We start from the raw sequence: 56,062 nt of genomic DNA, 5'->3' as shown, positions 1-56,062 counted from the left end.
CCCGAAATATCAGCCAAATCCCCGGAACATCAGCCAAATCCTCGAAACATCAGCCAAACTCTCGGAACATCAGCCAAATCCCCAGAACATCAGCCAAATCCTCAAAAAAGTCAAAGACCCCCTGCACCAGCAGGGGGCCAAGCTATTCAATAATTATCCAGCATACATTTCTTTAACACGCTTTTGTATGTCCTTATCACGAACATATTCGTCATAGCTCATTTCTTTATCAATAATACCATTTGGTGTAATTTCAATTAGTCTATTTGCGATACTATCGATAAATTGATGGTCATGCGATGTGAATAACATAGAACCTTTAAATTTAATTAACCCATTGTTTAGTGCCTGGATAGACTCTAAATCCAAGTGGTTGGTAGGTTCATCAAGTAAAAGCACGTTTGCATTGGAAAGCATCATTTTAGATAGCATACAGCGAACTTTTTCTCCACCGGAAAGAACATTGGCTTTTTTCAATGCCTCTTCACCGGAGAATAGCATTCTTCCTAAGAATCCACGTAAGAATGTTTCCGTTTCATCTTCAGGGGAGAATTGACGCAGCCAGTCAACAAGTGTTAGATCACCATTTTCAAAGAATTCACTATTGTCCTTAGGGAAATAGGATTGAGATGTTGTAATACCCCATCTAAATGTACCAGCATCTGGCTCCATTTCTCCTATTAGGATTTTGAATAGTGTTGTTTTGGCAATATCATCTCTACCAACAAATGCTACTTTATCATCCTTGTTAATAATGAAGCTGACATTATCAAGAACTTTTACTCCATCAATAATTTTAGTTAGACCTTCTACACGAAGAAGATCATTCCCTACCTCACGCTCTGGAGTGAAGGCAATATAAGGATATTTTCTAGATGATGGTTTAATATCGTCAAGTGTAATATTATCAAGCATTTTCTTACGTGAAGTTGCTTGTCTAGATTTAGAAGCATTGGCACTAAATCGTGCAATAAAGGCTTGTAATTCTTTCACTTTTTCTTCTTTTTTCTTATTGGATTCTTGTGCCATTCTAGAAGCTAATTGGCTTGACTCATACCAGAAATCATAGTTTCCAACATAAATTTGTATCTTTCCATAGTCAACATCTGCTATGTGCGTACATACTTTATTTAAAAAGTGACGATCATGCGAAACAACGATAACGGTGTTTTCGAAGTTGATTAGAAATTCTTCAAGCCATTGAATTGCTTGAATATCTAGACCGTTGGTAGGCTCGTCCAATAGTAAAATATCAGGGTTACCGAATATTGCTTGAGCAAGCAATACCTTAACCTTTTCATCTTCAGTCAGCGAAGACATCAATTTATCATGAAGTTCCTCTTTAATACCAAGACCTTTAAGAAGAATAGCAGCATCGGATTCAGCTTCCCAACCGTTCATTTCGGCAAAATCACCTTCAAGCTCTGCAGCTCGGATACCGTCTTCTTCTGTGAATTCAGTCTTCATATAAATTTGGTCTTTTTCTTGTTTTACAGCATATAGTTTTTCATGTCCCATTAAAACAACCTCTAAAACAGGGTGCTCTTCATAAGCAAAGTGGTCCTGTTTCAGAACAGCTAGGCGCTCACCTGGAGACATGGAAACATTTCCGGTTTGAGGGTCAATTTCACCAGATAATATTTTTAAAAAGGTTGATTTCCCAGCGCCATTTGCGCCAATAACACCATAGCAATTACCAGGTGTAAACTTTAAATTAACATCTTCAAATAATTTTTTATCGCCATATCGTAAACTTACATTAGTTACTGTTATCATTGAACTTATTTCCTCCAAAATACATACTTACCGTAAGCTTACGGGATTTAAAGGCTTTAGTCAATGTAAAACAATGGAATAGCAACTATTCCAATGATTCAATAAAATAATTTGCAAAATTGTCTTGTATATTTGTTGTTTTTTCGGTAAAGTTTTGTTATATCCGTTTATAATTCTATCTAAACAAAGAGAAAAGCTCGGTCTGAAGTCCTGAGTGGAGGGGAAAACATGAGAGAAAGGACAATCTACTTTATCTTTACTGATACAGGAACATACCTTTCAAGAATGATAAATCTATATACAAATAAGCCTTTAAATCATGTATCCATTGGTTTTGACCATGAATTAAAAGAGGTTTATAGCTTTGGTAGAATTAATCCTAAAAATCCATTTAGTGGTGGTTTTGTTCGTGAAGATATTCGGGGAGACTTCTTAAGAAACTCCAAAAGTGCTGTTTATGCCTTAAGTATTACGGAACAAGAATATATAAGCATTCGCCATCATATTAAACAATTTGAATCACGTGCTTCTGATTTTAAATATAATTTTATAGGATTAATTGCGATACCACTTAAAGTTGAGATTCATAGAAAGAATGCTTTCTTTTGTTCTCAATTTGTAGCTACGCTTATGGAAGATACAGAGTCTTTTAAACTACCAAAGAAAGCCAATTTTGTAACGCCAGCCGACATCAGAGAAAATTCAGAACTACAATTAATATATCAAGGTAGATTAGGAGATTATCCAAAGCATCAACTTGCAGAGGAAACGTTAGAGATACCAAAGCAATCATTTATTTATTCTATTTCTAAAAAGGTAAAACAATTTGTTGTGAGATAGCGAATCGTTATTACTGGTATAAGTTTGAATGGATTAAAGCTTGAGGGAGATACCTCAAGCTTTTTTTACAAGATAAGTGCAGAAACAGCCACGTCTCACTCCGCGCCCAGAGACTAGCGAGACTTCCCTCACCTCATGACACGATAAGTCAACATCGACTCCTACGGTCGCCGTGTTTCCTTTATCTTCTACGGGGAATGGACTGCTAAAACCGCCACTTTGCGTGGCAACGCAGTCCCACCCTGCATGGCAGGGCGCAGTCCGTACGTCTCTAAACGGGCGCCCTGCGCTTTTGTTCACTAGCATAATCTATCGCTTACAAATATTGTTTGTAATAATGAAAAATACAAATCAATAATTTTATAATATTATATTTTTACAATTCCCTAAAAATTTTATATTATGGAAATAACTTACTTTTTTGGTTTCAACTTGCAATATAAAGCATACAGGAATTAATTAAAATAATAGATAAATGCGGCTATAAAATACTGAATAATCACTCTAATTAAGCTACAAAGAGATTAACTTAACGCATTTTCAATCTCCGGAATATCTTAAATTAAATCAAATCAATTCCAAAAGCAATTTCATAGTTAACTAGACGAGCTGAAATGATTGTTATTGTAAAATTTTAATTGAATTTATAGGGAGGGAACTACACTGCTACGATATATCTGGCAAAATTGGTGGCGCCATAAGGTATTCATTGCCATCGCAATTATCTGGTGGTCAGCAGCAACGTGTTGCCGTTGCACGGGCGCTTGTTCATCATCCAAGTTGGATTCTCGCTGATGAACCAACAGGTAACCTTGATACTGAAAGCGGAAATAACGTATTTGAACTTCTGAAACGATTGAATATAGAAAATAATCTAGGCGTAATCTTCATTACCCATGACCCTAGCCTAGCAAACAGGGCTGATAGAATGGTAGAGATAAAAGATGGTATAATAGTAGAAGATAAATAACAAAGAAAAGCCACCAAATAAAAATGTTGGTGGCTTTCTTCATTGTTCCTTCATTAATAATGTCTCAATTCCTAATGTCTCGTATGGAACTTTCAGCTTAAATGCTAAATTATTCGCTTCTAAATCCATTTGTTCCACACTCACACGGAAATTACTTTTTATTTCCATCTGAGTAACAGCAACATAAATCTCTTCTTCCTCGGGATTAATAGAAACCCATTTTGGAAAGGCCATATACTTATCCAAGTATTCCATGATTTTTTTATTTGGTAATTCCATTAAACCTAGTGAGATAGATTTTTGTTTCAAAATAACGTCCCCATTTTCTTGTACAATAGGATCCAAATGAACTTGAACCGGTACCGTAGTTGAAAATATCGGTAATTCTCCAATTAAGTGAACATCATCCTCTAAGGAAACACGGTATTGATGCTTGGTGTCCTTTAAATACTCATACATATAGGCATTGACTAATTCGTTTAAGTTCTTTTTCGTTGTTCTGATAATGAATTCAGAACTCTCATGGGTTGCTTCGTGTTCTGTAAAGGGTACATTGGATTGGCTAACAGGCCAAAAAATGAGTAATACAATGATAAGTAGTACGGATACGTTTAAAAGCAACAAAGCTATAAAATACCTCTTCCACTTATTCTTTTTCCTTTTATTGTTTTCCAATCTGTTCACCCTCTGCTTCTTCAATCTACAACTAAATAGTCTAAAATCCTCTCAGCAATTAACTGGTATCCATACTCGTTTGGATGAAAGTGATCATCAGCAAATAAATTCAAATCACCATTTATAAATAGATCCTTTGTAGGGATAAATATAGCACCATGTTCCTCTGCAACCTGTTTACCGGTGTAGTTCCAATCGTCAACAATTCTATCAAGTTCTTTAATATGGTCAAAGTATTGTTGAAACGGATTATAAAATCCTATTAAATATATAGAAGCATCAGGATTAAGCTTAGTTATAGTAGAAAATATTTTATGAAGTCGCTCTTTGTAATGTATTCTCTCTTTGGCAAAAATATCATAGGTTATGTCCGTAAAGTTCTCTTTAGCGACCTGCATAATATCATTTGCCCCAATAGTGATTAGAATGATATCCGTATTTTCAAGTGACTTCTCAATATCTGGTTCTTCCATACGTTTTATTAAATGGGTCGTTCGATTTCCGCGTTTTCCTAGGTTCTCGAAGGATGCAATCTTCTTTTCGTGGTTAATCTGGTTATCTAAAATGCCTACATATCCACCTTGGCCAGTACTATCCCCGACACCTTGGGTAAGTGAATCCCCAATCGCAACAATCTGTGTGTTTTTTCCAGAGAAAAATTTGATTGTGTTTTGAATCGCATTGGAAAATTCCTTTGATAGCTCCGCAGCGGGGGTATTCGGCTGTTCGATAGTGGCATTTTCCGTTTCAGATAATTCATCAGGATTTGTTATTTCATTATTGGTTGTATGATTTTCCATATCGGGTACAATTGGAGAACTATCATGTTGATTATATTGCTTTATACCAATTCCTAAGACAACAATGAAAATAAGGATGACGATCATGATGAGTGGCTTTTTCTTCATGTGAACACACCTATACTAGTAGTTTACATCTTTAAATTGCCTTCGTTACTTTAATGTATGTATGGTAAAAACATAAATCTACTGATTTTATTATGTATACCCAATTTTGACGAATTTTAAAAGTGAAATAGTAATTTGTCACATAAAAGAAAAAAACGCCGAATAGGCGCTTTTAGTTAATTGGCTAGTATAGGCGTTGAACGATTAGATTGAACGATAAGGGTTAAATCCTCTAACATGGCACTTGCGGTAGGGAGTGCTCCTGCGCCAGGACCTGAAAGTGTAATCTTACCTACAATGTCACCTTCAATGACAACCGCATTTTCTACCCCTTCAATTGAATATAATGGATGTTCTCTGGTCAAAACGATTGGTTCAACACAGGCTGTAATGTTACCATCTTGAAACTCGATGGAAGCTACGTGTTTAACTCGTCTTTCTTGATGCTTGTATTTCTGGATTTCCTTTACTGTAATATTTTTTATTCCTTCTCGTTTGATGCTATACCAATCTGGTTGCTTGCCAAAAATTAATTGGCTCAAAATCATAAGCTTGTAAAAAGCATCATAACCTTCAATATCATTCGTAGGGTCTACTTCCGCATAACCTAATTCTTGTGCTTGTTTAAGAGCTACTTCAAATGAAACCTCTCGCACCCGCATCTCTGTCAAAATATAATTAGATGTACCATTCAATATTGCTGTAACATTATTAATCGTATTGAATTGGAAAAGCTTTTTTATGGTATTGATGACAGGAATCCCACCAGCCGTTGTAGCTTCAAAACCTATCTGAACACCGTTGTCTTTGGATAGTTCTATAATAGTGGAACCATGATGTGCAAACATTTCTTTATTAGCAGTGATAACATGTTTACCAGCTTCAATACTTTGTTTTACATAAGAAAAAGCAGGTTCTCTCCCGACGATAGCTTCTAGTACAACATCGATATCGGGATTATTTAGAACGGTATGGAAGTCAGTCGTAATTAATGTAGTATCCCCAAAGTCATGATGTTTTTCGGGATGCTTTACAACAATCGCCGCAATTTCAATTGTGAATCCAAGTTCATTTTTCATTCGGTTCTGATGGTTCTTTAGACTTTGGTAAACACCTTTTCCAACAGTACCAAATCCAAGTAATGCAATGGTAACTTTCTTCAGCATCCTCACTCCTATCGAATTATTTTAAAAGGCTGGTAACTTTCTAAAAAATATTTGTATTTTCGTAGCATTGAATCTAACAAATGGTTGATGGAAACTGTGCGGTAACTTTATTAATAATTTAAGTTGTGAACCTAACTGGCTTCGGTTCAAAATGATGTGCAAGACGCTCTTATACATCATTTCGTACTAGGTTCTCCCTCAAAATGATGTGAAAGATGCTCTTATACATCATTTCAACCTAGATTTACATTAGAAGCGATGCGCATCTCAATATTTCTTAACCCTTACCGCACAGTTTATACAAATAGCAATATACAGTACAAAAAGTGTCTTTAGAAATCAGCTATTTAAAAAGTCTTTTACCATCCAATCCCATTTCTCGAATTCTGTTAGAAAACCATCATGCCCAAATTTGGTTTGGACATGATGATAGGTGCAATTTGGAGTATTCTTCGCGAATTCAGTTATTGTTTTTGATTCATAGATCAAATCATGTTCATAACTAATCATTAAAATTGGACAGGCATAAGATTTGCAGGCTTCTTGCCAGCCGCCACGGCCACGACCAATATCATGTGAGTTCATTGCTTGCAATAAATAAAGATAGCTATTCGGTTCAAATCGCTTTAGTAACTTTTCGCCTTGATAGTCTAAATAGGAATGAACAGCAAATCCTTTATCTGAAACCCTACGTCCAAATCGCTCTGAAAAGAGTTCGGAGCTACGGTAGGTTACCATGCCAATCATTCTGGCAATTGCTAATCCCTGTACGTGTTGTGATGATTGGTAGTGGCCATTACGCCATGATGGGTCTTGTTTGATTGCTTGTTCTGCAATATGATTAAAGGCAATCCCATAATCAGACAGGGTGGGAGTGACAGCTAAAAGGATAAGCCTCTCAATGTTTTCTGGATAAAGCAATCCCCATTCTAACGCTTGCATCCCCCCTAACGATCCCCCGATGACCGCATATAGCTTTTGGATGTTTAACTTTTGAAGCGCTAGGAATTGAGCCTGAACCATATCACGAATTGTGATGGTAGGAAAGTCCATCCGGTATAATCTATTAGTCTCCGGATTAATGGACTGAGGACCAGTAGAACCGTGACATCCCCCAAGAACATTGAACGTGATAACTTGGTACGTTATCGTATTAATCGCATGGTGTTCCCCGATAAGACCACTCCACCAACCTGGTTCCTTCTTACTCCCAACAGCTTGGTGATTACCGGTCAAAGCATGACATACTAAAATGACCGGGGAATTCTCAGGGCCAATTCGCTCATATTGCATCTCTACAGACGAAAGTACTTCTCCGTTTTCCAATAGGAGTGGCCCAATTGTAATGGTTGCTGTTTCCTTATATATGTTATTTATCAAAATGACCACTCCTAATTATTTTTACCCGATTGGAACGGGCTGTTTGTTAATTCCTCGTAAGGCTAGTAATTCTTCTATAATATTTTTATCAGCAATAGTAGTGATTCCAGTGGCCTTCAAATTCTGCAAAGCTGGATCATTTGGATTTGGCTTTTCAACCCATAGAACACGAATCTGTTTATTGATAAATTCCTCAATCACAAAAGGAGGAAGTACTTCCTGGTGTGCAAGCACAAGGTCGGGTTCTGTTGCTTTGGCAAATTCTTTAACTTCGTATCCAAACTGTTTTAATCGTTCAATCGTTTGTTTGAACTCTTGGGTATGGTTTTCGCCTAATGTTGCAATTACTTTTTGACACGGAGAACCACTACTTCTGTCAAAAGATGAATGTAGGAACCAATTGATGAAGCTTTCCTTTGAATCCGTTGTAAGGACAGACTTGTTTGTTGCTTTACCAATTGCTTGATCTAAATCCAGAATGATATCTTCAACGGACTCAATACCGATGGATAAGCGTATAAGCTCTTCTGATACACCACTTTTCTTTAAATCGTCAGCACTTAATTGCTGATGTGTGGTGGAAGCGGGATGGATAATTAGTGATTTGGCATCTCCAACATTTGCAACATGAGAAAATAACTTAATGGAATCAATCACGACTCTTCCAGCTTCACGACCACCCGTTATTCCAAAAGTAATGATAGATCCAAAGCTTCCACTTAGGTATTTCTTAGCTAGATCGTGTGATGGATGGCTTTCGAGTCCGGGGTAGTTAACCCATTCGACAGCGGGATGCTTTGCCAAATATTCTGCGACTAATCTAGTATTCTCACAATGACGTTCTATACGTAAATGTAATGTTTCTAATCCTTGGAGTAATAGAAAAGCATTATTTGGACTTAAACAGGCTCCGATATCACGTAGTAATTGAACACGAAGCTTTGTTGCAAAAGCAGCAGGACCAAGATCTACATAACGTATCCCGTGATAGCTTTCATCGGGTTCTATAAATTCAGGGAAACGCTCATTGTCCCAGTCAAAACGCCCGCCATCGACAACAACACCACCAATGGATGTTCCGTGACCACCAATCCATTTTGTAGCAGAATGAACAACAACATCCGCTCCCCATGTCAATGGTTTAGAAAGGACAGGTGTACCAAATGTATTATCGATAATGAGTGGGACATGATGGCTATGGCAAATAGCCGCAACAGCTTCCACATCCAATACATTTAAGCTAGGGTTCGTAATAATTTCCCCAAATACTGCTTTTGTTTTATCTGTGATTGCCTTCTCGAATTCTTCTGGTTTGGTACCATCAACGAACTTTACAGTAATCCCATATTTCGGTAAGGTTTTGGCGAATAAATTATAAGTACCACCATAAAGATTACTATCCGTAATAATTTCATCACCTGCACCTGCAATATTTAATATAGCGAGAGTGATAGCTGCCATTCCTGAGGAAGTAGCTACAGCTGCCACACCGTCTTCTAAAAGTGCAACCCGCTGTTCAAATGCATCAACAGTTGGGTTCATGATTCTTGTATAAATATTTCCTGGTTCCTTTAATCCGAATAAATTTTGGGCATGCTCTGTGTCACGAAAAACATAGGAAGTAGTTTGGTAGATTGGCACAGCTCTAGATCCTGTAGTAGGGTCAGGGGACTGTCCCCCGTGAAGTAATGTTGTTTCTGGTCTTTCTACATGAAAATTGGTCATAATTTATTTCCTCCTTAGTGTAGTTGTTGTCTGGAGGGAGAGGGGAAACAAAAAGCCCTCTTCCTAAGAAGAGGGCGTGTATACGATAACCGTTCCTCCTCTTATCTTCCAGATCAGATGACCTGTAGGATTTAGCACCTTTTAAGGAAAGTCAAACTTTCACCTAAGGTTGCCGGGTTTCATAGGGCCTATTCCCTCCACCACTCTTGATAAGAGATTTAAAATATTCACTTTATTGTGTATTATGTTACCCGAGTTGGAATTGAAAAGTCAACCATAATTTAAAGTTAATGTTCGACATTTTTCATTTTTCGTATCGGGAATCTGTAAACAGAGCCTAAATAGATAAGTAAAGCTAACCAGATAAAACCAAACGAAATGAGATGTTCCATCGAAAAAGTTTCATGGTAAATAAAAACACCAATTTGTAACATTAGCGTTGGAGCTATGTATTGTAAGAAGCCTACCATTGCTAATGGAATTCGCTTCGCACCACTCGCAAACAGGAGAAGCGGAATGGCTGTTACAACACCAGCTCCCATAAGAATAACGTTTTCTGACGTTGTAATGGATGGAAGTGAAAATGTGTTTTCAGGTAAAAAGAATAAATAGATTAAGGCAATTGGTGTGATAATCATCGTTTCAATCGTAAGTCCATACATGGCAGGAATATCAACTACTTTTTTTAGTAGACCGTATAATGCGAAGGTAACAGCTAAAAGAAGCGATACCCATGGGAACACACCATAGCTGAAGGTCAAATAAAGTACACCCATACTTGCTAAAATAACAGATATCGTTTGGCTCTTATTCAATTTTTCCTTCAGTACAATAATAGCAAGAATAATACTAACTAATGGGTTGATATAATAACCAAGGCTAGCCTGAAGAACATGATCACTATTTACCGCCCAAATATAAGTAAGCCAGTTGATACTAATTACAACAGAAGCCATCGTGATACTAAAAAACTTCTTTTTATCCTTCAAAATGGTCTTACATTCACGAATAAACCCTGGCCATTTTCGAACAGCTAAAACAATGACCACCATAAAAATAAATGACCAAATAATCCGATGTGCCAAAATTTCCCCGGCAGGCACATAATCAATAAACTTCCAATAAATTGGCAAGAACCCCCAAATCAAATAGGCCCCCACCGCAAAGACAATCCCCAAACGATCCGTATCCTTCTCCATATTAACCCTTCTTTTTTTATATTAATTTTTATTATTGTGATAGTAGTTGTTATTTAATTATCTATAAGAAGTACTGAACCGATTACACGAAGACACCTCCGGGAGGATAGGTATAGATGAGACCCCACAGTGAGGGGTTCTACTTGAATATGCATCCTAGTTCCCTTGCGCCGAGAAAGTCTGCTTCGAAGCGTTACTAGTAGACGCAGGCGCACTCTTTTTAGTACGAGGAAGCTCACCAGCCGTCCGCGGAAAGCGAAGTGTAATCGGATCACGGATATCATATTGCCACTGATTAAATAAAGCCAATTTTAAAACTACTTCCTCAAAAACGCAACAAAAAGGATTACATAAACAAAAAGAAAACGCTTTCAAAATAACCCAAAATAGCATATGATTATACTAGAAACAAGAAAAAAAGAGGAGGATAAAATAATGGCAAGACATTATAAACACATGGAAACATCCGTAATCCACGAAGGATATAATTCAAAAGAAATGTTGGGAAGCCTTTCCACACCATTGTTTCAAACCTCAACCTACACCTTTGACACCGCTGAACAAGGGGAAAGACGTTTTGCAGGTGAAGAAGATGGATATATTTACTCACGACTCGGTAATCCAACCGTATCCGTATTAGAAGAAAGAATTGCAGCATTAGAAAATGGCGAACGAGGACTTGCTTTTGGTTCAGGAATGGCAGCTGTATCAGCAATACTTTTTGCCCTAATCAAAGCCAATGACCATATTCTTTGTTCACCTGGATTATATGGTTGTACATTTGGTTTATTATCCATGATGAAAGAAAAGTTTAATGTATCCTTTGACTTTTCAAGCATGGAAACGGAGAGTGAAATTCATAAGAAAATCAAACCAGAAACGACATGCATTTATGTGGAAACACCAATTAATCCAACGATGAAACTAATCGATTTGGAGATGGTAGCTAGTGTTGCTAAGGAATACGGAATTCCGGTTGTCGTTGATAACACGTTTGCATCCCCATATCTACAAAACCCGCTAGACCTTGGCTGTGATGTTGTTGTGCATAGTGCAACGAAATATATCTGTGGACATGGGGATGTTATTGCAGGGCTGGCAGTCGGAAAGAAGGAATTTCTAGATCATGTTGCCGTAACAACATTGAAGGATATTGGAGGTGTGATGTCTCCATTTGATGCTTGGCTTTTATTAAGAGGGTTAAAAACGTTACCAGTTCGGGTAGATCGTCACTGTGATAATGCAGAAGAGATATTTAAGCGATTAAAATCCCATCCAATGGTTGCAAATGTCTATTATCCTAATGATGATTCCCACCCTGATCATCACATCATGAAAAAACAAATGAGACGTGGTGGGGGAGTGATCTCATTTGAAATTAAAGGAGAAAAAGCGGATGCACAAAAGTTTCTAAATGATTTATCATTCCTAAAAATTGCTGTTTCACTGGGAGATGCCGAAACATTAATTGAACACCCAGCAACAATGACTCATGCTGTTGTTCCAGAAGAGTCACAAGAATATATGGGTATCACAGACCAATTAATTCGATTATCCGTTGGCTTGGAGGCTTGGCAGGATATTTGGGCAGATTTGGAGCAAGCCTTAAATAAAATTTCTGTTAGCTCAGACGCTTATTCCAAGGCTTAAGTGTCCCGATAACTGTTTCTTTAAAATCTCGTTTAATTACGTTAATGATACCATTAGCAATTTCTTCGTTGGATAGCCAGTTGGAGTTTTCTTTTTTTAGTGAAAACCCTAGGTAAACACGTCTGTATTCACAAGAGTCGGGTACAGTCGTGTTTTCTTTTACGAAGAAAGAAGAACTACCCTGTACATGGATTAACTTCCATGGGTCAATTCTTGGCTGAACTTCCTTTAAAATGATAGGTAAAGCATTTGGTGCAGAGTTATGAATCCAGCTAACAATTAAGTCTGGACAATTTCCTTGTTGTTTAATTGCTTCTTTAACCTTTATTTTCAATGCCTCATCTTCATGGTAGTCAACAGAGACAGAATACATTTTCTCTGGATGTTTCCCTCTCCGTTTCATTGCTTCAAATGTATTAAAATCCCGATGGATGACATACACGTCATATCCTTCATTTGTTAACCAATGACAAACCTCCTCTAACATACCGGTCCCGCCAATAACAAATGCAAATTTGATCACGATTTTATTTCCCTTCTGTTATAGTATAATATAGCAAATGAATCCGAGTATAAACGGATTTCCTAGACGTATGCTATAGTAGAGTGATTATCAAGTCTACCGTTAGTGTCTGTTATTTTTATTTTTCTATAACAAAAGGGGATGCCTATGGAATTTATACCTTATTTACTGATGGCAATAATTATTTTTAACATTGCCTTAGGTCTATCTATAGTATTTCTGGAACGTAAGGATGCATCAGCAGCATGGGCATGGTTAATGGTTTTACTTTTTGTTCCAGTGGCTGGTTTCTTTCTATATCTTATTTTTGGTAGAAGACTTAGTGGAAAACGTATCTTTACTTGGGATGCAAAAGCAAAGCTTGGTGTGAAAACGATTGTTCAATCACAGTTGCGTGCTATTGAAAATAATGAGTTTGTGTTTAATCAACTGGAGGAATATAAGGATTTATACTATTTACATTTACGCAATGATGACGCCATATTTACCCAAGATAATCAGGTGAAGATTTTTGTGGATGGGGTAGATAAGTTCGAAGCCTTACTAGCAGACATGGAAAAAGCAACTGACCACATTCACCTTTTGTACTACATAATCAGGCATGATGAATTGGGGCAGCGTATTGCCGACATGCTGATTAAGAAGGCAAAAGAAGGCGTGGAGGTAAGGGTGCTTTATGATGCCCTAGGAACACGCTATTTAAGGCCAAAGTACTTAAGGAAACTACGGAGGTCAGGGGTAGAATTAGCAGCCTTTTTCCCTTCGTTTATTCCAAAAATTAACTTTAAGGTTAATTATCGCAACCACAGGAAGTTGGCTATCATGGATGGTAATGTTGGTTATATTGGAGGATTTAATATTGGCGATGAGTATCTTGGCAAAAGTAAGAAGTTTGGATACTGGCGTGATACCCATCTTCGAATAAGCGGTACAGCAGTTCAAAGCATGCAGACGAGATTCATATTAGACTGGAATCAAGCATCACGTCATGATATCTTGTATGATGACAGGTACTATTCCTCAACACCTATTGGGACAGCAGGAGTTCAGATAGTATCCAGTGGTCCAGACTCTGATTGGGAACAAATAAAAAACGGTTATATTAAAATGATTTTATCCGCAAAAGAATATGTGTATATTCAAACACCATATTTTATTCCCGATGAAAGTTTGCGAGATGCTATACGAATCGCTGCTTTGTCAGGTGTCGATGTTAAAATAATGGTTCCGAATAAACCTGATCATCCGTTCGTTTACTGGGCAACCCTTTCTTATTGTGGCGATATGCTTGAAGCGGGTGCTGAAGTGTATATTTACCAAAAAGGATTTTTACATTCTAAGACGATTGTTGTGGATGGAAAAATCGCTTCCGTTGGTACGGCAAACATTGATGTTCGAAGCTTCCGTTTAAATTTTGAAGTAAATGCTTTTCTTTATGATAGAGCACTAGCCAAACAGCTAGTTGGGGCGTTTAACAACGACATTCAAGTTTCTACACAAATGACGAAGAAACTTTATAGCAAACGTTCAATAGGTATACGTATTAAAGAATCAATATCTCGATTACTTTCACCAATACTATAAGTATGATCAAATGGAGTGAACACAACATGGAAAAAAGACCCTGCTCAAGTTCATTGGCAGTAAAAACATCACACGTACTTCCACCAGATACAAACTATCATGGAACCCTTTTTGGGGGAATATTGATGGCACATATAGACGATATTGCGGCAATTGCTGCTGTTAGACATTGCCGTAAAGCGGTTGTAACAGCCTCAACGGATTCTGTTGATTTTCTGGAGCCTGTTAAACAAGGAAATTCGATTTGTGTCGAAGCCTTTGTTACTTGGACACATAATACGTCGATGGAGGTATTTGTTAAAGCTGTTGCCGAAGACTTATTAAGTGGTGAACGCAATGTTGCCGCAACGGCATTTTTAACCTTCGTAGCAGTTGACGAAAGTCTACGCCCTACTCCAGTTCCAGAGGTTTACCCTGAATCGGAGTCAGAGAAGTTTTTACATGAAGGGGCATCCTTGAGAGCAGAGCGTAGAAGAGAACGAAGAAATTATTCAAAAGATTTTGCAGAGAGGTTTGGAACAGTATATCCGTGGAATAGATAAGTAACTGTGTAAAAGTACATTACTAGTTCTAGAAAAAAGAAGACAAGTGTATAGAGCTTCTTTCTTTGTTTTTGAGGGAAACTCGTTAAATTGGTTATGCTAAACATAGAAATTTTTATTTGTTGTGACGTGAAAGGAGTAATTTAATGGATTTTTTGGAAGGAATAGTTGGCGCCGCCAATGATGTTTTGTGGTCGTATGTACTTATTATTGTCCTAATTGGTTTAGGTTTGTATTTCACATTCCGAACTGGATTTGTGCAATTTGTTAATTTTCCAGAAATGTTACGTGTTATTTTTGATAAGCGGGCTATCGATGCTTCGGGGAAAAAAGGTACTTCTTCCTTTCAGGCATTCGCAATTAGTGCAGCATCTAGGGTAGGTACAGGAAACCTTGCTGGTGTTGCATCCGCGGTGGCACTTGGTGGACCTGGTGCTATTTTTTGGATGTGGATCATTGCTTTGTTAGGAGCAGCATCTGGATTTGTGGAGAGTACACTTGCGCAAGTGTACAAAGTCCCGGATAAGAATCAATATCACGGTGGCCCTGCCTATTATATGGAAAAGGGTTTAAAGAGCCGAGTGCTAGGGATTGTTTTTGCAATCACAATCACCTTTACGTATGGATTTGTTTTTAACTCGGTACAATCCAATACCATTAGTCTAGCATTTGAAGGTGAATTTGCAATTTCAGAAACAACTATGGCAATTGTATTAACGGTATTAACAGCTGCAGTTATTTTCGGCGGAATAAAAAGCATTGCTAATGTTTCACAAGTAATTGTACCAGTTATGGCGATTATCTATTTATTAATTGCATTTTATGTGGTAATTACTAATCTTGGTGAAATGCCGGAAATATTTTCTTTGATTTTTGCAAATGCGTTTGGATTGAAGGAGGTTGCTGGTGGTAGCTTTGGTGCAGCAATTATGATGGGAATTAAGCGGGGATTATTCTCAAATGAAGCAGGTATGGGAAGCGCACCAAATGCAGCAGCAACAGCAGAGGTGACACATCCAGTTAAACAAGGCTTAATTCAAGCGTTAGGTGTATTTTTTGATACACTACTTATTTGTTCTGCAACAGGATTTATCATTTTAACTGCTGGTGGATATGCAGGTAGTGAGCTTGATGGTATCCAAATCACGCAAAATGCATTTTCACAGCATATTGGAGATTGGGCAGGGATATTTGTGGCGATTGCCATTTTCCTATTTGCATACAGTTCAATCTTGGGGAATTATTATTACGGTGAAAATAATATCAATTATATAAAAAATAGTAGAGGTTGGTTATTCTTATATCGCGTAGCTGTTTTAGCAATGGTGGCATTTGGTGCGTTAGCAAGCTTTGACTTTGTTTGGGCTTTAGCTGATTTAACCATGGCAATTATGGCTTTAATTAACCTCTATGCGATAACTAGGTTGTATAAAATCGTCCACCGGGTTTTGCGGGATTATCGAGAACAACGAAAAGCTGGAAAAGATCCGGTGTTTAATCGGGAAATCTTAGATGATCCATCAGGTGTTGAGTTCTGGGAACCTGGCCAAGTAAAAGGGAATGATTAGATGAAAAGACATCCGCTAAGATTAGTGGATGTCTTTGTTTTATATTTGACATCGTTTGAAAAGAAGAATGGGAGCCTCACATACATCATTTCAACATTAATTTCAGTTCGAAATGAAGAATGAAGTGCCACTATACATTATTTCAACCACAATTCAATCCCAAAATGAAGGATAGAAGTTTCCTATTGAAATTTACAAGGAAAACGCTTACACTATTAATAGTAAGAAAATTAAAAAACGAGGTGCAAGGATGAAATTCATTCACGCGCAAACTAATCGAAATCCAAATAATAACGGAGGCTAAGGTTTAACCTTATGCCTCCTTTTAATTTGCGCGCTTTATCCTATTAAAGTGATGCAACAGAGGAGTGAGGAGAATGGTTTTATTAACAGGAAGTGATTTGACATTGGATGATGTGAAGCGTGTCGTTTTTCATGGTGAACCGGTTGTCCTATGTGATGCTCAGAGGAAAAAGGTTGATGAAAATCGTCGAGCCGTAGAAACTATGGTTCAATCTAAAAAGGTAATGTATGGAATCAATACGGGGTTTGGGAAGTTTAGTGATGTGATTATCAATGATGAGGATTTAGAAGATTTACAGCTGAATTTAATCCATTCCCATGCTTGCGGGGTTGGGGAACCTTTTGATGAAAAGATTAGTTCAGTCATGGTATTGCTTCGGGCTAATGCCTTAGCACAAGGATACTCGGGTGTTCGCTCAGAGCTCGTGGAACAATTAATTAATCTTGTAAATGCTGGGATTAGCCCTGTCATTCCGCAGCAAGGATCCCTTGGGGCTAGTGGCGATTTGGCACCTCTTTCTCATTTGGCGCTAGTTTTGCTTGGGGAGGGTGAGGTTTTTTACCAAGGGAAGCGGATGGTAACAGAAGAGGCTTTCCAAGCAGTAGGATTACACCCCCTTACCTTAAAGGCAAAGGAAGGTTTGGCACTTATTAACGGGACACAAGCCATGACTGCCACAGGTGTTATCACGTATTTAGAAATGGAAAAATTATTGCATCAAAGCGAACTAACTGCCGCCATGACGATGGAAGGACTAAATGGAATCATGGAAGCTTTTGATGCGGATTTACATCATGTAAGAGGTCATCAGGAGCAAATGGAAGTTGCGGAAAGAATGCGAAATACTCTTCATGATAGTGGGCTTACAACTTCCCAGGGGGAAATTCGTGTACAAGATGCTTATTCTTTACGCTGTATTCCACAGGTACTTGGCGCATGCTGGCAAACTTTCCATTATGCAAAAGAAAAACTAACGATAGAAATCAATGCGGTTACGGATAACCCGCTAATTTTTTCCGATGACGATAAAGTGATATCTGGTGGAAACTTCCACGGGCAACCGATAGCTTTTGCGATGGACTTTATAAAACTTGGGATTGCTGAGCTTGCTAATATCGCTGAAAGAAGAATAGAGCGACTGGTTAACCCGCAACTTAATGACTTACCAGCATTTCTTAGCCCTAATCCGGGACTGGAATCGGGCGCAATGATCATGCAATACAGTGCCGCATCACTAGTTTCTGAAAATAAAACACTGGCACATCCGGCGAGTGTTGACTCGATTCCATCATCTGCAAACCAGGAAGACCATGTCAGTATGGGAACCATTGCGGCAAGACATGCACTAGCCATGCTCCAAAATACGAGAAGAGTCATAGCGATTGAATTAATCTGTGCGATGCAAGCGGTGGAGTACCGTGGTATTGAGAAACTATCCTCCATAACAAGAGCATACTACAACAAAGCTAGAAAAGTCGTTCCAAGCATCACAAAGGATCGAATCTTTTCAATCGATATAGAAAATCTAACAAAATGGCTTAAGGAAGAACATGAAAGTGATATTAAAAATGAAATAGAAGAGGTGGGTATATGAATAAAGTGGAGGTACGAGCAAAAAAAGGCTTGGAGTTAGAGTGTAAGGGGTGGGAACAAGAAGCTGCCTTAAGAATGCTGTATAACAATCTAGACCCAGAGGTTGCTGAGAATCCGGAAGAATTAGTGGTATACGGTGGGATTGGAAAAGCAGCCCGCAATTGGGAAGCTTTTCATGCAATTGTAAGGACCTTAAGGAATCTCGAAAATGATGAGACCATGCTTATACAATCAGGGAAACCTGTTGGTGTATTTAAAACGCATAAGCATGCACCAAGAGTGTTACTTTCTAATTCCGTGTTAGTTCCGAAGTGGGCAAATTGGGAGCATTTCCATGAATTAGATCAAAAAGGTCTCATGATGTATGGGCAAATGACAGCGGGAAGTTGGATTTACATTGGTACACAAGGGATTTTACAAGGAACGTATGAAACATTCTCAGCTCTTGCGAAAAAACATTTCGGAGGCTCGTTAAAAGGAACGATTACCTTAACCGCTGGACTTGGTGGAATGGGAGGAGCACAGCCCTTAGCCGTTACCATGAATGAAGGTGTTGTCATTGCTGTGGATGTGGATAAGAGTCGAATTGAAAAGCGCTTAGCTACAAAGTATTGTGATGTGCTAACGGAGAGTATGGATGAGGCAGTTGCACTTGCAAATGAGGCTAAAGCGGAGGGGAGAGCTTTATCTATTGGTTTAGTCGGAAATGCAGCGGAAGTACATGACAAGCTGTTAGAAAAAACGATTAAGATTGATATCGTTACAGACCAAACATCAGCGCATGATCCGTTAAATGGCTATGTTCCAATTGGCTATTCTGTGGAGGAAGCGGAAGTGCTTAGGAAAACTGTTCCAGATAAATATGTGGCTCTGGCTAAGCAAAGTATGGCGAAACATGTAGAAGCAATGTTGACGTATCAAGAACATGGTTCGATTGTATTCGACTACGGTAACAATATCCGACAAGTGGCGAAAGACGAAGGGGTTGAAAATGCATTTGATTTTCCAGGATTTGTTCCAGCATATATTCGCCCTCTATTTTGTGAAGGAAAAGGACCATTCCGTTGGGCAGCACTATCTGGGGACCCAGAGGATATTTATCGTACAGACCAGTTAATTAAAGAGCTTTTTCCTGAAAATGAAGCATTACTTCGATGGATTGATATGGCCCAGGAACGTGTGGCATTTCAAGGATTGCCTTCCCGTATTTGTTGGTTGGGATATGGGGAACGAGTGAAGATGGGGCTTGCGATAAATGAGCTTGTCCGCACGGGGGAATTGAAAGCACCAATCGTCATTGGCCGTGATCATTTAGACTGTGGTTCGGTTGCATCACCAAATCGGGAAACAGAAGGGATGAAGGATGGTAGTGATGCTGTTGGGGACTGGGCTGTGTTAAATGCATTAATAAATACCGCTGCAGGTGGCTCTTGGATTTCCTTCCATCATGGTGGTGGTGTAGGAATGGGTTATTCCTTACATGCTGGAATGGTTGCGGTGGCAGATGGTACGGACTTGGCAAAAGAAAGACTGGAAAGAGTGTTAACGACAGACCCGGGAATGGGAATTATTCGTCACGCTGATGCTGGTTACGAAAGTGCGCAGGAATTTGCAGATGAACATGATATAACGATTCCAATGAGGAGGTAGAGACGTGAAAGTAGATATTCTAATTACAAATATCGGTGAATTATTACCGCTGGATAAAAAAGGACCAGTGAAGGGTGCTGATATGGCAGACCTAACTGTACGGAATAACGCAGCAATTGGGATAAAGGACGATATCGTAGTATGGCTTGGCTCGTCCGAAGAAGCTAGTATTCTAGAAGCTTCGCAAGTTATTGATGCAAATGGTAAGTTGGTTACTCCTGGTTTAGTAGAGCCACATACCCATCTTGTATTTGGTGGTTCCCGCGAAAAGGAAATGGCCTTAAAGCAGCAAGGTGTCCCGTATCTAGAAATATTAAAGCAAGGTGGAGGAATCCTATCTACGGTAAGAGCAACTCAAGCCACAAGTTATGAAGAGCTTTTAGATAAAGCATTATTCCATTTGGACCGAATGGCAACCTATGGAATCACTACAGTGGAAGCTAAAAGTGGCTATGGACTAGACCGCGATACAGAATTAAAGCAACTAAGAGTGGCAAAGGAAGCGAATGAAAAACATCCACTTGATATAGTTTCCACCTTTTTAGGGGCACATGCTATTCCACCGGATTATAAGGAAGACCCGGAAGCATTTTTAAACGAGATGGCGGAGCTTTTTAACGAAATCAAACAAGAGGAACTAGCGGAATTTGTGGATATTTTTACCGAAACAGGTGTATTCTCTGTACCAGAGTCAAGAAGATATCTGATAAAGGCAAAGGAAAAAGGATTGGGTTTAAAAATACATGCGGATGAAATAGATCCATTAGGTGGAACGGAATTAGCTGTTGAGCTTGGAGCTATTAGTGGGGATCATTTAGCAGTGGCATCTGATGAAGGAATCCAAAGATTAGCAAACTCAAATACTATTGGCGTTATATTACCAGGAACAAGCTTTTACTTAGGAAAAGATGATTATGGTAGAGCAAGAGAAATGATAGATGCCGGGGCAGCCATTGCTATTTCGACTGATTTTAATCCAGGAAGTTCGGTGACGGAGAATTTACAGTTGATTATGTCCATCGCAGCTCTAAAGTTAAAACTGTCACCAGAGGAAATTTGGCATGCGGTAACAGTAAATGCTGCCCATGCTATTGGTAGAGGCGATGTCGCTGGAACCATTGCGGTTGGTAGAAAGGCAGATATTGTCCTATGGGATGCACCAAATTATCTTTACATCCCATATCATTATGGCGTAAATCATACCAATACAGTAATTAAGAACGGTAAGGTCATCTATAAAAGGGAGGCAATACGATGAGTGAAATTCGTCATCTTAAGCCTGCTGGTAAAGCGATTTTTACCGACCGTTATACAAAGAAGGCAAAAGAATTGTTAACCAACTGGTCTAAAGACAAAAAAGCTACTTTTGGAATGGTAGGGTTACCTTTGTCAAAACCATCGATCAGTCATTCCGGAGCAGCTCTCGCTCCGGGAACGATTCGAGATGCCTTGCAAAGCTATTCCGTTTATTCTGGTGAACAAATGTTTGATTTAGAAGAAGATATCATTGATTTTGGTGATTTAGAAATGCATCCTACTGATATTGTTGGGAGTCAGAAACGGTTGTATGAAGGGTTATGGGATATCTATCAAACAGAAGCAGCAGATAATTGGTTTTTACTAGGTGGAGATCATTCTGTAAGCTATTCTTCGATTAAAGCCTTCCAGGAACATTATGGTTCAGTGGGAATCATCCAGTTTGATGCACATCATGATTTGCGTAATACAGAGGATGGTGGACCTACAAACGGGACTCCTTTTCGAAGGTTATTAGAAGATAAGATTATTACTGGGGAAAATTTAGTGCAAATTGGTATTCGGGATTTTACGAATGCCAAAGCATATCACGAGTATGCAAAAGAGAATAAGGTAACTGTTTATACCATGGCAGATGTTCGGAAAAATGGAATGGTATCCATTCTAAAAAGTGAGATAGAAAAACTGTCAAAACGTGTTGATTCGATTTATTTATCAGTGGATATGGATGTCCTTGACCAAGCATTTGCACCAGGATGCCCAGCGATTGGTCCAGGAGGGATGGATAGTACCACATTAGTAGAAGGAATTACTGTGGCTGCTCAATATGACATGGTAAAGGCAATGGATATTGTAGAAATTGATCCAACGATTGACTTTCGGAATATGACAAGTAGGGTAGCGGCATATGTATTGTTGGAGTTTATGAAGGGGAAGAGATTAGGGTATTAAAATAGCGCGCATGGATAACTCCGTGCACGCTAATGTTTATTACTTTGAAATTTCTTCTACTTCTTCCTTGGTAATCCAATCGTCTGCCCAACTCTGAATATCTTCAATAACAGGGCGTAATGATTCCCCTTTTTTAGATAGGGTATACTCAATACGAACCGGAAATTCAGAATAGATATTACGATCGACAATACCTTCTTTTTCAAGCATTTTAAGACGATCTGATAGTAACCTTCCACTTACCGGAAGACTTGATTCCATTTCAGAAAAACGCTTTGGTCCGTCGAGTAATTCAAAAAGAATTAATCCAACCCAGCGTTTGCTAATAATTTGCATAGCTTTCTCAAAACGTGGACATAATTCACTCATGATAATCCACCTCACATTTCTATATCGAAGGAATTCATTAACTTACAAAAAGTAACTACAATAATTGTATCATAATATGACTGAATGTGTAAAATACCATTAATTACTAATAGAAATTATCCTATGTTTGTAGTTGGATATTTTTCGAATTTATGAAATAATAACGATATGCGAAATAATTTTTAATTTGGAGGTTTTTGTAAATGGTATCTCAACAAATTCAAGAAAAATATGCAGAATTAGCCCTTCGAACAGGTGTTAATTTGCAAAAAGGGCAAGCATTAATGATAAACTCCTCGCTTGAAGGAGCAGATTTTACAAAAATTGTTGCCAAAAAGGCATATGAATTAGGTGCTAAGGATGTACATATTAACTGGGGAGACGATGATCTAACCCTTTGGAAATATCAATATGCTCCAGATGAAGTGCTTGAAGACTTTCCAGAGTGGAGAGTTAAACTTCATGACATGTATGCGGAAGATGGTGCTGCTGTTCTTTCCATTCGCTCAACTAATCCGGATCTTCTAAAAGATATTGATCCGACAAAAGTAGCCAAAGCAAATAAAGCAGCGGCCCTTGCAATGACAAACTTCCGTAAATATACAATGAACGACAAAATTACTTGGTCGATAATCTCCATTCCAACAGGTGATTGGGCACAAAAAATCTTCCCTGATAAGTCACGTGAGGATGCAATAGCAAGCCTTTGGGAAGCAATTATTAAAATCGTACGTGTGGACCAAGAAAATCCAATTAAAGCATGGGACGAGCATAATGAAACATTGAAGGCTGCTCGTGAAGTGTTAAATGAAAAGAACTATAAGAAATTAGTATTTAAAGCACCAGGTACAGACCTAGAAATGGAACTTCCTGAAGGCCATATTTGGAAAGGTGGTTCCGCAGTATCGGAAAAAGGAATCACATTCAATCCGAATATGCCAACAGAAGAAGTATTCTCTATGCCACATAAATATGGTGTAAATGGTACGGTATCCAGTACGAAGCCATTAAACTATGGCGGTAGCTTGATCGACAACTTTAGCCTAACATTCAAAGATGGTAAAGTAGTTGATTTCAAAGCAGAGCAAGGAGAAGACACACTAAAACATTTACTAGAAACAGATGAAGGTGCAAGTCGTTTAGGTGAAATTGCACTAGTACCACATGAATCACCTGTATCACAATCAGGTTTACTTTTCTATAACACATTATTCGATGAAAATGCATCTTGTCACGTTGCTTTAGGTAAAGCATATCCAACGAATGTTGAGGGTGGCTCTGCGATGAATGATGAAGAGCTTGATAAAGCAGGAGTAAATGATAGTTTAACACATGTCGATTTCATGTTTGGATCAGAAAAACTTGATATTGATGGCGTAAAAGCAGATGGTACAACAGAAGCCGTTTTCCGTAATGGAACATGGGCTTTGGATATGACAAGTAAATAATCGGATTAGATAAGGAAAACCTGCCCGTACGGATTAGTGCAGCAGGTTTTTTCTTCTTTGGTAGATAGGAAAGTATAAAAACTTTCCGCCGACATAAGTGAAACTAACACATTCGCTAAAAGACGAGCGAATGCGAGTTTTTCTAATGAAAGTATGGGACCGGTCTGCTAGCTCATGTACCCAATCTCGGAAACTATGCTCCCACCATGCCAGAGACTCTTAGTTGGAATCCAACCAGACCTTTTGAATGGCTTTGAAGGGATTATGTAACCAGACGAAGAATATATAACTAGAGCTATAGAATTAACTCAAAAGGGTGGATTAAAAAATGGACATAATCAAACAAAATAGCATGGCCTGGGATAAAAAAGTGGAAGATGGAGGAAATTACACGATACCAGTTAGTAAAGAAATCATTGAAAAAAGTAAGAATGGCCATTGGGAAATAGGGGTGACTACTGGAAAAACGGTTCCGAGACATTGGTTTCCAGAATCAATCAAAGGCTTGAAGGTACTTTGTCTGGCATCTGGTGGTGGTCAGCAAGGTCCAGTACTAGCTGCTGTAGGTGCCGATGTTACAGTGGTGGATTTGTCACAAAAGCAATTAGAGCAAGATCAACTTGTGGCAGAGCGTGATGGATTAACCATTACAACCATACAAGGAAGTATGTTAGATCTTCATTTTTTAGAAGATGAATCTTTTGATCTCGTTATACATCCTGTTTCCAATGTGTTTGTGGATAATATTATGCCAGTTTGGAATGAAGCTTCAAGAATCCTGAAAGATAAAGGTGTTCTAATTGCTGGAATTACCAATCCTCTTCTTTATATTTTTGATGAGGAAGAGGAAGATAGGGGGAATTTAGTAGTAAAACATAAAATTCCTTATTCGGACTTGGAGGCTTTATCCCAAGAGAAGCTGGAGGAATACAAAGAGTCAAAGCGTGCATTAGAGTTTGGACATAGCCTAGAGGACCAAATTCAAGGGCAGATAGATGCTGGCTTTGTCATTACAGGCTTTTATGAAGATAATTTTGGCGGCAGCCGGATGCTGGATAACTATATTAATACATTTATTGCAACTAGAGCTGTGAAAATTAAATGATAGAAAAGGTCAATATGCATCCTCTAGACAAAAAGAGAGGGAATGTTTCTAAACACTCCCCCTCAAGATATTTTTAATTAGTTTTTACGGAAATAATCCCAATAAGCTTGGAATATTTCAATGCTTTGATAAGAAATTAACATCACCGCTGATAATGAAAAGAATCCCATCATAATGAATCGAGCCCATATCATCTCTTTTTCCTCCTTCTTCAATGAATTTCTATTAAAGAAATTTAAGAAGAAGTGATCAAATAATTCGATTGGTAGAGAATGGGGCAAAGAATTGTGCGTCGCTTGATGAATTGAATAAAACGATGGAAGGAAAGTGTAACGATTAAAATCAGTGCTACAAATACCTCATGAATAACATGGTGTCCCTTTTGTTTCAAATCCCCGTCAACTGGATGGATATCCGCAAGAATAACAGAACTGATTGTTTCCGTTTCTTGGATGACTAGTGGATTGTCGGCTTTAGAATCAATCATGCCAATGAAATAGGTATGTGTTATGACGGAAAGGAGTATCCATAGGGCAAAGTATTTCTTCAGAATATAGCCCCCCTTTTTGGTGATGGTAACTATTATACACATTTGCTAAAAAAATTAGAAGTGCACTTAAGAAAAATATATATTAACTAAAATGGAGTGCATATAAAGCACTCCATTATCTACATTAGTCCATTCTTTACCAAAACAGCTTTAATCTTGGTATAGTCATAATCCTCGGGTAAGGCTTCTTTAAGTGGCTTTAACTTTGGATCCTCAATTTGTTCCTTGGCTGCTAGTATAATAGCTTCCTCTTGCTCATTAAAAAAGATATCCCATGCTAATGGATAACCATCCTGGAAGGCTTTAAATATATGACTCTCTATTGTCATTGTCTTCATATCACGGATGGCGGATATATCTCTAATGGATTTTCCAGATTGAAAAAGCTTATAGCTCACTAGGTGACTTGGTCCTTCTTCTTCCTCCCTCTTCTTAGGTTTGGGTGGCGTAATAGAACCAGAAATCTTTACTCGTGTTTTCGCTTCTGGATGTTTTTCCCGCCATTTTTTAATAACCTCTAAGAAAACTTCACCATATTGTTCAAACTTTTTCTCACCGATTCCTTTAATTTCAAGCATATCCTCCCTTGAAACGGGGAAATACCTACTAAGCTCTTTTAACGTAACATCAGAAAATAACACATATGGCGGAAGATTAAGTTCGTCCGCTATCTGTTTTCTACGGGCACGTAGTTCTTCAAATAGGTCTTTATAAAAATCATCATCTTCACTAGTTGGGATGGGTGCTGTGTACATTTCAACAGTCCGCTTACCTTTCAACACATCAATGGAATGTTGATTTAATTTTAACGTAGGAAATTTCCCTTCTTCTGTTCCTAAAATCTGCTCAGCAACTAGAAAATGAATCCGTTCGGTAATTTCTTTTTCCGTATAAGCAGACAGCAGCCCATAGGTTGACAAGGTTTGTAGTCTGAATTCTAGTAACTTCTTATCTTTGGAACCCTTTAGTACTTTAGCTGTCATGCTGACACCAAAACGTTCATTCATTCGTTTGACACAGGAGAGGATCATTTGTGCTTCTTCTGTGATATCCGTTTTCTCGACCTTTTCTAAACAATTACTGCATCGTCCACAATTTTTATGGAAAGAAATATCTTTAAAGTAATCTAAAACAAAGCTACTTAAACATCCTTGAGTATGGCAGTAATTCACCATAGCTTGAAGTTTTCGGTATTCATTTTGCTTAGCAGCTTCGTCCATTAGGGATTGCTCAATTAGGAACTTTTGCAACTGAATATCTTGCGGTGAAAATAGCAAAATACAATCACTTGCCTCACCATCTCGACCTGCTCTACCTGCTTCTTGATAATAAGATTCAATATTCATTGGCATGGCGTAATGAATGACATATCTTACGTTGGACTTGTCTATTCCCATACCAAAGGCATTTGTCGCAATCATGACTGGTTTTTCATCATGTATAAAAGCAGCTTGTGCTTGTTTCCGTGCTTGTTCAGACATTCCTGCATGATACTTGCAGGCAGGAACACCACGACTTTCAAGCTGGTCAAATAGTGCATCTGCCTGTTTACGAGTTGCTGTATAAATAATACCGGATTCATCTGTATGTCTCTCTAGAAATGAACGAATATAGCTTGTCCGGTCTTTTCCTTTGACGATATGAAATGCTAGATTGTCCCGTGCAAAACCAGTATTGATAACATTGCTATTATCAATATGTAATAATTCCTGAATATCCGAAATAACTTCTTCTGTAGCTGTGGCTGTAAGTGCCATACAGACAGGAATATTTCCGATTTGTTTTAAGTTTGGAACGATGGACCGGTAACTTGGACGGAAGTCATGTCCCCATTGGGAAATACAATGTGCTTCATCAAAGGCAACTAGAGATATTTGAATCCGTTTGATAACTTGAATAAACCCATAGGACTCAAAGCGCTCTGGCGCAACATAAACGAACTTGAACCTGCCATTTGCAACTCCTGCCATCCGGTCTTCCTGTTCTGCTTGAGATAATGAACTATTGATAAATGTTGCGGGAATTCCTAATGCTAGGAGAGAGTCAACTTGGTCTTTCATAAGTGATATTAATGGGGAAATAATGATAGCTGTTCCGTCTAATGAAAGTCCCGGAACTTGATAACAAATGGATTTACCACCACCAGTTGGCATCACTGCTAATGTATTTGTCGATTGGATTACTCGTTTAATGACCTCCTGTTGACCAGGACGAAAAGACTCATAACCAAAATAAGTATTAAGAATTTTTTCTTGCTCTAAAATCATGACCTTTCACCTCTCACCTGTTTATCCTACCATATATTTTTTAAAGAAACGAGTTGATAAAATAGGAAAATATTACGGAAAACTTCTATAGAAAGTAGAATTTCTAATATAGAAAATGAAATGATTACTTATTTTTTATTTGTATAATTTAATTTTTATAGTTCAGAAGATACTATTCTTATTGGATAGTGGTAAACGATGTTAATCAATTAAATGTTTGTTTAACAAATTTCTTATATCATTCCTATGTTGAACACTAATGTTATGAAAATGTATCCATATTTTTAGAATAAATTAGTTTACTTTTTTTTGTTGGACAATTAGAATGACCATATATTTTAAAAATAGGGGGCATGTAATGGTAACATCTTTATTATTTGAAGTTATGTTAATCTTCTTACTGGGAATAGGATCACAATGGGTGGCATGGCGCTACCGCATGCCGGCAATTGTTGTCATGGCCTTAACAGGTCTAATTGTTGGTCCATTATTAGGGTTTATTAATCCACAAGAAGATTTTGGAAGTTTATATAGTCCGATTATTTCTGTTGCAGTTGCAATTATACTATTTGAAGGTAGTTTAAATTTAAGTTTTAAGGAGCTTCGAGGCTTAGGAAAACCAATTTTTAGAATTTCTACAGTAGGTGCTTTCATAGCATGGATCCTTGGATCATTAACAGCACACTATATTGCTGGGTTATCTTGGCCAGTAGCATTTGTTATCGGTGGATTATTTATCGTAACCGGTCCAACCGTGATTATGCCGCTACTTCGTCAGTCAAAATTAAAACCAAGACCGGCAAAAATATTGAAGTGGGAAGGAATCATTGTTGACCCAATTGGGGCACTTCTTGCAGTATTTGCTTTTGAAATCATTGCTTATTTAACGGCGAGCGATCCAGATGGAACGGCATTAATAATGTTCTTTGCAGCTTCCATTTTTGCAGCAATATTTGGTTGGTTTTGTGGGAAAGGAATTGGCTTTATATTTGAAAGAGGTCATATTCCAGAATTCCTTAAATCTCCTGCAGTATTTACAGTTGTTATCTTCTGTTTCACCGTTGCTGATGAAATCATGCATGAAACTGGATTATTATCCGTAACCGCAATGGGGATTACACTTGCAAACATGGGTATTTCTTCTGTTGCAGATATGCGGCACTTTAAAGAAAATATCTCCATCCTGTTGATTTCGGCAATCTTTATTATGCTAACAGCATCATTACAAATTGAAACGCTTCTAGAAATCTTTAGCCCTAATATTATTGGGTACGTATTATTAATGATGTTTTTGGTTCGTCCGTTATCCATTTTCCTTTCGACCTTTGGAACAGGATTAACGTTTAATGAGAAATTGTTGGTGGGTTGGATTGCTCCAAGAGGTATAGTGGCACTCACCGTGTCAAGTTACTTTGCGACAATTTTATTAGAAGCGGGATATGACGATGCCGAAATCCTTACAACCTTGACATTTGGATTAGTATTCTTCACGGTATTAGCGCACGGTTTCTCTATTGGTTGGCTAGCTAAGAAATTAAATCTGTCGATGGAAGGAAGACCGGGAACGTTAATTGTTGGTAGTAATATTTTTACGGTAGAGTTGGCAAAATCACTAGCCAAGTCCAATGTCCCTGTAATTATTGTGGATGGTTCATGGGAAAGACTGAAGGTTGCAAGGGAGGCTGGAGTTCCTTTTTATCATGAGGAAATGCTTTCTGAACAAACCGAGTACCATTTGGATACGATCCCATATGAATACATGATAGCTGCAACAGACAGTAAATCATATAACTCGCTAGTTTGTACAGCATTTATGCCGGAATATGGCCGTACAAATGTATTTAAAGTAAGTCCTTATGATACAGTCTACAAAACAGGGGAGATTGTTTCCAAAGTGGGCGGAAGAATCTTATTCAAGAAGGAAATTAATTTAGAGGATTTAAAAGAAAAAATTAACAACGGTTTTGTATTCCGTCGTACGACGATTACCGAGCAATATTCGTATCGTCAATATTTAGATGAAAAGGATGAAGAAACGGTATTCCTTTACTTAATAAAGCCATCTGGCCAAATTAAGTATTATTCAGAGGAAATGCGGACGGTACCGAGTACTGGTGATACAATCGTTAGTTTAATGCCAAGAAATAAAGAAAAAGCAAAGATTCAGGCCAGATTAGGTAATAGTGATGTAGAATGAAATAAGAGCGTACGAACCGTAATGGTCGTACGCTCTTATTCTAATGCATCCAGTTTTTTACGAACCTCAGCAATTTCATTTTCTAAACGGATAAGCTGTTCTTCAGCAGAAGAAGCTCTTCCTCGAACATATACTAATTTATCTAGGTCACTTTGAATACGAACATAATCCGATTTCAGTTCATCCAGTTTATTTTCAAGTTCTTTTTTAGTCATGTCACCACTCCTCCTATTAAGTTTACCGGGAACCCCTTTACAAAACAACTGATTGGTGTAAAATTAATTCAATTATTAGTAGAAAGATGAAGTAAACTCAGGAGCTAGACAACATTAATAAAGGGGGCAAAAGTATGAAAATATTTTTGGAAACATCTATTAAACGTTATCTTGACAGGGTAGAGGGTTTATTGCTAAGGCAGGAAGTAAATAACAATTTAATGCTGGGCTTATTGGAAAAAGGGAAAAACAATATTGGTGTTTTTACCGATGGCATTCGTTTAGGGATTGTAGAAGAAAACGGGGAGCCAATTTATGCTTTCATGCAAACGCCTCCCAATAAATGGATTCTGGCTAAAGTGGATAAGCTGGATGAAAGGATTATACCAGGGATTGTACAGTATTTATTTCAAAGCAAATACCCTGTTCCAGGTGTGATTGGGCCAAGTGAGCAAGCAGAATTATTTGTATCACTCTGGCAAGAACGAACTAATAAAATAGCCAATTTACATATGAAACAATTAATCTATCAATTGGATGAAGTCATGGTTCAACCCCAAGAGAATGGTAAACTAATTCATGCAGAGGAAAAACATGAATCTTTAGTGGGGGACTGGCTCTGTAGCTTTGTGGAACAGGCTCATATGCCAATGACGAAAATCCAGGCAGAAAGTATGGCAAAATCATTCATACAAAAACAATCATTGTATTTATGGGAACGTGATGGAGAAATAGTCTCTATGGCTAACAATTCAAGAAAGACAAGAAATGGTGCCTCTGTAAACGCGGTGTTCACACCAGACGAACACAAACGAAAAGGCTATGCAACAAGTGTTGTAGCTGCCCTTTCTCAGAAGCTACTCGATGAAGGTGCTAAATTTTGTAATCTATATACAGACCTTTCCAATCCGACATCAAATAGTATATATAAAAAGATAGGATACTATGTTGTAGGTGATTCAGTGGAATATTTATTTGAGTAATGTAAAAGGACATGTAACACTTTTCGAAGGTGGAACATGTCCTTATTTGTTTTTATGGGGGGGACAGCATGCGCCCTTCAGGCCAGAACATGATCCCAATCCAGAACAACATGCGCCCTTATGGTCAGAGCATGAGCCCAATCCGGAACAACATGCGCCCAATTCAGAACATACCCCCACACCATCAACCATGAACCCGTATTAATCAACAAAAAAAGCGACAGCCTCAAGCTGTCGCCTTCCCTAAATCAGTGCGTCTTCCTTATTCTTTCTTGTATCCTGATAAGTCTCCCAGAAATGCACAATAATAACTTTTACTACGGCATAGAAAGGTACGGCAAACAAAATGCCTACGAATCCAGCGATACTTCCAGCTGCCAAAATTATGGTAATGATGGTTAATGGATGAATCCGTAACACATGCCCCATAATATTTGGTGAGATAAAGTTCCCTTCTATTTGTTGTGCGATAATCATGATAATCGCAATCCAAACAACATTCATTGGGTCCTCAAATACTCCAACAACTACAGCGGGGATAACCGCGATAAACGGTCCGATAAATGGAACGATACACATCATCATTCCAAATAATGCTAGAGATAATGCATAGTCTAATTTGATGATGGAATACCCAATAAATAGCATAATACCTATGCTTAGACTAACTAGTAGTTGGCCCTGGATATAGGAAGAAAGTGTTTGGTCTACTTTTCGTAATAGATTTCGTAAATTACTAGCTTTCTTCGGTTCAAAAATTTGCGTAACAAATGGGATGAATTTATCACTATCCTTAAACATGAAAAATAGAAAGAATGGTACTAATACTAAAGAAAATAAAAAGCCAACTACTTGGGATATAAAACTAAACAAGAAAGTCATAAAACTTTCAAAATAGGTTTGTAGATTGGCCATAATATTATCAAGGGTCTCGTACACTTCTTTTGGAATAATGCTTTGATTATCTTTGATATAATCAATCACATCTTCCGCACCCCTAATCATACTAGGCATGTTTTTTACAAATTTAGTATATTGATCTTGGGCGATTGGAATGATAAAAATGACAAATAAATATCCAACAAGGACAATCAAAATAAAAATAAGGATAATCGCAACAATTTTTGGCACCTTATATTTCATTAGAAACTTCAAAATAGGTTTTGTTAAATAGAACAATAATCCGGCCGCAATAAATGGAAAAGCTACTGCTCCAATGTATTTAAATGCAGGGTCGAAAATAAAACGAGTTATGTAGAGTAGATAGATTAATAGAAAAGCAAGAATTAATCCTACCAATATCTGAAACCAACGCTTATTGAACAAATTCATCACACTTTCTCCTTTATTAAGGTAATCATATATTATCTTGAGATATTTCGCACTTAAAAAATATAACTTTTTTATACTTATTCTTACCTAAAATCGCAAAGATTAAACCGGAATAGTAGTCCATTAGATTCTTGACAGTTTTTATGTTAAAATTTTCCCATAAACACAAGTTGGAGGACTAAACAAATGGCCAATTGGAAGTCGATCTATGAAAAATGGAATACTTTTGAAAAATTAGATCCCGAACTGAAACAAGAATTAGTTGCACTACAATCTGATGAAAAAAAATTAGAGGATGCATTTTATAAAGAATTAACGTTTGGTACTGGTGGAATTCGTGGGGTGCTCGGTGTTGGTACTAATCGCATGAATATCTATACCATTCGAAAAGCAGTTTATGGTCTAGCTACATATCTGTTAAATAATGCTGTTAATGTGAAAGACCGTGGTGTAGTCGTTGCTTATGATTCACGATACATGTCACGGGAGTTTGCAGTTGAAACTGCTAAAACCCTTGGGGCATTTGGAATTAGAGCCTACGTGTTTGAATCACTAAGGCCGACACCGGTTTTATCATTTGCTGTTCGCTTTTTAGGTGCTGCAGGCGGAGCGATGATTACGGCAAGTCATAATCCACCTGAATACAACGGGTTTAAAGTATATAACGAAGACGGCGGGCAAATGGTTCCAACTGAAGCAAATAAAATTATTGAAGCGATTAACAAAATCGAAAACGAGTTAGAAATTCCCGTTCTTGAACAAAAGGAATTAGAGGAAAAACAATTACTTCATTGGGTTGCAGATGAAGTAGATAATGCTTATTTGGAAAAACTAAGCCAAATCTCAAAAATGGATGAAGAAGAGTACAAGCAGGATAAAGATTTACAAATTGTTTTCACGCCGTTACATGGGACAGCACATGATCTTGTGACTAGAGGATTACAACAATTAAACTTTAGCCAAGTATCGGTAGTGAAAGAACAGGCGATTCCAGACCCTGAATTTTCAACGGTTGAATCACCGAACCCTGAGGAACATCAAGCCTTTACCATGGCAATAGAACTTGGTAAAGAAGTCCATGCAGATATTCTACTTGGTACGGATCCGGATGCAGACAGATTAGGTGTTGCGGTAAAAGATGGTGCAGGGGATTACACAGTTTTAACTGGAAATCAGCTGGGTGCTCTTTTAATTGATTATATTTTATCGCACACGAATAAAGTACTATTATCGAATGCCCGTGTATTAAAAACGATTGTGACCTCTGAGCTTGGACAAGCAATTGCGGCTTCCTATGGTGTGGAAACGATTAATACACTAACCGGATTTAAATATATCGGTGAAAAAATTCACGAGTATGATTCTTCTGGTGAAGCATTTGTCTTTGGATATGAGGAAAGCTATGGATACTTAATTAGTAGCTTTGCACGTGATAAAGATGCCGTACAAGCTGCTGTCATGGCAAGTGAAATGGCCTATTACTGGAAGAAACAAGGCAAAACATTACTTGATGCTTTAGATGTGCTATATCAAAGACATGGTTATTACCGGGAAGGAATGTCTTCCTTAACCTTAAAAGGAATGGAAGGTTCCGAAAAAATTGCCCTAATCATGAATACGATCCGTGAAAATCCGTTCGGGGAGATTGCTGGATATAAGGTTGAACTGGTTGAGGATTACGAAACTAGTGTGAGACAGAATAGAATGACCGGTAAAACGGAGATAATTGAGCTACCACAGGAGAATGTGTTGAAATTTGTACTTGAGGACAATAACTGGGTTTGCTTAAGACCTTCCGGAACAGAGCCGAAAATAAAATGCTATTATGGTACTTGTGGAACAAGCTTGTCTGAAAGTGAAGAAACACTTGCCATGTTAAAAGAAAAAATGAACCATGTTATGAATGAGATTATTGCATAAGAAAACATCCTCGTGCCTGAGGATGTTTTTTCATATAGGAGGTTGTAAAGAATGGCAAAAATTCAATGTAAACGAATATATGAAGACTATAATGAAGATGATGGGATTCGTATTTTAGTTGATCGTCTGTGGCCAAGGGGTATTTCTAAAGAAAAAGCTAAATTAGATCACTGGTTTAAAGAAGTTGCGCCCTCCAGTGAATTAAGAAAATGGTACCATCATGACGTGACGAAATTTGAGGAATTTGCGGATCGTTATAAACAAGAACTTAGCCACGGAGAGCAAAAAAGAACATTGGAACAATTAAAGGAAGTTGTTAAGGGTTGTAAGGAAATGGTTACTTTACTTTATGGGGCGAGAGATGAGAAAAACAATCAGGCATTGATTTTAAAAGAGATTCTGGCGGATCAAGAACACTAATGAAACTATGATAAAGTCGAGAAGTGGATTTCTATCAATAGGAATCCACTTCTCGTTTTATCTTGAATCAATATTAATTCCCACTATTTGCACTGGAAGCGGATACTGCAGCAATGGTTGCAATCATTACTGCTTGTTGTGCTTGTAGAACAGCCTCCACTATAGTACTTAGACTTGCTTCGGCTAATTGATTATTCCCCATCTTCTCATTCACGAACATGCTGGCTGACACCATAAAATTCATGTCCTTGTGCCATTTAAATTCCTTTTGCTTATTTAGTTCTTCATATATGGAAACAATGGAATCAACGGAAAATTCTTTTGCTGGGAGTAAAGCAAGCATTCCCATTATTGGATAATACATGGATTTCATTTTTAGTGGCGTATGTTTGAAGGAATCGATAATATCTATCGCACGGTTCATAAGTACCTTATTATCGATACCTTTGCCAAGTGCAAGAATATGACTAAGAAATTGTAAATCGTTCCCTTTCCGAAGTCCATTTCTAGATAATTCCTCGTAAAATACTTCGATTCGACTAATAATATCTGGCTGAGATTCGATTGCTAGCAGTGTGGCTAGTGGATAGTCGCTGCTTGAAGTTAGGAAGGAATGCTCCTTCTTCATGCCATCATAGATAACTTTTGCTTTTTGAATAGTTTCACTTGTTTCATTGCCCCCACTAGTTAATAAAATAGTAGCTGCGATATAAGTAAACGTCCCGCTGCTAAATTTCACTTTACGGAATAATTCATATACATCATTAAGTTCCTGTATTTTTTCTTCTGGATGGTCAAAGTTCACATCAAGCACTGCTGCAGTGGTAAATCTAGAATAAGAGCGTAAAGGAGAAAAAAGGCTTGCTTGCTGTTTGATTTTTTCACTCAGGTTTAATAACCTTTCTATCTGTAACGGCTTTTGATTTAAAACGTAAATCGAAGCAATCATCATTAGTATTTGTTTATCAGTAACCTTCCATTTCATATGGTCTTTAAGTTCTTCATAAGCTAGAACAAATTCTTCAACATTGGTTTTCATTGTTAACACTCCTTCTTATTTTTCGCCAGGTGAAGGAAAGCAGAATCCTCCAATTAATCATTTGTTTCATAGTAGTTTATACGAATTACTGGATAGAAAGTTTCATCCTGTGGCCATGCTAGAAGTTTGGGAGTTACCTCATCAATAATTACTATTGTAAATTTTGTGTAAATTTTAAGTTAATTTCTGCAGAATATGGTATTTTAGTATTTTAGATAAAGCAATTATAATGGAGGCATATATGAAACAAAAAAATTCCTTACTAGAAATATTAGGCACGTCTCTTAAACTCGGACTTACTTCGTTTGGAGGCCCAGTGGCTCATCTTGGTTACTTTAAACATGAATATATTGATAAGCGAAGATGGCTTGATGACAAAACCTATGCTGATATTATTGCCCTATGTCAATTTTTACCCGGGCCAGCTAGTAGTCAGGTAGGTATTGCGATTGGCATGCTACGTGGCGGATTTTTTGGTGGCATTGTTTCTTGGTTTGGGTTTACACTGCCATCCGTGATGGTGTTGATATTATTTGCGATGGCGTTTCAAAGCTTTTCCCTTGACGATGCTACTTGGATTACTAGCTTAAAAATAGTAGCGGTAGCTGTTGTTCTTCATGCAGTACTTGGTATGGGGAAAAAACTAACCCCGGATAAGCCAAGAATTGCAATGGCTGTCGTTGCCATGTTGATTATGCTATTATTTCCATCTGCTATTGTTCAGATTTCTGTAATTGTTGGTGCTGCAATTTTAGGATATGTTTTATTTTCAAAGAATGCCGAATCAAATGTAAAAACTTTTAACGTATCCATTACCAAAACACAAGGGGTTATATCGTTATCCATATTAGTAGTATTACTTATTGGTTTGCCAATAATAGCTCAATTAGTGAACAATTCTTACGTCAGTATTTTTGATACATTTTTCCGAGTGGGTTCCATCGTATTTGGGGGCGGACATGTCGTGCTGCCTTTATTAGAACAAGAAATGGTACCAAATGGACTTCTTACAAGTAGTGAGTTTCTTGCCGGATATGGAATGGCACAAGCGGTTCCTGGTCCTTTATTTACATTTGCCAGTTACTTAGGAACGATGATCAGTGGTATAACCGGAGGAATTATTGCAACAATTGCTATGTTCCTACCATCTTTCTTATTAATAGTCGGTGCGTTACCCTTTTTAAGTGAACTTCGTAAACACAAAAGCTTTCAAGGAATTTTAATAGGGGTAAACGCTAGTGTAGTGGGAATATTACTTGCTGCATTCTATGACCCAGTATTTACAAGCTCCATAACAAATGCAGCAAGCTTTTCATTAGCCGCCATATTATTTGCCCTAATGTATTTCTGGAAAACACCAGCATGGTTGATCGTAATCATTGGCGTTGTCTTAGGTGAGATCATGCATTACTTCATTTAGGATGTTATTTTACAATTGTTGTTAATAACGCAATTTGTATAAAGTGCGCAGTAACAAGGTCTATGTTTTCCTAGTTTGGTCACATGATTTGTTTAAGAGGGTGGATGTCTCCCCAAATCGGGCACAAGTTCTGTATAGTAGGGTCCATGTTTTCCCGAATCGGGCACAAGTTCTGTATAGTAGGGTCCATGTTTTCCCAAATCGGGCACATGCACTGTTTAGGAGAATCCTTGTTGTCCTGATTTGGTTGCATGGTTTTGTGCACCTTTAGGCCTTAACACAGGAAATCTGTAAATTTATACGGAAACCCACGTACCTCGTTTAATAATTGATTTTAAGTTACTGCACATTTTCCATCCATAGTGAAAACAAGCAAATAGAAACCAACCTTCAATAAAAGTTAGTATGCTACAATTAAACCAGAGGTGATATAGAATGGCTGAACATCATTTTCATTTAAAAGCAGATTGGCCAGGTGGCAGGAATAGTGAAGGATATATAGAAGCAGGCAATTTGAAAACAAAGATTTCTATTCCACCTGAAATGGACGGACCTGGAATAGGTACGAATCCCGATGAAATGCTTCTAGGGGCTGCGGCTACATGCTACATCATAACACTTGCAGCGATGATAGAAAGAGCAAACTTACCTTTAAAACAAATGGCTTTAGAATCTGAAGGTATTGTAGATGTTACCAATGGAGTATTTACTTATAAAAAAATCATACATCGTCCAACTGTTGCTTTAACCGATAATGCTAGCGAAAAAGACTATACATTATTAAGGAAACTTGTCCAAAAGGCAGAAAAGAGTTGTATGATTTCCAGAGCTATTCAAGGAAATGTGGAGCTTGAACTAGAGGAAAATATAATATAATCCAATTAAAAGGGCATTCTTATGGAACAAAAGAGTGTCCTTTTAATATTCCTATATAGCAGATAATGAATTGAATTCATTATCTTGACACAACGAATAAACCATTGTATCTTATTAAAGCATACTATTTTTATCGGATTAATATACTTATAGTGACGATATATGGGTAAGATGCATATTTTATTAAAAACAACAGGGGGAAACAAAATGAGCTGGTTGGTCATTCTGAATATTGTTATCTTATTAGCATTAATTGGTTTATTAATTTTCATGCAGCGTAAACATGTTTCGTTTTCAAAACGAGTGTTTACTGGTTTAGGTCTAGGTATTGTACTTGGAGCCGTTCTACAGTGGATCTATGGAAGTGGCTCTGAAACATTAGCCACTACAACAGATTGGTATAATGTTGTTGGTCGAGGTTATATCAATTTCTTAATGATGATTGTTGTACCATTAGTAATGGTTTCTATTATACAAGCGATTACGAACCTTGAAAAGTCAGCACAACTAGGAAAAATGGCTGGCTGGATTATTGGGATTTTAATTGTTACTACAATGGTTGCAGCGATGATCGGAATTGGAGCTGCGGCTCTATTCGACTTAAATGCGGAAGAAATCACAGCTGGTCAAGCGGAACAAGACCGTGCGGCATCACTTGAGGAACGATATTCAACAGAAGTAGAGACTGTTTCTACACCACAACGTATTTTGAACTTTATCCCGTCTAATATCTTCTTTGATATGACTGGTCAACGTTCAACATCTGTAATTGCTGTTGTTATCTTCTCTATTTTCGTAGGGGTTGCTGTTCTAGGAGTAAGAAGAAAGAACCCAGAGCAAGCAGAAATGTTTACGAAAATTGTAAATGCAGTATATGCAGTAGTAATGCGCATTGTAACATTAGTATTGCGTTTAACGCCATATGGTATCTTAGCTTTAATGGCAAACATGATTGCAAGTACAGATTTTGCAGGAATATTACAGCTTGGTAAATTTGTATTAGCCTCTTATGTAGCATTAGGTTTGATGTTCATCCTTCATCTTGTATTAGTTGGTATATTTGGATTAAATCCACTTAACTACTTAAGAAAAGTATTACCAGTATTAAGTTTTGCATTTACTTCACGTTCAAGTGCGGGAACCATTCCATTAAATATCTCAGCACAGAAAAATGCTTTGGGTGTAGACCAAGGTATTGCCAATATGTCAGCATCATTTGGTGCAACAATGGGGCAAAATGGATGTGCAGGAATTTATCCAGCGATGTTAGCATTCATGATTGCACCATCAGTTGGTATTGATCCTTTATCCATGGATTTCTTAGTGCCATTAATTTTAATCATTGGTTTTAGCTCATTTGGTATCGCTGGAGTTGGTGGTGGTGCAACATTTGCAGCACTAATCGTTCTTTCTTCTATGGGCTTACCAGTTGGTTTAGCTGGATTACTAATCTCTATCGAAGCATTTATCGATATGGGCCGTACTGCACTTAACGTAAATGGTTCTATTGTATCTGGTACGTTAACATCCCGTATCTTAGGAAACTTCAATACGAAGATTTTCAATGATAAGACGGCAATTGAAGAAGCAAAATCACTTTAATAGATAGCAAACCGCTCCTAGTCATCATCTGGGAGCGGTTTTTTTAGTGTTCTACTAGTTAATGTTGGAATGTTATATTAATATTGGCAATAAGGATTTGTATGTTCACTTCATTACATAATAGAAATAGTAAGGTTAGTGGGGGAAGGAAGATGGAAAAGCAAGAAATTATTAAACTATGCGATGAGTATGGGATTGTACCGAAACATATAGAAATGTTACGAATGAATGACCGTGTTTTAGCAAAGATTGAATCAGACCAAGTATATTTCTTAAAAGGAGAAAAAGCAGATAAAGCATATTGGGAAACTTGTTGTGTGTATTCAAATTTCTTGTTAGAACATGGAATGAATGTGACACAATATGAAAAATCTAACTATGATACGTATGCTGTAGAAGTTGGAGATAAGGTGTTTTCGTTAGAACGTAGTCTAGCTGGTGAACCAATAGAGGTCTTAACGGATAAGGAAATAATGGAGATTGGTCGTTTATTAGGTATCCAACATTCATTGTCCATTAAATATCCTACGCCATTCTATATAGCTACATCGTGGAGTTTATTTGGAGGTAATCAGACAGATGAGATTGGAGATTATGATGAAAATGAATTAAGCTTTTTAGATTTTATGAAACGTTATGAGGCTCATCCTTTGTTTCTTAAAATCGAGTCGCTATATCGGGAGTATCGCCAAAGTATTTATAAATTATGGGATGTCTTACCTCAAGGGGCAGTTCAAGGAGATTTTTGTTACTACAATATGCTTCAAGAAAAAAACGGAAGTATAGCTATTTATGATTTTAATTTAGCTGGTAATGAGGTCTACTTAAATGAATGCATTGCAGTTGGAATATATCATGCATGGCACGCTCCATATAAAGGGAAATTAAATGAAGAGGAACGATTTCAAGTTTTCATTGATTCATACATAAACGAACGCTCTTTTAATGAAATGGAACAAGCTGTTTTTTTACAATTAAAAGCAATTATTCGAGCATTTCGCTATGATCGAATAGAAGAAGGGATTTCTTTAAAAGATGAGGATGAGCAAAATCAATTTTTACAGGATACGTTGCTCATCCTTGAAGGTGCTAAATCTTAAAACCATAAATTGTGAAGAAAAGTAGGTGAATGGTCTTGTTAATCACCTGCTTTTTTATTCCTTCCTACTTGTAGTTGAAAGAGTGAGTAATAAATCAGAAGTAGCTATTTTATTAAACTAATAACTTTATTGAGAGTTTGTTCTTCTCCATCCTGAAAATAATTGTGAAAAGGACAACCCCAATTTTGTACACGTTGTACCACGTTTTCAATCGTAAACATCTCCGGTCGCAAGTCTTCTGTCACTTCATCCCAATATAGGGGCGTTGCAACCGTTCCATCTGGAGTCTTTCGAGTGGAGTATGGTGCAATCAGTGTTTTATCTTTGCCATGTTGAACATAATCAATATACATTCTCCCATTACGTTTGTTTTTCATCCTCTCTGTTGTAAAAAGATCGGGATGTTGATTTTCAATCGTATAGGCGATAGCTTGTGTGAAAATTCCAGTTTCATCATAAGTCATACTACCTTCTGGGATTGGGACATGAATTTGCAACCCTTTATTTCCTGATGTTTTTACAAACGAAGTCAATTGTAAATCGTCTAATAACTGCTTGATGAGAAGCCCTGCCTGAATGGCCCAATGAAACTTCCCACGGTCTGGTGGGTCAAGATCAAATACAATTTCTTTCGGCTGTTCACTGCTAATAGTTTGAAATGGTACATGAAACTCAAGGGTTCCATGGTTCGCAAACCACATTAAAGCTTCTAGAGAATCACAAATAATTAACTTTTCATCTCCTTTCCCAACTCTTTTTATAAAATCAGGTGCATAGGAGGGGAGATGCTTTTGAAAAAAGGATTCCCCATTAACGCCATCTGGACAGCGGATGGTTGTAAGTGCCCGGTTTGCTAAAAATGGTAACAAATACGGTGAAATTTCACGTATATACGTCAAAAAATTTCCCTTTGTTAAATTTACATCTGGCCAGTAAAGTTTTTCTGTATTGGCAAAGTCAATGGACGTTGGGAGCATTGCTAAATCAAGTTGAAGTTTATCCGTCGTACATTCTTCAGGGGTGATGTCTGGTGCAATCCGGTTAAATTCAGGTTCCCTTAGTTCATCCTGGTAAATGTCCAACGTATGAATCTCCGCACAAACGGCAGGTGGGAGAGTAAATTGGTCCCCTTGTTTGGCCCCATTATCGAGAAATAACTGTTTAACGGTCTGAAATTCCTCGCTATCTAATCCATGCTTACATTTTCCAACGGGATATAGCTTATCACCATCAAATACTTGAACATCAAAATAATCATTTTTACTGTCATATGCTGTCAAAAAACCATGAATTAACCGCCAGTTTTTTATTTTGTACCAATCGTGATGCTTTTTTCCTTCAACATACATACTCTTTTTTCTTTTAGCAATCATGCCTTCCCCTTTATGATTAAAGATAATTTCCCATAATACCTCGGGATTATCAAATGCTTCGACATATCCAATTCGATTCCACATATCACGACGAAATTCGGCTTTGTCAAAAAAAGTAGAAAGTGCCTTTTTCCTGGTTTCAAAAGAGTTCTTGGATAGATCTTTCCCAGAAATCTGCATGATATCAAAGATAAGCAAGTTTGCTGGTCTTTCATCCGCTGCCTTTTGAATGGAATCTACATTTTTTAAACGACCTCTCTTTTGAATTCTTGAGAAATTCGCTTGATAGGGATTATTTAATATAACTAACTCACCATCTAATTGGAGGGGAAGAAGGTCTTTTACTTTTTCTTCTTTTTCCTTACAAAAAGCAACTATTTCTGGAAATTGAGCGGTTAGATCTTTTTTGTTCTTACTAATCAACGTAACAGAACTATTTTTCCCCCAGTGAAGTACACAACGAAAGCCATCATATTTTACCTCATAGGACCAACCTGCATCTGTTGGTATATCGCTAGTTGCTTTAGGTTTCATCACGTCCATATGTAAAACTCCCTTCCCTATTAAGATGGGTTAAAGCATAAGAAAATAATCGGTTATCGAATGAAAAAGGCTCGAGTTCGACAAACTATGGAAAAGGGAGGTTTTCGTGATGCATACGATGTGGAAAGGGACAATTAGCTTTGGATTAGTGAACATCCCTGTGAAAATGCACGCAGCAACGGAGAACAAAGATGTTTCATTGAGACAGCTTCATAAAGAATGTAAATCACCTATAAAATACGAAAAAGTTTGCCCGATATGTGAAAAAGAAGTTGGAGTGGATGACATTGTTAAGGGCTACGAATATGCCAAAAATAAATTCGTTATTCTAGATGAAGAGGATCTTGCTGAATTAAAGAAAGAGCAAGAGGATAAAGCCGTCGAAATTATTGATTTTGTAAAATTAGAGGATATCGACCCGATATACTTCGAAAAGAGCTATTATTTGTCACCGAATGATGGAGGAAGTAAAGCATACGGATTATTACGTGCTGCTTTAGAGGAAACAGGGAAAATCGGTATTGCAAAAATGATGATTCGATCCAAGGAACAACTTGCCGTCATTCGCGTTTACCAAAATACGATTGTCGTAGAAACGATCCATTATCCAGATGAGGTTCGCGATGTCAATGAAGTCCCAAATGTACCGGAAAATGTAGAAACAGCCAAAAAGGAATTGGACACTGCAAAAATGTTGATCGACCAATTAACAACAGAATTTGAACCAGAAAAATACAAAGATGAATACCGTACCGCATTATTAGATTTAATCGAAGAAAAGAAAAATGCAGATCAAACTACGACTGCCAAAGACAAACCAAAGCCGGATAATGTCACCGATTTAATGGGAGCATTACAAGCATCATTAGAAAGAGCCAAAAAGGATAAACCAAAACCATCACAACCTAAGAAACGAAAAGCACCTGCCAAGAAAAAAGTAGCGCAGGGATAGTGGAAACCCTCACGATTGTGGGGGTTTTGATTTGTGGTGAGGGCGTTGACCTGGGGAGGTGATAGTATGATAAGTTTATGACAGAAAAATAAACCGACACCGAATGCCGATTTACTTTCTTGTTTTCTTCTTTTTAATGGTATACCATATTTTTTACTATGGTCTATCGTTTTCTTCGCTAACTTTTGCGCTTCACTCTTAGTCATTTTAATCGCCATAAAATCATCCTCTCCTTAGGATTAGTATGGCCAGAACAACTAAAAGGTAGACTTATAGAATCAATAATAATTAGCAAATAATTAACTACTTTACCGCATTATTAAAGTTATCATTTCAGCTTAATGGTAATCTTTTTTACTCTACTAGCAATTTTCTGCAACTTTCTTTTCAACACTTTCAATAGAGACAGTTCCATCGACCTTTTTCATATCATTATTAAGTTCATTTTGGACTGTTTCTCTACTTTTTTGAATTTGGTCATAAACAAATATACTAGTCGTTAATCCCACTAAAAGCATAGTAGTTTTGCTTGCTATCGCCACACCAAACAGCTCTTCATTTTTAAAAGATGCCATTGCAATAATATATCTAAATAATTCACTTCCTGTTAATGAAATCATGTAAATATAAATCATCAAAATTACACTTATACGGGGGATATTTCTCTTTAGAGGGTGCTGCAATCATCCAACCAATTAATTCCATATTCCCTCACCATGGTATTACAAATAAAATCTCGTAAAAGGTTTTCTATCTAAATAATACACCATAAGCATTCTTCATTTGTTTTATATTCAAAAGACTTCCCCCCTTTCTTTCTACACACATAACCATAATTTAAGGGCTTGTTTATTGAATAAAATCATACCAAATCACATGAGATCATCATTTTTCTGTTTATTATTTTCTAGAAGAAGAAAACTTTCCTCATTTTGTACTTAAAGGGCAAAAAAATAAAAAGTCGTCAAAATAAAAGTTGACTTTTTAATTTTTTATATTTTTTATCAGTTCTTCCCTACTAATCTGCTTTGCCTATGTTTATACGCTAGTGTTTAAATTGTTGAGACGGTCTATTCTCTGTAATTTTTACTATGCTTTATGTACTCTTCTAATAATTCATCTTCTTTCCCAATGACAAATATGTTCTCGTCTATAATCTTTTGAAATCTTGATTTAGTTATACGCTCAGAAAGTTGCCCTGTTTCTTCTGATAGCAATTGGTTATAAATGATTTCAAGATAGTCCTTAAGTAATCTTAAATAAGCTTTTTCCTGTTGATTAAGCTCATGGTCTTCAATAAATGAAGGTATATTATTTCCTTTATATTTAATTCCACGATTAATAACAGCTAACGCATATCCAAAATAATTGGATAACCCGCCCATACCATCAATATAATATGGTACTCTGCCAACCATATAATCTAGTCTACTCAAGTTTTCAGTTAAGGAGGCAAATTCTTTATGTAAATCTAATATTTTTTTATCTTCAATTATCAAGTTAAGTTGTGATATTGTGTCGTCAATCTCATGAAAAAAATCACTCATATAGATAGTGTAATTTTTACTTGTTTCTTGAGTTATTCTATACGACTTATAATTAAAGAGGAGACTAATAAATAGCAAAACTACTAATATCAATACGAATAGTTTAGTATTTTTATTCATCCTAAGTATCATTCCTTTCGCTGTGCTCAAGGCACAAAAGTGTAATGAAGGGTTATACCAAGTAGATGTTAATCCAAAACCAAAACCTACTTATGCACCACAGATCACAGAAGATATGGCAATACGTTATCTAGAAACTTTAGGTTATCAAATACCCGATAAACAAGTGAACGCTTAGCATTAATATCGTTATATTATTCTTAATCTTCATTCTACAGAGTAGGCTTGTTTTGTTATACCCTTTATTATTCATGAAATTTATTTAGGTTCTTTCAAACTAGGACCACCCTTTATTCCGAGAATTAATTTCATTATATTATAAGACGCCTAGGTATAATACCTAGGCGCTCTGTTCACTATAAATTTGTTCCCAAAATCAGATTATAACTCCATGTTAAACTAATACGACCATCTCCAGAATGAATTTCACCTTTTAAAAATGCATTTGCACCTTCTCTAGCTAAATCATAATCATGGAGATTTCCTGATACGATACGATATACATCATCACCATGCATCTCTCTTTGTTCCCAGAAGTCACCACCAATAAATTCCTCTTTAGTACCCAAATTCATCTCCGTTCCTCTTGTGCTGTTGATTACACTCCACACATTAGTTATTTCAGAGCCATAAGGAATTTTACCCGCTACGTATTTTATTAAGCCTCCAAAAGTTCCTCTTTTAGTTAAGTTCTTCCCTTGTAAATCTTGAGATGTGAAGACACTATACTCAGTACTTCCGGAAGGTACATGTTGTGCAAAATGTAACTCTCTTAATGTAATCCCAAAATCATAATACATAACTTTTACTTCCTTGGTGTAATGATCATACTCTACTAACATACCATGGATATAGTCAAAGATATTTCTATAAGAGTTTCTGAGACCATCCTGATCCCAGCCTCCAAATCTTCCATCATGTTGAAATACTGCTATTTGAGATACAGTAAACGACCCTTGATCAGCACGATTAGCATAGTAACCCCATCCTGGACTATTATCTAAGTTAACATCTTTCTTCCAGCCATTCCCCTTAAATAATGCCTCTGGTAGATTATAGTTCGTTAATTTTACAGAACGACTTGTATTATAAGGGTCTTTAAGATCATTGAGTAATCTATTTAACTCGCTAAAGTTAACCTTCAGATCATCTATTTGAGTTGAGATAGGTGCTTTAAAGGTTTTATTTCCTTCTGTATCTGCTGTCCCACTTTGTTCAACCTGAATATTTTTATGCGTTTTTTCACCATGTATAGCCTTACTATCCATATTCAATAAGGAAGCAACTTTTTTTGCTATTTCACGTTCTTCCAGTTCCTCATTCTTGACCAATGAATTAGCTCCTTGGAAAAAACTTTCAAACAACTGTTCATCCACTTCTTGTTTAAAATGCACCCATTCACCTGTTTCTTTATCTTCCAAAACAATTCTCAAGTGTGTAGAGACGGTTTGGTTTTTATCCGTTGAATCATTAGCAGCAGTTTCTAGTCTAAACTGTAGGACATTATAATTCTCAGTAGAATCAATATCACCAATCAATAAGTTGTTTGCATAGTACCCTTCTCCCAAAACAGGATATAGTTCACCTTTCAAAGAGATTGTACTTTTGACTCCATTTTGAGTAATAACTCCGCTACCGTTAATATTTCCTTCTTTATGCTGAATTTTTAGTTCATCTAATGAAAAGCTACTATTTGCTGTTAATTCATTTCCGTCTTGAATTACTTCGCCGTCCACTTCTGCCAATTCAATCGTAATTGTCTTTTGTTCAGCGCTAACATATATTACACTAATGAAACTTGCAACCAATAAAACTGTTAGCATAGTAAAGAACTTCTTCATACGTACCTCTTCCCTTCAAATAGATTTTACAACTTAAGAGAGTCCAACAAGGTTTCTTTCCAATGGAGTAATTAAAACTAAACCTCCCTTCTCTTATTTATTTACTATCCTGTTGTAAACTTTTTAAAAGGTCTTAGTATCAGCGTTATAATAACATCGTTCAAAAAATTGACAATACACGTTAAATTTCATTGGTTATACTCGATTTATACTTGGACCATTTAATAAGAAAATATTCCACCACCTATCTACTTGAGAGTAAAAGATAGTTCAAATCAGTCGTTTTACAAGGAAACTTGAAACTTTAGATATTAATCTATCGAATACTATTCTAAACTTAGTAGTTAATCAGGAAATTCCAATCATATAAAAGGAATGTGAACAGAGATTGTCGTAGAAAAGGAAAATTTTCTTTTAAAGTAATAATATTCCATACTTATCAAGGCTTCTTTAGGAAAACTTGAATATCAGTCGAAAGGGCACAATTTGGGTGGTAATAAATACTCAATATTCCTATAGTTATGGTAAGGGGGTGAACTGTTGAATCATATTGGACAAAAGATAAAATATTATCGTTTAAAGAAAGGACTAACGCAGTATGATTTATCAAATGGTATAATATCGTATTCTTACCTGTCGAAAATCGAAAACGGAAATGCAAAACCTGGTCCAGAAATTGTTGGTTTACTTTGCAAAAAGCTTAATATAAGTCCCCAAGTATTAACTGAATTAGATACTAGTAATGAGACATGTAAAAAATGGTTCAAGAGTCTACTTTTGGGGGATAGAAAAAAGTCTACAGAACTTTATAGAGAAATTAATAGTAATACCAGCATCTTCTCTAATGAATCGCTATTAAATTTAATCGAGCTAAATGAACTACGATATTTCTTATTGACTAAACAAGTTAACAAAACAGCTAGACAATTAAGAGTCTTAGAAAGAAAATCGAGTAAATTTAATAAACTTGAACAATATTACTTTTATAAATTCAGTGGCGAATATTTTTATTCAAAGAATGCTTTTCGAAAAGCATTTGAACGTTTTCAAGTAGCGGAGAGCCTAATAAGCAATGATATGTTTTTTAAGGCTGAAGAAGAAAGTGATTTATTTTATTTAATAGGAATAACCGCTAGTAAAATTAGACAAGTTCACATTGCTATGAATTATGCTTCCAAAGCATTACATTACCATCAAAGTCAGTATAATCTATTCAAATGTGCCCAATGTCATATTTTATTAGGTATATCCTATAGACGCTTTAATGAACATAAAAAATCAATACAGAGCTACGAAATGGCTATAAAGATTGGAGAATCATTAGGTAAGTCTAATTTAGTTTCCCTTTCTTATCAGAATATAGGAGCATTATACACTTCAATAGGAGAAAGTAGTAAAGCGATTAAATATTACAAGAAATGTTTTGAATTACAATTTGGTAATGGCACCACAAAATTATTATCCCCTATCGTCTGTTTAATTAGAGAGTATTACCAAATTGGGGATTACTCAAATTCTTCATACTGGCTACAGCAAGGGTTAACCATCATAGAATCTTTAGAAACGGAAGAAACAATTGATACTTTTGATATTAAAGTTTATGAACAACTACTTACACAACAAAATAGTCCAAATTTAGAAAAGTTAATTCTAACTATAGTAATCCCTTTCTTGGAAAAAAATCAGTTAGAATATCAAAAACACATTTATTATCAAATATTAGCAGAATTTTACTATAGAATGAGACGATATAAGTCTTCTGCTGACTATTATGATTTAGCCAATCAAATACTTAAGTCAATTTATAATGGATAATGGAGGTAATATTTTATGAAAAAAGAAATTAATATACTATTGTTAGCTTTTGCTTTAATATTTGTAACAACTTATGACACTGAAAATCCTTATGAGTTTGCTAACGAATCATACGAAGAAAAAGTTGAACAAGACAATGAAAAAGAGCCAGATCCATATCCAGATACGGACAATAAGGATTTGTAATAGAAAAAACTTGCCATTTAATCCTGATAAGATAGCATAAAGGTAAGCATGGTATAGTTGTATGGGTGGGGCCAATCCAATCAATTCCCTTCTGGAAACCAATTATTAATGGTGAAAGAAGGGGATGTCGATGGAAATTGAATTGGTGTTGTTATTATTAACGGTCCTTTCGCAGCTGGAGCATTTTTGTTAAAGCTGTTAGACTTCATTAGACAGTTAGTAAAAGACTTTACTGATAAACGATGAACCCCACTCTTATTTTGATTGACTAAAATCAAAATAAGGGTGGGGTTCTTTCGGATTTTTAGTCCAGAGGGAAACTCACCTGAACATCTAATATCATGCCAACCGGGAATGTTCCAGCATTCTCGGTTATTTAATTAGTATGGCTTGTCTACTGATAGTATACATACTATTTTTAATTATGCCCATTGACTTTTCTCTTCTAACTGATTACCTATCTAACATACTGGTAAGCCATATGCCTTAATAGGGCACGTGCAGTTTGATAAGGGGGAAGCCATAAGAACGGTATCCCAACTTTCTTTCTATTACTTCAATTGAATTATTATCCTGCAAACACAAAATAACAATTTTGTTACTAATAATCAATCCAAACAAAAGCTTGTTTGAAACCTTTAAGGTCCTTCAAGTGAAAATAAGAACCTTAAATTTTGCTCGATTATGTCCATGGTCGTCATTGTATCCGGTGCATTGTCACGGTATCCAGTATCTAAGTGAATTTTCCGTTGGTCATTCGATTTCCTCGAATTTTAAAAAGCTGTAGAATCACTGGATAACCAATTTTATTCCAAAAGCATTTCATTGGCCCCGCCTAGTGGTTGCGAGCGTCGTCCCAGAAGGCCAGCGCCATGCGCCGGGCCGAGAATAACATCCACCCAAACCAGCCACCTTCCCAATTCCGCCAAATTCATCCATTACATTCCAATATCAATCTTTCAAAACCTTTACATGTCCTTAACAACCACAATAAATCGAACTGGACAATGCGTATTTCTTTAATGAAGCGGGTAGAAAGGTAATACCCCCGAAAGAAATACACAGTAAAGGAATGAGCATCTTGGAGCGTAACCCTTTTTTTGATAATGCAAAGTTACTACTAATTTTTTTAGTGGTATTTGGACATCTAATTCAGCCTTTTATTGAGGCTTCTGTTGGGATGAATGCATTGTATACGTGGATTTACACGTTTCATATGCCAGCATTCATCTTTTTAGCCGGTTTCTTTGCGAAGGGATTTGGTAATAAGGGATATATTTTTAAACTAGCAAGAAAGCTTTTAATACCGTATATCATTTTCCAGTTAATCTATTCTTCCTATTATTATTTCATTGGCAAATCGAATTGGTTAACGGATATTTTCTATCCACATTGGTCTCTTTGGTTTTTAATTAGTTTATTCTGTTGGCATATATTATTAATTTTGTTTAAACGGATACCGATATATGCAAGCTTAACAATAGCCATTACACTTGGAATAGTAGTAGGGTATTTGGCAGGAATAGGGCACTCATTTAGTTTATCTAGGACATTCGTTTTCTTCCCATTTTTCCTAATTGGTTTCTGGCTAAAAGAAGAACATATTATGCTACTAAAGCGAAGAAGTATCAAAGTAACTTCCCTAGTGGTAATGGCAATATTTGCAGCAGCAATCTATTTTGCACCAGAAATTAATACTGGTTGGTTGTTAGCATCAAAATCCTATTATGATCTTGGAATGCAGGAGTTTGGTGGAATTGCCAGATTGCTTGTTTATCTGACGTCAACCGTTATGGCGGCTAGTGTACTGGCATGGGTACCGACCAAACGGTATCATGTTACTGATTTAGGGGGGAGAACATTATATGTTTACCTTCTACATGGATTTATCATCCAATATCTCCGTGCATATGATGTGTTTGAGGTAAATACTGTATGGGATATACTAGGGCTAATTGGAGTTTCCGTCATAATCGTACTGTTACTATCTAGTAGACCCGTTCTTACACTAAGCCAACCACTGATTGAATGCAAGGCAAGTTATTTACGAAAGACTTTAAAAACCTCTCAGTAAATTGAAACTATTTCACATCAAATTGCGTATATATAAGTAGCCCCCCTTTTCTAGAAGAAATAAAGAAAAACCAAACCTTTGCCTAGGTTTGGTTTTTTGCTTGTTGTAGTGAGGAAGTATAAGTAACTTTCCTCACGTATAGAAAAACTAAAATAACATATGTGCAATCAAAACAATAATAGGCAATGTAATTACAGTACGTAGTAAGAAAATGAGAACTAAATCCTTAAAGGATACAGGAATTTTAGAACCAAGTAGTAGTCCACCGACCTCGGACATGTAGATTAATTGTGTTACGGAAAGTGCCGCAATGATAAAACGAGTGATTTCTGCATCAATGGTAGCACCAATAACAGATGGTAAAAACATATCTGCAAAGCCAATTAAAATAGTTTGAGAAGCTTCTTCTGCGTATGGTACTTGCATGAGTTCAAGTAGTGGAATGAATGGTACACCTAACCATTGAAAAAGAGGTGTATATTCCGCGATTATAAGTGCAACTAATCCAAGTGCCATAACAACTGGTGCTACACCCATCCACATATCTAATACATTTTGAATGCCCTCTTTAATAAATTGAAAAAAACTGGATTCCTTTTTTGCTCGTTCTATGGCTTTTTCATAACCATAAGTTAATGAATTATGTCCTTCAGGAACTTTTTCCTCAATCTCGGTAGCTTGCTCATTGACATACGTATCAGCCTTCCTAGAAAGAGGTGGGATTCTTGGCATGATTAAAGCAGCTACTAAACCTGCCACAAGGACCGTTAAATAAAATGGTAGAAACATATGACCGAGACCAACCTGGTCAATAATAACTAAAGAAAATGTGATGGACACAACGGAGAAGGTTGTACCAATTACCGCAGCCTCGCGCTTTGTATAATAGCCATCCTCATATTGTTTACTTGTTAAAAGTACCCCAATCGTTCCATCACCAATCCAAGATGCTAATGCATCGATGGAAGATCTGCCTGGTAACTTAAAGAGCGGTCGCATGAATTTTGTTGAAAGTGTCCCGAACATTTCCATTAATCCAAAGTTCATAAGAAGCGGTAGGAAAATACCCGCGAATAAAAATACAGCAAATAATACATGTAATAAGCTATCTAACAATAGCTGACCAGTATCTTCTCCATGTATTGCTTCTGGTCCAATTTTGAAATAGACCATAATAGCAAAAACAGCTGCAACCACTCTAGCAATTGTCCAAAACCAACTTACGTGGAGTAGGTTTTGAAAAAATGGGGTTTTCTCAAGTCTAGCTCGTCCAATTATACGAGCAAAAATTGTTAAAACCGCAGTAATGATGATAATCATCATCATGATGAATGATAGCTGATCCGCTAACTTGTCTTGCACCCAATTTGCTAATATAGCAATCGGAATCGTAAATCCGCCTTCTGTCTTAATCGGAACAATAAATAATAATATTCCAATTAACGAGGGAATTATAAATTTCAAATTTTCAACTAATGTGTAGGATTTTCTCATGATGAACCACCTTGTAACATCGTCTTTATTAGTATGTTTTGTTCTTTCTGTTTCTATTACTTTTACTAGTATAATCATCGTATATATATTTGTCAAAATGTATTTTTATAAAAAATGCTAGTTTGATAGACAGGGGGTGTTTAGTGGTAAGTTGGACTGTCAATTTAATCAAACATTTGTTTGAGAGCACAAAGTACTGATTACAGCCATTAAATGTAATATATAGTGATTTGTTTAGTTAAAACTAACCAAATATTAAAAACAGTATTGCGTATAAATTCAAACAATTGTATGATATTGGTATTAGTAAAGGTAAGGGGGATTAATAGCGTATGATAAGCTACTTGCAAATGTATAAAGACTTTGAAGTAAAGTTAAAGCGGCAATTAAATAATGAAGAAGTAAGATTTTTGCAATGGGTTTTTAATCGCTATGAAAAAGAGAATGATCAACAACCTGCATAATACTCTCGATGTTATATTCCCCTATAGGATGGAACGGAAAGTCTTGAAATGTTCAAGGCTTTTTAATTTTGCCGTGTGGAATACTTTTCGGTATGATAAAGAAGAATGCTTGGTAGCTAGGAAAGTATAGAAACTTTTCTTCGTATAAGAAAAACAAACAGATTCGCTTGGAACAGAATGTGAGTTTTTCTAAAATAAGATAGGAGTGTCTCAATTGGCGGTAGCAAACAATACAATCTTGCAAAAAATGATGCATGAACTACAACAAGCAAAGCAAAAGCAGGATCAGGCGGACATGCTTAAGCATATTGAAAATATACGATTACTATGTGACTTATTTTTACCAGAGAACAAGATTGAAACGCCTTCAATCGACTCAATGGAAGTAAGTGCAGAGGAGTTAAAAACAATGCTTGGGGAAGAAAAAACACCAAGTTCCAAACCACAGCCAAAATTTAGAAAGTCTATCGAGCTGGATGATGAAGATGGAAATGGTGATTCTTTATTTGACTTTTAGAAGGAGAGTTGAAGTAATATGAAGATATTTTTAATACTTGGAGCGATTAACGGCTTTTTAGCAGTAGCACTAGGTGCATTCGGAGCACACGGCTTAGAAGGGAAAATTTCAGAAAAGGCACTTGGAACATGGGACAAAGCTGTTACATATCAAATGTTCCATACGGTTGCATTATTTGTAACAGGCTTAATCGGAATGAAAATTCAATCAGGTAGTCTCCATATGGCAGGTTGGCTATTTTTGATCGGAATCATCATATTTTCTGGTAGTCTATATATTTATTCAACAACAGGTATCAAAACCTTTGCGATGATTACACCACTTGGTGGGGTTGCATTTTTAGTTGGTTGGATATTACTAGGCTATGCTGTAATGAAGTTTTTATAAAAAAATCAACAAAAAGGTTGCGAATAAAAAGAGAAGAAGAGCTCTTAAGAGTTGCTTCACTCCATGAATTTGGTTTCGCATATTCATACCAATTAATCCATCAAAGGCAAGACTTGCTGCAATGCAGTATAGGCAAAGGATGATAAGTAGAAACAGCCCTTGAATTAATGCAATAAGACCAAAGATTAAAGCTAGCCCAATGGCGACTAGCTCACCACGGATAAATTTTTCATATGGATGTCGCATGGAATATCGCCTCACATTTTTCTATGTAAAAAAGGATGGTACAGCTTGTTTCGTACCATCCTTTTTGTACTTCTTGTTAGTAATGAAGAATATACACCATATTTAACGCGGAGGATAGGTTGCCATTTGTGGATTACCTCCAAATGGGTATTCATAATTCAGTTCTTCATCAAATGTAATATAATCGAGATAAACCATTAACAATAAGTAACGCTTTCCAGTCTGTGGATCGCTAAGTATGATATGGTCTCTACCTGCAGCCTCGATAACTCCTCTGAAAATTTTTGCATTCCAGTCTGGATTATTTTCGAATGTCATATAGACGGTTGCCACCTTGCCTCGATTTAATCGTAAAATATTTTCAATATACGATTGCTCGGCTGGGAGCATGCCTGGAACATTGATAAATGGTGATGTTTGTTGTTGTTGTTGCTGTTGTGGTGGAAATGTGCGTTGATTATATACTGGATAAAAAGCTGGAGATGCTTGTGGAAAATAATAATAAGGCTGCTGCCCGAAATTTGCACTGTGTTGTGACTTTCCTTGGTTGTTGTCAGTCATTAAAAAAACCTCCTAATATATATTTTTCTAAAATACCGTTGGACAATCTGCCTGACTAGGGGAATAAAAACAGTGTGCTTTAAATCTTCCACTATTCCACTGATTATACCATTGTGCAGGACAATTACCCTCAGGTCTAAAAAACCATAAAGAATTAGTTGCAGGGTGGAACCTATCACCATTGATTGTACGCCGGGCCATTCGTTTTTCGGAGTCCCTAGCCCGTTGATAAAAATAACCTTTTTGTGTTGCTTCAAAACCACCGGGACTTTGATAAACCATATCGTTTATGTTTCTAATGTTCTTAAAATCTAAGCAGTCAGCGCGTACACGGTTAACCCCCACGTTACCAACCATAAGCATTCCTAAATCGCCATCACCTTCTGCCTCCGCCCGCATTAAACGTGCGAGTAAATCAATATCACTTTCGTTATGCTTGATTACAGCCATTCGTACACCTCATTTCTTCCAAGGTCTACTATGATTATATGTATGAGTGGGCGGAAAGTGATATGACTATAGAAAAAAATTAGAAATAAATATAGATAGTAGCGGAAACTATCTTTAAATAAAAACCGGGAATAGTAGCCGGGGTTCGGTGGTATCCGCGGGAATCCAGGAACATCCGCCGTAATCCTGGGACATCCGCCAAAACCCGGGAACCTCCGCCAAATTTAGGAAGTATCCGCTGAAATCCTGGAATATCAGCCAAAATCCAGGAATATCAGCCAAATTTAGAGAGTATCAGCCAAAATCCAGGAACATCCGCCGAAGTCTGGTAATATCAGCCAAATTTAGAAAGTATCCGCCGAAATCCAGGAATATCCGCCGAATTCCG

Annotated in this window: 49 protein-coding genes and 1 riboswitch; of the genes, 27 read left to right on the top strand and 22 right to left on the bottom strand. The window is 36.9% G+C overall.

All coding sequences use genetic code 11. The annotated features are described in order from the left end of the window. Positions 1–153: 153 nt before the first annotated feature. A complete protein-coding gene (locus K332_RS0112805; protein WP_026907806.1) occupies positions 154–1,776 on the bottom strand; it encodes an ABC-F family ATP-binding cassette domain-containing protein in 1,623 nt (540 codons plus the stop codon). 228 nt (positions 1,777–2,004) lie between these two features. On the opposite strand from K332_RS0112805, the gene K332_RS0112800 reads away from it, so the two are divergent. Together K332_RS0112800 and K332_RS22515 are read left to right on the top strand one after the other, a co-directional pair. Further along, positions 2,005–2,616, top strand: coding sequence for a hypothetical protein (locus tag K332_RS0112800; RefSeq protein ID WP_026907805.1), 612 nt, complete (start codon positions 2,005–2,007; stop codon positions 2,614–2,616). A gap of 709 nt (positions 2,617–3,325) precedes the next feature. Then, complete coding sequence (locus K332_RS22515) at positions 3,326–3,586, top strand: ATP-binding cassette domain-containing protein (protein WP_051359456.1); 261 nt, start codon at positions 3,326–3,328, stop codon at positions 3,584–3,586. A gap of 39 nt (positions 3,587–3,625) precedes the next feature. On the opposite strand, the gene K332_RS0112790 is transcribed toward K332_RS22515, so the two are convergent. From K332_RS0112790 to rarD, 6 genes are all read right to left on the bottom strand, one after another. Continuing rightward, positions 3,626–4,270, bottom strand: a complete 645-nt coding sequence (locus K332_RS0112790; protein WP_342665461.1) for a YpmS family protein — start codon at positions 4,268–4,270, stop codon at positions 3,626–3,628. Positions 4,271–4,281: 11 nt separating this feature from the next. Then, positions 4,282–5,169: an SGNH/GDSL hydrolase family protein gene (locus K332_RS0112785; protein WP_026907803.1), complete on the bottom strand. Its 888-nt coding sequence runs from the start codon at positions 5,167–5,169 to the stop codon at positions 4,282–4,284. 176 nt (positions 5,170–5,345) lie between these two features. Beyond that, complete coding sequence (locus K332_RS22510; RefSeq protein ID WP_036688891.1) at positions 5,346–6,335, bottom strand: homoserine dehydrogenase; 990 nt, start codon at positions 6,333–6,335, stop codon at positions 5,346–5,348. Positions 6,336–6,674: 339 nt separating this feature from the next. Then, positions 6,675–7,724 (bottom strand): homoserine O-acetyltransferase MetX, encoded by a 1,050-nt coding sequence (gene metX / locus K332_RS0112775; RefSeq protein ID WP_342665460.1) that lies wholly within the window; start codon positions 7,722–7,724, stop codon positions 6,675–6,677. Between the two features lie 12 nt (positions 7,725–7,736). Next, positions 7,737–9,440 (bottom strand): O-acetylhomoserine aminocarboxypropyltransferase/cysteine synthase family protein, encoded by a 1,704-nt coding sequence (locus tag K332_RS0112770; RefSeq protein WP_036688890.1) that lies wholly within the window; start codon positions 9,438–9,440, stop codon positions 7,737–7,739. A 98-nt stretch (positions 9,441–9,538) separates the two neighbouring features. Next, a riboswitch (SAM riboswitch) is annotated at positions 9,539–9,656 on the bottom strand. Between the two features lie 71 nt (positions 9,657–9,727). After that, complete coding sequence (rarD, locus tag K332_RS0112765; RefSeq protein WP_026907800.1) at positions 9,728–10,639, bottom strand: EamA family transporter RarD; 912 nt, start codon at positions 10,637–10,639, stop codon at positions 9,728–9,730. A gap of 435 nt (positions 10,640–11,074) precedes the next feature. Here rarD and megL point away from each other — a divergent pair, with 435 nt between their 5' ends. Beyond that, positions 11,075–12,289 (top strand): methionine gamma-lyase, encoded by a 1,215-nt coding sequence (gene megL, locus K332_RS0112755; protein ID WP_026907799.1) that lies wholly within the window; start codon positions 11,075–11,077, stop codon positions 12,287–12,289. On the opposite strand, the gene K332_RS0112750 is transcribed toward megL, so the two are convergent. Beyond that, positions 12,261–12,812: a Rossmann-fold NAD(P)-binding domain-containing protein gene (locus tag K332_RS0112750; protein ID WP_051359455.1), complete on the bottom strand. Its 552-nt coding sequence runs from the start codon at positions 12,810–12,812 to the stop codon at positions 12,261–12,263. The two genes, megL and K332_RS0112750, sit on opposite strands and share 29 nt — an antisense overlap. A gap of 147 nt (positions 12,813–12,959) precedes the next feature. Here K332_RS0112750 and cls point away from each other — a divergent pair, with 147 nt between their 5' ends. The 7 genes from cls (at position 12,960) to hutG (ending at position 22,261) form a co-directional block, all read left to right on the top strand. Further along, positions 12,960–14,396 carry a cardiolipin synthase gene (cls, locus tag K332_RS0112745; RefSeq protein ID WP_026907797.1) on the top strand — a complete coding sequence of 479 codons (1,437 nt, stop codon included), beginning with the start codon at positions 12,960–12,962 and terminating at the stop codon, positions 14,394–14,396. Positions 14,397–14,422: 26 nt separating this feature from the next. Continuing rightward, a complete protein-coding gene (locus K332_RS0112740; RefSeq protein WP_026907796.1) occupies positions 14,423–14,938 on the top strand; it encodes an acyl-CoA thioesterase in 516 nt (171 codons plus the stop codon). A gap of 146 nt (positions 14,939–15,084) precedes the next feature. Beyond that, entirely contained in the window at positions 15,085–16,506 is a 1,422-nt protein-coding gene (locus tag K332_RS0112735; protein WP_026907795.1) for an alanine/glycine:cation symporter family protein, read from the top strand. Positions 16,507–16,883: 377 nt separating this feature from the next. Continuing rightward, a complete protein-coding gene (gene hutH / locus K332_RS0112725; protein WP_026907794.1) occupies positions 16,884–18,404 on the top strand; it encodes a histidine ammonia-lyase in 1,521 nt (506 codons plus the stop codon). Further along, positions 18,401–20,053, top strand: a complete 1,653-nt coding sequence (hutU, locus tag K332_RS0112720; RefSeq protein ID WP_026907793.1) for a urocanate hydratase — start codon at positions 18,401–18,403, stop codon at positions 20,051–20,053. Before hutH ends, hutU begins: the two co-directional genes overlap by 4 nt. A 4-nt stretch (positions 20,054–20,057) precedes the next feature. Then, a complete protein-coding gene (gene hutI, locus K332_RS0112715) occupies positions 20,058–21,311 on the top strand; it encodes an imidazolonepropionase (RefSeq protein ID WP_026907792.1) in 1,254 nt (417 codons plus the stop codon). Continuing rightward, entirely contained in the window at positions 21,308–22,261 is a 954-nt protein-coding gene (gene hutG / locus K332_RS0112710) for a formimidoylglutamase (protein ID WP_026907791.1), read from the top strand. Before hutI ends, hutG begins: the two co-directional genes overlap by 4 nt. 39 nt (positions 22,262–22,300) lie before the next feature. On the opposite strand, the gene K332_RS0112705 is transcribed toward hutG, so the two are convergent. Continuing rightward, positions 22,301–22,630, bottom strand: a complete 330-nt coding sequence (locus tag K332_RS0112705) for a winged helix-turn-helix transcriptional regulator (RefSeq protein ID WP_026907790.1) — start codon at positions 22,628–22,630, stop codon at positions 22,301–22,303. A 203-nt stretch (positions 22,631–22,833) separates the two neighbouring features. On the opposite strand from K332_RS0112705, the gene K332_RS0112700 reads away from it, so the two are divergent. Both K332_RS0112700 and K332_RS0112695 read left to right on the top strand, forming a co-directional pair. Next, positions 22,834–24,078 carry an aminopeptidase gene (locus K332_RS0112700; protein WP_026907789.1) on the top strand — a complete coding sequence of 415 codons (1,245 nt, stop codon included), beginning with the start codon at positions 22,834–22,836 and terminating at the stop codon, positions 24,076–24,078. A gap of 328 nt (positions 24,079–24,406) precedes the next feature. Further along, positions 24,407–25,183 (top strand): class I SAM-dependent methyltransferase, encoded by a 777-nt coding sequence (locus tag K332_RS0112695; RefSeq protein ID WP_026907788.1) that lies wholly within the window; start codon positions 24,407–24,409, stop codon positions 25,181–25,183. 235 nt (positions 25,184–25,418) lie between these two features. Here the strand turns inward: K332_RS0112695 and K332_RS23970 are convergent, their stop codons facing one another. Further along, the gene (locus K332_RS23970) at positions 25,419–25,670 is read right to left on the bottom strand and encodes a hypothetical protein (protein WP_156914198.1); all 252 of its coding nucleotides are present in this window, start codon (positions 25,668–25,670) and stop codon (positions 25,419–25,421) included. Between the two features lie 182 nt (positions 25,671–25,852). Next, a complete protein-coding gene (gene recQ / locus K332_RS0112685) occupies positions 25,853–28,000 on the bottom strand; it encodes a DNA helicase RecQ (RefSeq protein WP_026907787.1) in 2,148 nt (715 codons plus the stop codon). 358 nt (positions 28,001–28,358) lie between these two features. Here recQ and K332_RS0112680 point away from each other — a divergent pair, with 358 nt between their 5' ends. Next, positions 28,359–30,197: a cation:proton antiporter gene (locus K332_RS0112680; protein WP_026907786.1), complete on the top strand. Its 1,839-nt coding sequence runs from the start codon at positions 28,359–28,361 to the stop codon at positions 30,195–30,197. A gap of 35 nt (positions 30,198–30,232) precedes the next feature. Here the strand turns inward: K332_RS0112680 and K332_RS0112675 are convergent, their stop codons facing one another. Further along, positions 30,233–30,412, bottom strand: coding sequence for an SE1832 family protein (locus K332_RS0112675; RefSeq protein WP_026907785.1), 180 nt, complete (start codon positions 30,410–30,412; stop codon positions 30,233–30,235). Positions 30,413–30,546: 134 nt separating this feature from the next. Here K332_RS0112675 and K332_RS0112670 point away from each other — a divergent pair, with 134 nt between their 5' ends. Beyond that, a complete protein-coding gene (locus K332_RS0112670) occupies positions 30,547–31,395 on the top strand; it encodes a GNAT family N-acetyltransferase (RefSeq protein ID WP_026907784.1) in 849 nt (282 codons plus the stop codon). Positions 31,396–31,638: 243 nt separating this feature from the next. On the opposite strand, the gene K332_RS0112660 is transcribed toward K332_RS0112670, so the two are convergent. Next, the gene (locus K332_RS0112660; protein ID WP_051359454.1) at positions 31,639–32,727 is read right to left on the bottom strand and encodes an AI-2E family transporter; all 1,089 of its coding nucleotides are present in this window, start codon (positions 32,725–32,727) and stop codon (positions 31,639–31,641) included. A gap of 186 nt (positions 32,728–32,913) precedes the next feature. On the opposite strand from K332_RS0112660, the gene K332_RS0112655 reads away from it, so the two are divergent. Continuing rightward, a complete protein-coding gene (locus K332_RS0112655; protein ID WP_026907782.1) occupies positions 32,914–34,647 on the top strand; it encodes a phospho-sugar mutase in 1,734 nt (577 codons plus the stop codon). A 51-nt stretch (positions 34,648–34,698) separates the two neighbouring features. After that, positions 34,699–35,067: a DUF488 domain-containing protein gene (locus K332_RS0112650; RefSeq protein WP_036688886.1), complete on the top strand. Its 369-nt coding sequence runs from the start codon at positions 34,699–34,701 to the stop codon at positions 35,065–35,067. Positions 35,068–35,140: 73 nt separating this feature from the next. Here the strand turns inward: K332_RS0112650 and K332_RS0112645 are convergent, their stop codons facing one another. Continuing rightward, positions 35,141–36,106, bottom strand: coding sequence for a DUF4003 family protein (locus K332_RS0112645; protein WP_051359453.1), 966 nt, complete (start codon positions 36,104–36,106; stop codon positions 35,141–35,143). A 241-nt stretch (positions 36,107–36,347) separates the two neighbouring features. On the opposite strand from K332_RS0112645, the gene chrA reads away from it, so the two are divergent. From chrA to K332_RS0112620, 4 genes are all read left to right on the top strand, one after another. Then, entirely contained in the window at positions 36,348–37,526 is a 1,179-nt protein-coding gene (chrA, locus tag K332_RS0112640; protein ID WP_026907779.1) for a chromate efflux transporter, read from the top strand. A 435-nt stretch (positions 37,527–37,961) separates the two neighbouring features. Beyond that, a complete protein-coding gene (locus tag K332_RS0112630) occupies positions 37,962–38,402 on the top strand; it encodes an OsmC family protein (protein WP_026907778.1) in 441 nt (146 codons plus the stop codon). Positions 38,403–38,609: 207 nt separating this feature from the next. After that, on the top strand, positions 38,610–40,004 hold the full coding sequence (locus K332_RS0112625; RefSeq protein ID WP_026907777.1) for an L-cystine transporter: 1,395 nt from the start codon (positions 38,610–38,612) through the stop codon (positions 40,002–40,004). A gap of 152 nt (positions 40,005–40,156) precedes the next feature. Beyond that, positions 40,157–41,104: a protein kinase family protein gene (locus K332_RS0112620; RefSeq protein ID WP_026907776.1), complete on the top strand. Its 948-nt coding sequence runs from the start codon at positions 40,157–40,159 to the stop codon at positions 41,102–41,104. Positions 41,105–41,208: 104 nt separating this feature from the next. Here the strand turns inward: K332_RS0112620 and K332_RS0112615 are convergent, their stop codons facing one another. Then, positions 41,209–43,020 (bottom strand): DNA ligase D, encoded by a 1,812-nt coding sequence (locus tag K332_RS0112615; RefSeq protein WP_026907775.1) that lies wholly within the window; start codon positions 43,018–43,020, stop codon positions 41,209–41,211. Between the two features lie 109 nt (positions 43,021–43,129). Here K332_RS0112615 and ku point away from each other — a divergent pair, with 109 nt between their 5' ends. Then, a complete protein-coding gene (gene ku / locus K332_RS0112610; protein ID WP_026907774.1) occupies positions 43,130–43,972 on the top strand; it encodes a non-homologous end joining protein Ku in 843 nt (280 codons plus the stop codon). 362 nt (positions 43,973–44,334) lie between these two features. Here the strand turns inward: ku and K332_RS0112605 are convergent, their stop codons facing one another. From K332_RS0112605 to K332_RS0112595, 3 genes are all read right to left on the bottom strand, one after another. Further along, positions 44,335–44,607, bottom strand: coding sequence for a hypothetical protein (locus K332_RS0112605; RefSeq protein WP_026907773.1), 273 nt, complete (start codon positions 44,605–44,607; stop codon positions 44,335–44,337). A 435-nt stretch (positions 44,608–45,042) separates the two neighbouring features. Next, positions 45,043–45,519: a hypothetical protein gene (locus K332_RS0112600; protein ID WP_156914196.1), complete on the bottom strand. Its 477-nt coding sequence runs from the start codon at positions 45,517–45,519 to the stop codon at positions 45,043–45,045. Between the two features lie 476 nt (positions 45,520–45,995). Further along, positions 45,996–47,480 carry a hypothetical protein gene (locus tag K332_RS0112595; RefSeq protein WP_026907771.1) on the bottom strand — a complete coding sequence of 495 codons (1,485 nt, stop codon included), beginning with the start codon at positions 47,478–47,480 and terminating at the stop codon, positions 45,996–45,998. Positions 47,481–48,020: 540 nt separating this feature from the next. Between K332_RS0112595 and K332_RS0112590 the strand changes: the two genes are divergently transcribed. From K332_RS0112590 to K332_RS0112575, 3 genes are all read left to right on the top strand, one after another. Continuing rightward, positions 48,021–49,295: a helix-turn-helix transcriptional regulator gene (locus K332_RS0112590; RefSeq protein WP_026907770.1), complete on the top strand. Its 1,275-nt coding sequence runs from the start codon at positions 48,021–48,023 to the stop codon at positions 49,293–49,295. 15 nt (positions 49,296–49,310) lie between these two features. Next, positions 49,311–49,481 (top strand): hypothetical protein, encoded by a 171-nt coding sequence (locus tag K332_RS23965; protein WP_156914195.1) that lies wholly within the window; start codon positions 49,311–49,313, stop codon positions 49,479–49,481. A gap of 1,081 nt (positions 49,482–50,562) precedes the next feature. Further along, on the top strand, positions 50,563–51,555 hold the full coding sequence (locus tag K332_RS0112575; RefSeq protein ID WP_026907769.1) for an acyltransferase family protein: 993 nt from the start codon (positions 50,563–50,565) through the stop codon (positions 51,553–51,555). 147 nt (positions 51,556–51,702) lie between these two features. Here the strand turns inward: K332_RS0112575 and K332_RS0112570 are convergent, their stop codons facing one another. Next, complete coding sequence (locus tag K332_RS0112570) at positions 51,703–53,049, bottom strand: YjiH family protein (protein WP_026907768.1); 1,347 nt, start codon at positions 53,047–53,049, stop codon at positions 51,703–51,705. A gap of 332 nt (positions 53,050–53,381) precedes the next feature. Between K332_RS0112570 and K332_RS24715 the strand changes: the two genes are divergently transcribed. The 3 genes from K332_RS24715 (at position 53,382) to K332_RS0112555 (ending at position 54,417) form a co-directional block, all read left to right on the top strand. Further along, the gene (locus K332_RS24715) at positions 53,382–53,513 is read left to right on the top strand and encodes a hypothetical protein (protein ID WP_281170927.1); all 132 of its coding nucleotides are present in this window, start codon (positions 53,382–53,384) and stop codon (positions 53,511–53,513) included. A 214-nt stretch (positions 53,514–53,727) separates the two neighbouring features. Continuing rightward, positions 53,728–54,030, top strand: a complete 303-nt coding sequence (locus K332_RS0112560; RefSeq protein WP_026907767.1) for a YwdI family protein — start codon at positions 53,728–53,730, stop codon at positions 54,028–54,030. A gap of 18 nt (positions 54,031–54,048) precedes the next feature. Further along, entirely contained in the window at positions 54,049–54,417 is a 369-nt protein-coding gene (locus K332_RS0112555) for a DUF423 domain-containing protein (protein WP_026907766.1), read from the top strand. On the opposite strand, the gene K332_RS0112550 is transcribed toward K332_RS0112555, so the two are convergent. The 3 genes from K332_RS0112550 to K332_RS0112540 all read right to left on the bottom strand — a co-directional run bounded on the left by K332_RS0112550 (position 54,412) and on the right by K332_RS0112540 (position 55,674). Beyond that, positions 54,412–54,663 carry a hypothetical protein gene (locus K332_RS0112550; RefSeq protein ID WP_026907765.1) on the bottom strand — a complete coding sequence of 84 codons (252 nt, stop codon included), beginning with the start codon at positions 54,661–54,663 and terminating at the stop codon, positions 54,412–54,414. The genes K332_RS0112555 and K332_RS0112550 overlap by 6 nt on opposite strands. A gap of 102 nt (positions 54,664–54,765) precedes the next feature. Beyond that, positions 54,766–55,224 carry a spore coat protein GerQ gene (gene gerQ, locus K332_RS0112545; RefSeq protein ID WP_026907764.1) on the bottom strand — a complete coding sequence of 153 codons (459 nt, stop codon included), beginning with the start codon at positions 55,222–55,224 and terminating at the stop codon, positions 54,766–54,768. A 27-nt stretch (positions 55,225–55,251) separates the two neighbouring features. Further along, positions 55,252–55,674 (bottom strand): cell wall hydrolase, encoded by a 423-nt coding sequence (locus K332_RS0112540; protein ID WP_026907763.1) that lies wholly within the window; start codon positions 55,672–55,674, stop codon positions 55,252–55,254. Positions 55,675–56,062: the final 388 nt, after the last annotated feature.

This window comes from Paucisalibacillus globulus DSM 18846 (assembly GCF_000482485.1).
Lineage (GTDB): Bacteria > Bacillota > Bacilli > Bacillales > Amphibacillaceae > Ornithinibacillus > Ornithinibacillus globulus.
This window is presented reverse-complemented; position numbering and strand designations above follow the sequence as displayed.

Bases quoted from the DNA above. Each gene is read 5' to 3' on its own strand.
- K332_RS0112805 (WP_026907806.1), bottom strand. From the start codon at position 1,776: ATGATAACAGTAACTAATGTAAGTTTACGATATGGCGATAAAAAATTA.
- K332_RS0112800 (WP_026907805.1), top strand. From the start codon at position 2,005: ATGAGAGAAAGGACAATCTACTTTATCTTTACTGATACAGGAACATAC.
- K332_RS0112785 (WP_026907803.1), bottom strand. From the start codon at position 5,169: ATGAAGAAAAAGCCACTCATCATGATCGTCATCCTTATTTTCATTGTT.
- K332_RS22510 (WP_036688891.1), bottom strand. From the start codon at position 6,335: ATGCTGAAGAAAGTTACCATTGCATTACTTGGATTTGGTACTGTTGGA.
- K332_RS0112770 (WP_036688890.1), bottom strand. From the start codon at position 9,440: ATGACCAATTTTCATGTAGAAAGACCAGAAACAACATTACTTCACGGG.
- rarD (WP_026907800.1), bottom strand. From the start codon at position 10,639: ATGGAGAAGGATACGGATCGTTTGGGGATTGTCTTTGCGGTGGGGGCC.
- megL (WP_026907799.1), top strand. From the start codon at position 11,075: ATGGCAAGACATTATAAACACATGGAAACATCCGTAATCCACGAAGGA.
- cls (WP_026907797.1), top strand. From the start codon at position 12,960: ATGGAATTTATACCTTATTTACTGATGGCAATAATTATTTTTAACATT.
- K332_RS0112740 (WP_026907796.1), top strand. From the start codon at position 14,423: ATGGAAAAAAGACCCTGCTCAAGTTCATTGGCAGTAAAAACATCACAC.
- K332_RS0112735 (WP_026907795.1), top strand. From the start codon at position 15,085: ATGGATTTTTTGGAAGGAATAGTTGGCGCCGCCAATGATGTTTTGTGG.
- hutH (WP_026907794.1), top strand. From the start codon at position 16,884: ATGGTTTTATTAACAGGAAGTGATTTGACATTGGATGATGTGAAGCGT.
- hutU (WP_026907793.1), top strand. From the start codon at position 18,401: ATGAATAAAGTGGAGGTACGAGCAAAAAAAGGCTTGGAGTTAGAGTGT.
- hutG (WP_026907791.1), top strand. From the start codon at position 21,308: ATGAGTGAAATTCGTCATCTTAAGCCTGCTGGTAAAGCGATTTTTACC.
- K332_RS0112705 (WP_026907790.1), bottom strand. From the start codon at position 22,630: ATGAGTGAATTATGTCCACGTTTTGAGAAAGCTATGCAAATTATTAGC.
- K332_RS0112700 (WP_026907789.1), top strand. From the start codon at position 22,834: ATGGTATCTCAACAAATTCAAGAAAAATATGCAGAATTAGCCCTTCGA.
- K332_RS0112695 (WP_026907788.1), top strand. From the start codon at position 24,407: ATGGACATAATCAAACAAAATAGCATGGCCTGGGATAAAAAAGTGGAA.
- K332_RS23970 (WP_156914198.1), bottom strand. From the start codon at position 25,670: ATGATTGATTCTAAAGCCGACAATCCACTAGTCATCCAAGAAACGGAA.
- recQ (WP_026907787.1), bottom strand. From the start codon at position 28,000: ATGATTTTAGAGCAAGAAAAAATTCTTAATACTTATTTTGGTTATGAG.
- K332_RS0112680 (WP_026907786.1), top strand. From the start codon at position 28,359: ATGGTAACATCTTTATTATTTGAAGTTATGTTAATCTTCTTACTGGGA.
- K332_RS0112675 (WP_026907785.1), bottom strand. From the start codon at position 30,412: ATGACTAAAAAAGAACTTGAAAATAAACTGGATGAACTGAAATCGGAT.
- K332_RS0112670 (WP_026907784.1), top strand. From the start codon at position 30,547: ATGAAAATATTTTTGGAAACATCTATTAAACGTTATCTTGACAGGGTA.
- K332_RS0112660 (WP_051359454.1), bottom strand. From the start codon at position 32,727: ATGAATTTGTTCAATAAGCGTTGGTTTCAGATATTGGTAGGATTAATT.
- K332_RS0112655 (WP_026907782.1), top strand. From the start codon at position 32,914: ATGGCCAATTGGAAGTCGATCTATGAAAAATGGAATACTTTTGAAAAA.
- K332_RS0112650 (WP_036688886.1), top strand. From the start codon at position 34,699: ATGGCAAAAATTCAATGTAAACGAATATATGAAGACTATAATGAAGAT.
- K332_RS0112645 (WP_051359453.1), bottom strand. From the start codon at position 36,106: ATGAAAACCAATGTTGAAGAATTTGTTCTAGCTTATGAAGAACTTAAA.
- chrA (WP_026907779.1), top strand. From the start codon at position 36,348: ATGAAACAAAAAAATTCCTTACTAGAAATATTAGGCACGTCTCTTAAA.
- K332_RS0112630 (WP_026907778.1), top strand. From the start codon at position 37,962: ATGGCTGAACATCATTTTCATTTAAAAGCAGATTGGCCAGGTGGCAGG.
- K332_RS0112625 (WP_026907777.1), top strand. From the start codon at position 38,610: ATGAGCTGGTTGGTCATTCTGAATATTGTTATCTTATTAGCATTAATT.
- K332_RS0112620 (WP_026907776.1), top strand. From the start codon at position 40,157: ATGGAAAAGCAAGAAATTATTAAACTATGCGATGAGTATGGGATTGTA.
- K332_RS0112615 (WP_026907775.1), bottom strand. From the start codon at position 43,020: ATGGACGTGATGAAACCTAAAGCAACTAGCGATATACCAACAGATGCA.
- ku (WP_026907774.1), top strand. From the start codon at position 43,130: ATGCATACGATGTGGAAAGGGACAATTAGCTTTGGATTAGTGAACATC.
- K332_RS0112605 (WP_026907773.1), bottom strand. From the start codon at position 44,607: ATGATTTATATTTACATGATTTCATTAACAGGAAGTGAATTATTTAGA.
- K332_RS0112600 (WP_156914196.1), bottom strand. From the start codon at position 45,519: ATGAGTGATTTTTTTCATGAGATTGACGACACAATATCACAACTTAAC.
- K332_RS0112595 (WP_026907771.1), bottom strand. From the start codon at position 47,480: ATGAAGAAGTTCTTTACTATGCTAACAGTTTTATTGGTTGCAAGTTTC.
- K332_RS23965 (WP_156914195.1), top strand. From the start codon at position 49,311: ATGAAAAAAGAAATTAATATACTATTGTTAGCTTTTGCTTTAATATTT.
- K332_RS0112570 (WP_026907768.1), bottom strand. From the start codon at position 53,049: ATGAGAAAATCCTACACATTAGTTGAAAATTTGAAATTTATAATTCCC.
- K332_RS24715 (WP_281170927.1), top strand. From the start codon at position 53,382: ATGATAAGCTACTTGCAAATGTATAAAGACTTTGAAGTAAAGTTAAAG.
- K332_RS0112555 (WP_026907766.1), top strand. From the start codon at position 54,049: ATGAAGATATTTTTAATACTTGGAGCGATTAACGGCTTTTTAGCAGTA.
- K332_RS0112550 (WP_026907765.1), bottom strand. From the start codon at position 54,663: ATGCGACATCCATATGAAAAATTTATCCGTGGTGAGCTAGTCGCCATT.
- gerQ (WP_026907764.1), bottom strand. From the start codon at position 55,224: ATGACTGACAACAACCAAGGAAAGTCACAACACAGTGCAAATTTCGGG.
- K332_RS0112540 (WP_026907763.1), bottom strand. From the start codon at position 55,674: ATGGCTGTAATCAAGCATAACGAAAGTGATATTGATTTACTCGCACGT.